Annotated in this window: 37 protein-coding genes and 1 tRNA gene; 19 read left to right on the top strand and 19 right to left on the bottom strand. The window is 62.3% G+C overall.

Annotated features, from left to right (window positions below):
- Nucleotides 1-289: 289 nt before the first annotated feature.
- The 3 genes from IFO71_RS13450 (at nt 290) to IFO71_RS13440 (ending at nt 3,682) form a co-directional block, all read left to right on the top strand.
- A complete protein-coding gene (locus IFO71_RS13450) occupies nt 290-1,540 on the top strand; it encodes a porin (protein WP_192030161.1) in 1,251 nt (416 codons plus the stop codon).
- A gap of 475 nt (nt 1,541-2,015) precedes the next feature.
- Nucleotides 2,016-2,948 (top strand): aminotransferase class IV, encoded by a 933-nt coding sequence (locus tag IFO71_RS13445; protein WP_192030160.1) that lies wholly within the window; start codon nt 2,016-2,018, stop codon nt 2,946-2,948.
- Nucleotides 2,945-3,682: a sulfotransferase-like domain-containing protein gene (locus tag IFO71_RS13440; protein ID WP_192030159.1), complete on the top strand. Its 738-nt coding sequence runs from the start codon at nt 2,945-2,947 to the stop codon at nt 3,680-3,682. The genes IFO71_RS13445 and IFO71_RS13440 overlap by 4 nt, the downstream gene beginning before the upstream one ends.
- Before the next feature lie 454 nt (nt 3,683-4,136).
- On the opposite strand, the gene IFO71_RS13435 is transcribed toward IFO71_RS13440, so the two are convergent.
- From IFO71_RS13435 to IFO71_RS13420, 3 genes are all read right to left on the bottom strand, one after another.
- Nucleotides 4,137-4,679 (bottom strand): REP-associated tyrosine transposase, encoded by a 543-nt coding sequence (locus tag IFO71_RS13435; RefSeq protein ID WP_192030158.1) that lies wholly within the window; start codon nt 4,677-4,679, stop codon nt 4,137-4,139.
- Nucleotides 4,680-5,668: 989 nt separating this feature from the next.
- Nucleotides 5,669-6,715 carry an RHS repeat-associated core domain-containing protein gene (locus IFO71_RS13425; protein ID WP_192030157.1) on the bottom strand — a complete coding sequence of 349 codons (1,047 nt, stop codon included), beginning with the start codon at nt 6,713-6,715 and terminating at the stop codon, nt 5,669-5,671.
- 319 nt (nt 6,716-7,034) lie between these two features.
- Entirely contained in the window at nt 7,035-10,160 is a 3,126-nt protein-coding gene (locus IFO71_RS13420) for a S8 family serine peptidase (RefSeq protein WP_192030156.1), read from the bottom strand.
- A gap of 307 nt (nt 10,161-10,467) precedes the next feature.
- Between IFO71_RS13420 and IFO71_RS13415 the strand changes: the two genes are divergently transcribed.
- Nucleotides 10,468-11,085 carry a hypothetical protein gene (locus tag IFO71_RS13415; protein WP_192030155.1) on the top strand — a complete coding sequence of 206 codons (618 nt, stop codon included), beginning with the start codon at nt 10,468-10,470 and terminating at the stop codon, nt 11,083-11,085.
- 63 nt (nt 11,086-11,148) lie between these two features.
- Here IFO71_RS13415 and IFO71_RS13410 read toward each other — a convergent pair whose 3' ends face one another.
- Nucleotides 11,149-11,649 (bottom strand): hypothetical protein, encoded by a 501-nt coding sequence (locus IFO71_RS13410; protein ID WP_192030154.1) that lies wholly within the window; start codon nt 11,647-11,649, stop codon nt 11,149-11,151.
- Nucleotides 11,650-11,797: 148 nt separating this feature from the next.
- Between IFO71_RS13410 and IFO71_RS13405 the strand changes: the two genes are divergently transcribed.
- Genes IFO71_RS13405 through IFO71_RS13395 form a run of 3 tightly spaced genes read left to right on the top strand, consistent with a single transcriptional unit; the run spans nt 11,798 to nt 15,671 of the window.
- Complete coding sequence (locus IFO71_RS13405) at nt 11,798-13,942, top strand: two-component regulator propeller domain-containing protein (protein ID WP_192030153.1); 2,145 nt, start codon at nt 11,798-11,800, stop codon at nt 13,940-13,942.
- 32 nt (nt 13,943-13,974) lie between these two features.
- Nucleotides 13,975-14,913, top strand: coding sequence for an ABC transporter ATP-binding protein (locus IFO71_RS13400; RefSeq protein ID WP_192030152.1), 939 nt, complete (start codon nt 13,975-13,977; stop codon nt 14,911-14,913).
- Nucleotides 14,910-15,671 (top strand): ABC transporter permease, encoded by a 762-nt coding sequence (locus IFO71_RS13395; protein ID WP_192030151.1) that lies wholly within the window; start codon nt 14,910-14,912, stop codon nt 15,669-15,671. Before IFO71_RS13400 ends, IFO71_RS13395 begins: the two co-directional genes overlap by 4 nt.
- A 256-nt stretch (nt 15,672-15,927) precedes the next feature.
- On the opposite strand, the gene IFO71_RS13390 is transcribed toward IFO71_RS13395, so the two are convergent.
- Both IFO71_RS13390 and IFO71_RS13385 read right to left on the bottom strand, forming a co-directional pair.
- Nucleotides 15,928-16,755, bottom strand: a complete 828-nt coding sequence (locus tag IFO71_RS13390) for an RcnB family protein (protein ID WP_192030150.1) — start codon at nt 16,753-16,755, stop codon at nt 15,928-15,930.
- Between the two features lie 280 nt (nt 16,756-17,035).
- Nucleotides 17,036-17,938 carry a LysR substrate-binding domain-containing protein gene (locus IFO71_RS13385; protein WP_192030149.1) on the bottom strand — a complete coding sequence of 301 codons (903 nt, stop codon included), beginning with the start codon at nt 17,936-17,938 and terminating at the stop codon, nt 17,036-17,038.
- A 234-nt stretch (nt 17,939-18,172) separates the two neighbouring features.
- On the opposite strand from IFO71_RS13385, the gene IFO71_RS13380 reads away from it, so the two are divergent.
- The 4 genes from IFO71_RS13380 to ahpF all read left to right on the top strand — a co-directional run bounded on the left by IFO71_RS13380 (nt 18,173) and on the right by ahpF (nt 23,035).
- Nucleotides 18,173-19,075: a DMT family transporter gene (locus IFO71_RS13380; protein ID WP_425502895.1), complete on the top strand. Its 903-nt coding sequence runs from the start codon at nt 18,173-18,175 to the stop codon at nt 19,073-19,075.
- Nucleotides 19,076-19,161: 86 nt separating this feature from the next.
- Nucleotides 19,162-20,259, top strand: coding sequence for a PA0069 family radical SAM protein (locus IFO71_RS13375; RefSeq protein WP_192030147.1), 1,098 nt, complete (start codon nt 19,162-19,164; stop codon nt 20,257-20,259).
- Between the two features lie 245 nt (nt 20,260-20,504).
- Complete coding sequence (gene ahpC / locus IFO71_RS13370; RefSeq protein ID WP_192030146.1) at nt 20,505-21,068, top strand: alkyl hydroperoxide reductase subunit C; 564 nt, start codon at nt 20,505-20,507, stop codon at nt 21,066-21,068.
- A 374-nt stretch (nt 21,069-21,442) separates the two neighbouring features.
- Nucleotides 21,443-23,035, top strand: coding sequence for an alkyl hydroperoxide reductase subunit F (gene ahpF, locus IFO71_RS13365; RefSeq protein WP_192030145.1), 1,593 nt, complete (start codon nt 21,443-21,445; stop codon nt 23,033-23,035).
- A 42-nt stretch (nt 23,036-23,077) separates the two neighbouring features.
- Here the strand turns inward: ahpF and IFO71_RS13360 are convergent, their stop codons facing one another.
- Together IFO71_RS13360 and IFO71_RS13355 are read right to left on the bottom strand one after the other, a co-directional pair.
- Nucleotides 23,078-23,392, bottom strand: a complete 315-nt coding sequence (locus IFO71_RS13360; protein WP_192030144.1) for a chaperone modulator CbpM — start codon at nt 23,390-23,392, stop codon at nt 23,078-23,080.
- Nucleotides 23,389-24,333, bottom strand: a complete 945-nt coding sequence (locus IFO71_RS13355; protein ID WP_192030143.1) for a DnaJ C-terminal domain-containing protein — start codon at nt 24,331-24,333, stop codon at nt 23,389-23,391. The genes IFO71_RS13360 and IFO71_RS13355 overlap by 4 nt, the downstream gene beginning before the upstream one ends.
- A gap of 138 nt (nt 24,334-24,471) precedes the next feature.
- On the opposite strand from IFO71_RS13355, the gene IFO71_RS13350 reads away from it, so the two are divergent.
- Both IFO71_RS13350 and IFO71_RS13345 read left to right on the top strand, forming a co-directional pair.
- Nucleotides 24,472-24,648: a hypothetical protein gene (locus IFO71_RS13350; protein WP_192030142.1), complete on the top strand. Its 177-nt coding sequence runs from the start codon at nt 24,472-24,474 to the stop codon at nt 24,646-24,648.
- Nucleotides 24,649-24,680: 32 nt separating this feature from the next.
- Nucleotides 24,681-25,478 (top strand): PP2C family protein-serine/threonine phosphatase, encoded by a 798-nt coding sequence (locus tag IFO71_RS13345; protein ID WP_192030141.1) that lies wholly within the window; start codon nt 24,681-24,683, stop codon nt 25,476-25,478.
- Nucleotides 25,479-25,508: 30 nt separating this feature from the next.
- Here IFO71_RS13345 and IFO71_RS13340 read toward each other — a convergent pair whose 3' ends face one another.
- From IFO71_RS13340 to IFO71_RS13320, 5 genes are all read right to left on the bottom strand, one after another.
- Entirely contained in the window at nt 25,509-27,227 is a 1,719-nt protein-coding gene (locus IFO71_RS13340; protein WP_192030140.1) for an AsmA family protein, read from the bottom strand.
- Nucleotides 27,228-27,368: 141 nt separating this feature from the next.
- On the bottom strand, nt 27,369-27,710 hold the full coding sequence (locus IFO71_RS13335; RefSeq protein WP_192030139.1) for a cupin domain-containing protein: 342 nt from the start codon (nt 27,708-27,710) through the stop codon (nt 27,369-27,371).
- Between the two features lie 32 nt (nt 27,711-27,742).
- The gene (locus IFO71_RS13330; protein ID WP_192030138.1) at nt 27,743-28,360 is read right to left on the bottom strand and encodes an NADPH-dependent FMN reductase; all 618 of its coding nucleotides are present in this window, start codon (nt 28,358-28,360) and stop codon (nt 27,743-27,745) included.
- Nucleotides 28,361-28,432: 72 nt separating this feature from the next.
- Nucleotides 28,433-31,579 carry an efflux RND transporter permease subunit gene (locus IFO71_RS13325; protein ID WP_192030137.1) on the bottom strand — a complete coding sequence of 1,049 codons (3,147 nt, stop codon included), beginning with the start codon at nt 31,577-31,579 and terminating at the stop codon, nt 28,433-28,435.
- A gap of 6 nt (nt 31,580-31,585) precedes the next feature.
- Entirely contained in the window at nt 31,586-32,578 is a 993-nt protein-coding gene (locus IFO71_RS13320) for an efflux RND transporter periplasmic adaptor subunit (RefSeq protein WP_192030136.1), read from the bottom strand.
- A 571-nt stretch (nt 32,579-33,149) separates the two neighbouring features.
- On the opposite strand from IFO71_RS13320, the gene IFO71_RS13315 reads away from it, so the two are divergent.
- A complete protein-coding gene (locus tag IFO71_RS13315) occupies nt 33,150-35,852 on the top strand; it encodes an immune inhibitor A domain-containing protein (RefSeq protein ID WP_192030135.1) in 2,703 nt (900 codons plus the stop codon).
- 374 nt (nt 35,853-36,226) lie between these two features.
- Here IFO71_RS13315 and IFO71_RS13310 read toward each other — a convergent pair whose 3' ends face one another.
- From IFO71_RS13310 to IFO71_RS13295, 4 genes are all read right to left on the bottom strand, one after another.
- Nucleotides 36,227-37,435, bottom strand: a complete 1,209-nt coding sequence (locus IFO71_RS13310) for a fatty acid desaturase family protein (RefSeq protein WP_192030134.1) — start codon at nt 37,433-37,435, stop codon at nt 36,227-36,229.
- A 10-nt stretch (nt 37,436-37,445) separates the two neighbouring features.
- Complete coding sequence (locus tag IFO71_RS13305) at nt 37,446-38,045, bottom strand: hypothetical protein (protein WP_192030133.1); 600 nt, start codon at nt 38,043-38,045, stop codon at nt 37,446-37,448.
- Nucleotides 38,042-38,599 (bottom strand): hypothetical protein, encoded by a 558-nt coding sequence (locus tag IFO71_RS21910; RefSeq protein WP_225444630.1) that lies wholly within the window; start codon nt 38,597-38,599, stop codon nt 38,042-38,044. Before IFO71_RS21910 ends, IFO71_RS13305 begins: the two co-directional genes overlap by 4 nt.
- 124 nt (nt 38,600-38,723) lie before the next feature.
- On the bottom strand, nt 38,724-39,395 hold the full coding sequence (locus IFO71_RS13295; RefSeq protein ID WP_192030162.1) for a glutathione S-transferase: 672 nt from the start codon (nt 39,393-39,395) through the stop codon (nt 38,724-38,726).
- Nucleotides 39,396-39,633: 238 nt separating this feature from the next.
- On the opposite strand from IFO71_RS13295, the gene IFO71_RS13290 reads away from it, so the two are divergent.
- The 3 genes from IFO71_RS13290 to IFO71_RS13280 all read left to right on the top strand — a co-directional run bounded on the left by IFO71_RS13290 (nt 39,634) and on the right by IFO71_RS13280 (nt 46,827).
- Complete coding sequence (locus IFO71_RS13290; RefSeq protein WP_192030132.1) at nt 39,634-40,461, top strand: beta/gamma crystallin-related protein; 828 nt, start codon at nt 39,634-39,636, stop codon at nt 40,459-40,461.
- Between the two features lie 453 nt (nt 40,462-40,914).
- Entirely contained in the window at nt 40,915-43,680 is a 2,766-nt protein-coding gene (locus IFO71_RS13285) for an NHL repeat-containing protein (protein WP_192030131.1), read from the top strand.
- Nucleotides 43,681-44,064: 384 nt separating this feature from the next.
- Nucleotides 44,065-46,827: a TonB-dependent receptor plug domain-containing protein gene (locus IFO71_RS13280; RefSeq protein WP_225444632.1), complete on the top strand. Its 2,763-nt coding sequence runs from the start codon at nt 44,065-44,067 to the stop codon at nt 46,825-46,827.
- A gap of 162 nt (nt 46,828-46,989) precedes the next feature.
- On the opposite strand, the gene IFO71_RS13275 is transcribed toward IFO71_RS13280, so the two are convergent.
- Complete coding sequence (locus IFO71_RS13275; RefSeq protein ID WP_192030129.1) at nt 46,990-49,158, bottom strand: HzsA-related protein; 2,169 nt, start codon at nt 49,156-49,158, stop codon at nt 46,990-46,992.
- Between the two features lie 359 nt (nt 49,159-49,517).
- Between IFO71_RS13275 and IFO71_RS13270 the strand changes: the two genes are divergently transcribed.
- Both IFO71_RS13270 and IFO71_RS22320 read left to right on the top strand, forming a co-directional pair.
- On the top strand, nt 49,518-51,068 hold the full coding sequence (locus IFO71_RS13270) for a di-heme oxidoredictase family protein (RefSeq protein WP_192030128.1): 1,551 nt from the start codon (nt 49,518-49,520) through the stop codon (nt 51,066-51,068).
- A gap of 385 nt (nt 51,069-51,453) precedes the next feature.
- Complete coding sequence (locus IFO71_RS22320) at nt 51,454-54,123, top strand: methyl-accepting chemotaxis protein (RefSeq protein WP_192030127.1); 2,670 nt, start codon at nt 51,454-51,456, stop codon at nt 54,121-54,123.
- A 44-nt stretch (nt 54,124-54,167) separates the two neighbouring features.
- On the opposite strand, the gene IFO71_RS13260 is transcribed toward IFO71_RS22320, so the two are convergent.
- Nucleotides 54,168-54,244 (bottom strand) — tRNA-Pro (locus IFO71_RS13260).
- Nucleotides 54,245-54,848: the final 604 nt, after the last annotated feature.

Genomic DNA, 54,848 nt, shown 5'->3' with positions numbered 1-54,848 from the left:
GAGGGCCGTGCCAGCGCCGAAAGATCGCGAACACTCTGTTATCTCAACACCATCGGTCGAAACTCTCGCCCCGCTTGGAATTGCCGGATCTTTCGGCGCGACCTCATGAAATATCCGGGTTAGATTCAAGGCAGCCCGCTGCACAGATCCCCGGGAGTGACGCCGAGCGCCACGCCGGCTTGGTCACGCGGGAGTGCTTGATCGCACATTTGCGAATCGTTAACATTCACGGATGCAAACCGTTCGCGTTTGCAATTCGCTTTACACAAGCACCCTGGAGATGAAGCCGATGAATCGTTTGCCCTTGGCCTGCGGCATCGCCGCCCTGCTGGCCTGCGCCCAGGCCGGCGCCGCCAACACCCCCTCGATGGAAGAGCTGTGGCAGCTGGTGCAGAAGCAGCAGGCCGAGATCGAAGCGCTGAAGCAACAGCTGCAATCCACTCAGCAGAACGTCGCCAAGCAAGAGCAGCAGTCGCAGGCCACCGAGCAGAAGCTGGTCGCCAATGAGCAGCTGATTGCTGAGACCGACGCCTCGGTGCAGGAAATTCTCGACCGACCGCCAAGCAAATCGGAATGGGCCGAGAACACTCAGATCGGCGGCTACGGCGAACTGCACTACAACGGCGGCGATGCCGACCAGATCGATTTTCATCGCTTCGTGCTGTTCTTCGGCCATCAGTTCAGCGACCGCGTTCGGCTGAACACCGAGCTTGAACTTGAGCATTCACTGGCTGGCGACGGCGCCCCGGGCGAGGTCGAGCTTGAACAGGCCTATATCGAGTTCGATATCAATTCCTCGCTGCGCACCAAAGCCGGCCTGTTCCTGCTGCCGATCGGCATGCTCAACGAAGTGCACGAGCCACCGACCTTCTACGGCGTGGAACGCAACCCGATCGAAAGCCGCATCATCCCCACCACCTGGTGGGAAGCCGGCGCCTCGCTAAGCGGCGAGTTCAGCCCCAGCCTGCGTTGGGATGCCGCCGTGCACTCTGGTCTGGCCACTTCAGCAAGCTCGAACTACGCTGTTCGCAATGGCCGACAGAAGGTCGCGGAAGCACTGGCCGATGACCTCGCCTACACCTTCCGTCTGCGTTACCTGCCGATTCCGGGTCTGCAGTTGGCGGCCAACTATCAGCGTCAGGAAGACATCACCCAAAGCCAGGATCCGCTCGCCGGTGGCGCCGACCTGTGGAGTGCCCACGCCATTTGGAACGTGAATGGTTTCGGCCTGAAAGCGCTCTGGGCACGCTGGAATCTAGACGGTGCCGGCCCGCGCTCGCTGGGTGCCGACGTGCAGAAGGGATACTTCATCGAACCCTCGTACCAGTTCAACAAGCACTGGGGCGTGTTTGCGCGCTACAACGAATGGGACAACCGTGCCGGCGATCGAATCGACAGTGAGTTCCAGCAGACTGATGTCGGGGTCAACTTCTGGCCGCATCCAAACGTAGTGTTGAAGGCCGACTATCAGTTCCAGAGCCTGCCCAATGGAGGCGATGGCGATGATCGGATCAACCTGGGCGTTGGCTATCAGTTCTGATCCTCAGCGCCCGCGATAGGTGTGACACCTTGTTGCGGGCAGGCAGCAATCGGCCAGGATTGGGTTCCCCCTCTACCCAACCCCGCTCCCGCGAGGGGAGAGGGGCTTTGTTCGCCGCGCGCTCCCCCTGCTGCCAGGGCCCAGTCGGCCGCACCATTTCCGCTCGCACCTGGGCTTAGTTAACTGTGCGCTCCCCTCTCCCCTCGCGGGAGAGATCGATGCGCACTGACAACGCGCGCCGGCTGGTGCCCCGGAACTCCCTCCCCGATGTTCGGGGAGGGCCGGGGTGGGGTTGGGGAGCCGATCTTTTCCTGCCCAGGGGCCTCGCATAGCGAGGTTCCTGGGTAGGGGGAGACAAGCCCTTACGAACCGCTAGCTCAACTCGCGCAGCCAGCCGAGGGTGCAACAGCCGGCGCAACAATGGGATCATTCCCGACGGCCGCGCCTCGCGGCTGGATTGCTTCGGAGGCACTCGATGACGCATGGCACGCACGATTATGTCGATGACCCGCGCAACGCGGCCATCCAGGTCTGGCTTAACGGCGAACTCAAGCCACGCGAGCAGGCCACCGTCTCGGTGCTCGACAGCGGCTTTGTGCTGGGCGACGGCGTGTGGGAGGGCCTACGCGTGGTCGGCGGACATCCGGTGTTTCTCGATGAGCACCTCGATCGACTCTACGAAGGCGCGCGCGCCCTGCTGCTTAACATCGGGCTCACGCGTGAAGCGCTGACCGACGCCATCTATCAAACGCTGAGCAGCAATCAGATGCAGGACGGCGTGCATATTCGCCTGATGGTCACCCGCGGCCTGAAACGCACGCCGTACCAGGATCCGCGGGTGTGCGTTGGCCCGGCGACCGTGGTGATCCTGCCCGAGTACAAGACGCCCCTGCCCGCCACTCTGGAGACCGGCCTGCGCCTGTTTACCGTGCACGTGAGGCGGGGCTACCCCGACGTGCAGGATCCCAAGCTCAACAGCCACAGCAAACTCAACTGCATCACCGCCTGCATCCAGGCCTACACCGCCGGTGCCGACGAGGCGCTGATGCTCGATCCGCACGGCTTTGTCGCCACCTGCAACTCGACTCACTTTTTTATCGTACGACGCGGCGAAGTCTGGACCTCAAGCGGCGAGTACTGCCTCGGCGGCATCACCCGCAGCAAGGTGCTGACCGCCTGCCGTGAGCTTGGCATTCCGGCGTTTGAAAAGCGCTTCAGCCTGACCGACGTGTACGGCGCCGACGAGGCCTTCGTCACCGGCACCTTTGCTGGCCTGGTGCCGGTGTGCGCGGTGGACGGTCGCCAGCTGGGCTCGGCCACGCCTGCAGGGCGGGCGATGATTGCGCGACTGCAGCAGGGATATCGCGATCTGGTTCAACGAGATGTTAAGCAGCGGGGCGCTGCATGAGCGCCACCCTGAGGGTTGCCATGTGGTCGGGCCCGCGCAACATTTCCACCGCCATGATGCGCGCCTGGGAAAACCGCGACGACTGCGAAGTGGTCGACGAGCCACTGTACGCTCACTATCTCGCCGCCACCGGCGCCGAGCATCCTGCACGCGATGAGGTGATCGCCGCCGGCAACCCAGATTGGCGCCAGGTGGTCGACTTGCTCACCGGCCCCGCGCCCCACGGCAGCCCGATCTGGTATCAAAAGCACATGTGCCATCACCTGCTGCCCGATATCAGCCTTGAGTGGATCGATAGGTTAAACAACATCCTGCTGATCCGCGACCCGCATGAGGTGGTGGCCTCGTATCTGCGAACCCGCGACACCGTGTCGGCAGAAGAAATCGGCCTGCCGCAGCAGCTGGCCTTGTTTCAGCACCTGGAACGGGTGACCGGCAGCGCGCCGCTGGTGATCGACTCCGGTGATTTTCTAGCCGCCCCCGAAGCCCATCTACGCGCCATCTGCTCCCACCTGAACATACCGTTCAGCGAGAAAATGCTGAGCTGGCCCGCCGGCCCACGCGACAGCGACGGCGTATGGGCACCGCACTGGTATCACGCCGTGTGGAAGTCCACCGGCTTCGGCAAACCCCATCCAGAACGCCGCCCCACCCTCACCGGCCTCGCCGCCGACGTTGCCGCGCAGTGCCAACCGATCTACCAGCAACTCCACACGCATAGGCTACAAGTGTAGGGCGGGCCCTGGCCCGCCGCACAGCGATTCCGCACGCCTCGGTTTCGATTCTCCAACCACCAACAGCACCTAACTAACCCAACGCGACATTTCACCGGGTTCATGCAGGAAGCATTGACGGTAGGGCGGGCCCCGGCCCGCCATCCAGACACACCACCACGTTTCAGCGTGGAACCGGTGGGCCAAGGCCCAACCTTACGGGGATTTGAACGCCGTACGGCCGCTGACCCGCCGCATTGCCTTTCCGTTCGCCCCGGCTTCGAATGTTGCAACCGCCGACCCACCTCCCCCAACGAGACGTTTCGCTGCAGCCACCTACACGACACGTTGACGTGTAGGGCGGGCCCCGGCCCGCCGCATTGCCTTACCGCACGCCTAGGTTTCGATATCTGCCCCCTACGGCACCTCCCACAACGGGATGTTTCACCGGGACGTTGGCGGGCCAGGGCCCGCCCTACGATCGCTCGCCGAATTCTTGACTGAAAGCGTCAGGCAACGGCCGCGACCCCCAATCACTTGCCAGGCTTCCTTCGCGCACCCAGCGATGAAAACTCGACCACGGCCAGTCGCGCACAGCCGATACGTAACCGTGTTTGACCGGGTTGTAGTGAATGTAGTCGACGTGACGGATAAGGTCGCCTTCATCTCGAATCAGGTGTTCCCAGTAGCGGCGTTGCCAAATGCCGCGTTCGCGTTTGGCCGTGCGCCGCGCCGATCGACGTTCATCCCGCTCGATGCCGCGGGAAAACAGCGACTTGATCATTTGCCATCGCGCGCCGTTGTCAGCGTCAGCCTCCGGCAACCGCCACACGCAATGTAGATGGTCCGGCAAAACGACGATCGCAACCATTGCAAACGGCAACCGAGCACAGGTGCGAGCAAACGCCCAACGCAACCGATCCACCTCGTCCACCAGCAAACGCCGACGACGCTCCAACAGTGTGACGGTGAAGAAGTAAGTGCCCCCAGGCACCCAAACACGACGATAGTTCGGCATGCCCTACCCCACAGCCACCCGCCATCAGACAAACCCGCACCAAGCCGTCAGACAACATCACGGTAGGGCGGGCCCCGGCCCGCCATTCAGACACACCACCACGTTTCAGCGTGAAGCCGGTGGGCCAGGGCCCACCCTACGAGGATTTGCCCGCCGTACGCGCGGTGTCCGAGGAGATCCGACGGTAGCGGGTTACCCGCCTACACCCCGACCGGCATGCCGTGGAATCGGTGACCGGCTTGGCGTGGAATCACTGACCGGCATGCCATGGAGTCTGCGACCGGCATGGCGTGGAATACGCAGACGACGCTCCAACAGCGTGACGGTGAAGAAGTAAGTGCCCCCAGGCACCCAAACACGACGATAGTTCGGCATGCCCCAGCATCACCTACCCCACCACCACCCGCCATCAGACAAACCCGCACCGCCCCGTCAGACAACATCGCGGTAGGGCGGGCCCCGGCCCGCCATCCAGACACACCACCACGTTTCAGCGTAGAGCCGGTGGGCCAGGGCCCACCCTACGAGGATTTGCCCGCCGTACGCGCGGTGCGCCGCCCGGGATACAAGAGAAGCAAGAACCCAGCAAGCAGGACAACAAACACAGCTGCAGCAAATACATAGGTCAGTGCATCTTCAGATGGTGAAAGGTGCCGTGAGAATCCCACCGTACTGTGGCTGACATAAAAGGACTTCGCCCAACTGGGCACTTCAGTTGTGAGTTGGCTTCTGCTCAGGTTCGCGATTGGTTCACTGGCGAAACGTGGGAGCCAATACCAAACCCAAGCACCACAAAGGGAAGCCAAAATCAACTGAAGAATTGATGTGGTTCGTCGCTTCACTGGAGTTCGAAGTAGTAGCACCAGCTCGCATTAAATTGAGCGCCGAGCCCAGCACCGAGTGACCCCTCATTCACCCCTGATAGGCTCCCTGACGATGTATAACCAATATCAACACCAGCCGAAGCCGGGCCATAAGAACCGCCCACCTCAAAGAACCAGCCTGCGTAAGTTGTCGCTTCGACAGTTTTTGCCGCTCATTTTGGTGACCAACCCACCACTCACGCTGGCCCCAGCAGCAGCTCCGAAACAAACCTTGAAGTAGCGAAAAGTTCTTTCGTTTCCGCATTCGTCAACACAATTTACTGCTGTGAACCCGCCCCCGGCAAAAAAGTGGCCCTCTGCGCCGTGATAGTTCGCGGTGGGCGGGCCACGTGGCTTATCACAATTGATTCCAAATAGACGACAGAGATTCAGTGCCGGCTGGTACTCGTTCATCAATCCACGATACAACCCGTTCCTGTCAACATAGACAAGCGGGCTGCCGCCGACATATCCGTATGTGTTGACTCCGCCCCTCAACCCAATCGGATCACTCTCGATGTACCTACCTGTTGAGGGGTCGTAATCCCGGAAGTAGTTGTAATGCAGCCCCGATTCCGAATCGTAGTACTGCCCCGGATACCGCAAGTTCAAGTCAAACCTCACGCCCTCACTATCAGACGCGCTCGTCGGCAAATGCGATCCAAATGCGCTGCCTTCCAGCGTCCAGCGCCACAGCACGGTACCGGTGGCGGGCTCTTTAACCGCACGCGGGGTGCCGAGGTGGTCGCTGTAGACATAGCGCAGCTTGTTGGCCCCGCCGACAACAACGCTTTGATCCACCACGCCCACCGGCAAATCGTCCATCCATACGTACCAACGCCAACGGTTGGTGCGCGCATCAAACTCGGCCAACAGACGGCCGGCCTCATCGTAGGTGAACTTGGCATCGGTCTGGGTGAAGTACTTGCTACCCACAAGCTTGCGCACACGCTCGCCGCGACCGTTGTAGGTGTACAACGCCTGCGTCTGCGATTTTTTGGCGTCCATCAGGCGCCCGTTGGCCCCATAGTTCAGCGTCCAGCCGCGCATACTCGCGGTACTGCCCGCCGCCGTGTAGGTGCGTGAGCCCGGCTGATCGCTCACGGTGTTCCGCGGCTTGCGCTCGAGCAGCCGCTTCGCCAGTTCGTTGAGAGCGTCGTTGCGCCTCAACATTCGGATCTACAAACTCAGGCGTGCGAGGCATCCCCCGCCGTCCACGTGACCCCAATTGCATGAATGCGCCCACTCCTGAACGACCGAGCCTCCCAAACCCCTATTCGGACCCCGAGGCGTGCGATAGAAGACTACCGTCCAATCGGGATCTTGGGGCATCGCCCGGCCGCGGCTAGCAGGACAGGTGTACTCCCCTCGGTTCGGACCGAGGCAGTTCACCCTCACCTTGCCCGGACGCGATGCGGACGTGCAACAGGCGCAAAAAAAACCCGGCATCGTTGCCGATGCCGGGGTCTTGATCACGCTATGACGCTGAAGATCAGTCTTCGAAACCGCCCCAGAACACGAGATCGTTCACGGTAGTCACGACCAGCTCGAAGCTGGTGGTGACCGACATGGCGCCGGTGTCGGTGGCAGTCACTTCGATGACGTAGGGCGTTGCGCTGATCTCGGCCTCAAGCAGGGTGCCGGTGATCATGCCGGTATCGGCGTCGATGCTCAGCGAGCCGGGTGCGCCGGTCATGCTGTACTGCAGGTCGTCGCCATCCGGATCTTCGAACGCGGCTGCGGCATCCCAGCTGGCCGAAGCGCCCATCTGCACGCTGCGGTTGCTCATCGGCGCCTTGATGATCGGAGCCTGGTTGCTCGGACCGCCGGAGACGGCCGGCATCAGGCACCACTCATCCAGGGTACCGGTGTCGAGACCGGCATTGTCAGCCACGTTCAGGGTCCAATCGCCCGCCAGGCTGGTGCCGTTGAACGCAGTCAGAGCATCAACCGGACGGAAGCGGCCGCCAGCGGTCCAGCCCGGGTTGGCATTGACGCAGCTGTTGTTGGCAGCCGAAGCAGCAGCGTCATCGAAGATCAGATTCGGGTTGTCACCATTGCAACCGCCGCCGGCACTGGTGGTCGGCTCTTCCAGCAAGCGAATGGTGGTGCCCGAACCGACCTTGGTCAGGGTGACCGTGAGGTCATTGGACCAGGTGTGGGTAGCACGCAAGCGAACATCCAGATCGGTCAACGCCGCACCGCTGGGCACCGTGATCGTGCTGTTCAGGCCGGCCGGGGTGTTGTCCGGAATCGCCGCACCCGGGGTGGCGCAATAGAACACGCCGGTAGTGAACGATCGCACCTGCGAATTGGCCCCGCTACCGCAAATATTGGCCGCACGCACGCGCCAGTAGTAGGTGGTGGACGGGTTCAGCTCGCTCGGCAAGGTGTAGCTGGTGCCGTTTACGGTCGCGGTCGCCAGGATGCTGCTGAAGTCACTGCTGGTCGACACTTCCACCGTGTACGTGCTGGCGCCGCTGCTGGCGGTCCAGCTCAGGGTCGGACGCAGCGACTGATCGGTGGCATTGTTGGCCGGGGCTCCGAGGGTGATGGCAGCCGGCGCGGCAGCAAACACACTGAGATTCACCGAACCGCTGGCGCGATTGCCCGCATCGGCGGCATCCACGGCTTCAAAGTCAACCGAATACAAACCACCGGCCAGACCGTTGAGGCCACTCAGGGTGTACACGCTTTGTTTGACCGGGTGAATGACCGGATTGACGCTGAAGTTGCCGCTGGTGCCGGCCGGCAGGTTGGTGGCCGACAGGTTGGCGGTGCCGGTGAAGACATCGCCCAGGGTCAGCGTGAACGGCAGCGAGCTGGCGCTGGCCGAGCAAATTTCGGTCAAGCCCGGGCTGACGCCGAGGCCGATCGCGCAGGACGAACCAAAACGCTGGTTGCCCAGCTCCAATGCATCTGCCAACTGCACCAGACCCCAGCCGGTGGACGGATCCCAGCCGGCGCCATAGGCCGGACCGCCGGGCTGCTGCCCGCTCAGGTCCTTGGCACTATCACGCAACAACAGGCGCAGTTCCTTGTTGGTCACCTCGGCCGGACCGCCACAGGCGTTCCAGATAAAGCTCATGCCGGCAGCGACGCCAGGCGTGGCCATCGAGGTGCCGCTGATGCTGTTGTAGCCACCGATGCAATCGGTGCAGCTGGAGCCGTCGTCGGCGGTCACCGTGGTCGCGGCACCAATATGATTGGCCACCAGGTTCTGGCCGTCGGCCTGACTCAGCGATAGCGCCGGAATCAACGGCGTGGTGCATTGGCTGTTGCAGGTGCCAGAGAAGTTTCCAGCCGCGTTGTTGTACAGCAGTGCCGCGACACCGCCGGCGTCCTTGACGGTATTGACCTTCTCAGCGAACGACACCGTGCCACGCTCACAAATCACTACCTTGCCCGACCAGCTCGGCTGGCCAGTTCCGGTGGCGCAGAGTCCGCCCGACACCAGTTCAGCGCTGACCGTGCCGGCGCCCGCGCCTTCAATGCCGTTGGCCGAGAACTCGCTGCCGCCGACATTGACCAGATACGCAGGAACGCCGCCGTGCGGCGGGCCCGGCCAGGTCGACAGCACATTGACGCCACCGCCGGCCAGCTCGACCACATCCCACTCGCTGTTGGCGGGCGGGCTGTTCGGATCGTTGGCGGTCGGCGGGTACTGGGTGAAATCGGCCGCCACTTCGGCCTGATCGATCGCCGCCACCGACACCACGGACGGATAGCCCGCCGGATAGCTGGCGCTGTTATCGCCATCGTTACCTGCCGCGGCAACATGCAGAATGCCATCGTTATCGTACAGATCCTGGAACACATCGCGTTCCACCGAGCTGCTTGGGCCACCCAGGCTCATGCTGATCACGTTGGCGCCATTGTCGCGGCACGTTTCTGCCGCCGCGGCCAGATCGGATTCGCCCGAACTCCACACACCGCTATTGTTGAAGATCTTGACGATGAACAGTTCGGCCTTGCCCGGCAACACGCCGACCACGCCGACGTCGTTGTTCATCGCATTGACGGTGCCCGCCACGTGGGTACCGTGGCCATTGCCGTCTTCGCTCCATTGCTCGCCAGAGATCTGCGAGTGGCCATCGACGGTGATGCCCTGGAAATCATCGTGCGGGGCGTAAAAGCCGGTATCGATGATGCAAACCTTGATGCCTGTGCCGTCCGGTGCACCTGGATCGACCTCGCCGTTGCGATCCTTGTCCCAGATATCGCGGGCCTGGAACTGATCGACATTCCACGGCGTGACCTGGGCCAGCAGCTTGTGCTCCGGCACGCGCTCCACCAGCTCGACATCGTTGGAGCCGCGCAGAGCCAGAGCCGCCTGATCCGACAGCATCACCGACACCAATCGCGGGTTGGAGAAGCGATGGGTGATCTGGCCACCCAGGCTGCTGATCTGCTCAGCAATCGCCGTCGCCGTCAAATCCTTCTGCGCTGAGCTGGCGCCCTTGTAGCGCACGTAGTACGGCTGCAGCCCTTCGGCTTTGGCAGTCGCAGCGTGTTTGCTCGAAACCTCAGCCAAAGCCGAGCCGGCAAACGGGGCGGATACCAGGGTGGAAAGCGCAAGCACAAGGGCCTTGCGCCGAATGTTTCGGCGATTGGTCACGATGACTCCATGGTGTTGTTCGCCGACCCGGAGGGTCAGCAATGGACGCGCCACGACAGTGTCGGCGCGATTAGCCCCGGGACATTAATGTCAAATTCATTTATCCGCAAGCTGGGGTTCAGCTATGTATCAACGCCTTCACGCCGCGCAAACAAGTATTTAGCTGTGCTGTTCGTCACATGCGCCCGCGCGTCGCATGACGGACGGTAGTATTTACGCGATAAACGGCAGTCGCCGTTTGGTCAGCGCTGGATTTGCACGGCGGCTACGGCTACGCTGCGCTCCCCTTCCAGTGAGTAGACATCGCGTGAAAGTCGCTGTTCGTTCCCTCGTGTTGTTCCTTGCCCTGCTGACCTTGGCCGTCGGCAGCGCCGATGCACGCTCCAAGAAGATGCTTGAGAGCGCCGAGCAATCGCCGCAACCCGCAGCCGGCAAAGCCTTGGTAGTGTTCTTGCGCAGCAGCTTTGTCGGCTCCGCCATCCAGTCGTCGATCTATCAGGTGGAAGGTGATTTTCAGGAATTTCTCGGCATTGTGTCGAACAAGACCCGCATAGCTACCGAAGTTGAACCGGGCCAGCACCGCTTCATGGTGATCGCTGAAAACGCAGACTTCCTCGAAGCCGAGGTGGAAGCCGGCAAGACCTACTACGTGTTGATCAGCCCACGACCGGGCGCGTGGAAGGCACGTTTCTCGTTGCTGCCTATCCGCAACGACGCCGCTGCGAAGTACAACCTGCATTCCGCGGATTTCAAGAAATGGATGAAGAAGACCACCCGCGTCGAGATCGGCCCTGATGCCCAAGCTTGGTTCGAAGAAAACCAGGCGAGCATCACCGACAAGCGAGTGAAGTACTTGCAAAAATGGAACGACAAGTCGAAAGAAGAGCTGGCCGAACTGACCCTGAACGCCAACGACGGGGTTTAAGGCCGCACTCATTCGCTCATAACATTTCGATTGCGCGAAGCCGTATTCTGCGGCCCACTCCCGCTAGGTCATCAGGCTGGGCACCTCGTAGTCAAACCTTTTGGCACCCTGCTCGGCCATCGTTCTATCGAGCTGCTCGACGTGCTTCTCCTCGGCGTCGAGCACCACCAGCACATGGCCGTCGGCCACCTTGTCTTCAAACCTGCGATGCACTTCGTTGGGTACCGAGGCACCAACCAGGGCCGATGACCAGGTGCCGACCGCAGCGCCAGCCACGGCCATCAACCCGGCACCGGCCAAGGTGATGCCGATGGCCGGTATCACCGCCCCCACCAAACCAGCCGCCAGGCCCACCGCACCGCCGCCCAGTGCACCGCGAACGGTGGCCGGCATAAAGTCGGTGGACGAACCTTCCTTCAGATCATCGGGAATCTGATCCAGCGGGGTGTCGGCGCTGGCTACCAGGGCGATCCGGTCTTCCGACCAGCCCAGCGCCTGTGCTGCTTGCACGCAGCGCTTGGCCGACTCCATCGAGTCGGCGAGATAGACGTGGCGTAGCTTCATGGCCAATCTCCACGCGTAGTGACTCAAGTTTACTCCCGAATCAGCGCCATGACTCGATGCCCTTCAGGCTGCTCGCCGCAGTTGCTCTGCAGCGGCCAGCCAGCACAGCCGAACACTGCTAACCTGGGCGCTGCACGGGAGGGTCTGCATGGCAGTGGAACGCGCTCGGGTGGTGCTCGCCTTGGCTGGTCTTGCTCTGCTGGCCCTGTGGCTGGCGTGGATGCCAACTCTGGATCATTCGCCGGTCGACGCTGCACAGAAACGCAGACCAGCATCGGCCCTGGCACCCGGCCTGCAGACCCAGACCGCGGCCCGCCCTGCCCCACTGCGTCTACTCAACGGCTGCCTGACACCCATGGGCAGGCAACGCACTCCGCTGAGCTTGGAGTTGCCCACCTTCGACAGCTGGCAACTGGCCGCGGCGGGTGGCGAGCGGCTGAAGGAAGACCCCTGCGGCAACATCTGGGCCCTTTGGTTCAACCATTGGGCGGTCTTCGTCGGCGGTGATCCTGAACATGTGACTGAGTTGCGACTACCGAACTCGGCTACCTTGGGTCACCTGGACAACACCGGCCTTACCGATTTTGCACTGTTGGGCAGCGAGCTTTGGGTGCTGGGGCGCGCCGGCCAGATCGCACGTCTGGACATGCAGGGATGGCAAGCGATCGAAGCACCGCCGGGGTGCGGCAGCGGACAGCTGATGGCCCACGAGGGGTTTGTCTGGCTGAGCTGCCATCCGCTGCCGAACAGCTTTCTGGGGTACTGGGAAACCACCCAATCGGCCTGGATAGCACTGCCGGTGCAAGGGCCGATACCGCCGCGCTTGGCGCTCGGACAGGACCAGGCCATGTACCTGCTGCTTGGCGATCGATTGCAGCGAGTGATTCGCCACGGCCAGGGCTGGTCGGTTGAACAGGTGGCCGCAACGCAAACCCCCACCCTGATCGAACTCAGCGACCAGCGGCTGAGAGTTCATGCAGGCAGTCCAAATCATCAGCTAAGTCTGGAGCAGCCTGGCTTGACGGGCGCCGCACTGACCGAGCACGGCCTGTTCACCAGCGTGAGCGGGCTGGGACTGCGCTTCCACGATGGTCAGCGCTGGCATACCTGGAGCCACGCCGAGGGCCTGCCAGAAGATGAGGCACGCGGGCTGCTGATCGATAAGCGCGAACGCCTGTGGCTGGCGGGAACCCCGGTAGCGGTGATCGATGCCGCTGCCGCCGCTGAACAGATTGTTCGACTGAAGTCACCGCCGCCGATGCCGGGAACGACCTTCGAGGATGCCTGCACCGCCGCACGTGAAGTCCTGGCTAAGCGCCCGAGCAGCGGGCAGGTGGCGCAGGAGCACGCCGATGGCCAACTGCACGTGTTCTTTGGGGGTCGACAGGTTTGCCCGAATCCCTGGCAGACAGCACAACACAATGCCCCACTGTTCGCCCGCCGCAGCAGCGATGGTGCCTTGTTGCGGGTAGACGGCAATGGGCATCAGGGCCAGATTCACTGCGGCTCGCCCTGCGATGCGGCCCGAACGGCGGTGCTGCGCCGACAATGGCAGCTGCAGCTTTGGCTACCACAAGGGCCCGCGGCAGCCGCGCCGATGAACATGCGTGTTCTGGCTCCACCCACCCCCCTGCCAACCTCATCGCCCGGCCCCTTGCTGTGGCTGGCGGTGAACGGTGATGTCTGGATCAGCACCCGACAACTCGGCCTCTACCACCACGACGGCAAGCGCTGGCATCACTACGGCCAGGATGGACAGTGGGGCCCGGACAATGCCATCAACGATCTGATCGAGGATGACTACGGTCGGATCTGGGTGGCCAGCCAGCCACGCTGGCAGGCCGACAAGAATCGCTACGCCGGCAGCACCTTGCATCGCTTCGAAAACGGACAATGGCAGCATCTGCAGCTGGCGCAGGAAATCCCGACCGCCTGGAGCGCGCAGGCCCTGGCCGCCATCCCCGAAGGCATCGTGGCCGCTGGCAACGGCAGCGCCCTGTGGATTGACGGGCAGAACATCGCACACCGGCTGGAGAATGCTCCCAATCGCTTCGCCAGCTTCGTTGCCGTCGATGCCGCGCGCTATTGGTGGTTTGCCCACGGCTCACGCGAACCCGGTGTCAGCATTCGTGACGCTGGACGCTGGGGCAGGCTGAGTACGCGAGAGGGTCTATTCAGCAATCGAATTCGCCAGCTGGCCCATGACGCTGAGCACCGCATCTGGATGCTCAGCGAAAACGGAGAGGTGGCGGTGTATCCTCGGCAGACCACGCTCGACCATATCCGCTGGTGAGCGCTGCGCACACCATCCCACACTGTTGACCTATGACTGACGCCGAACGCCCCGCGATCGCCATCCACGACCTTTGCAAGACCTATGACAGCGGCTTCGAAGCGCTGAAGCGGATCAATCTCAGCATCCGTCGTGGCGAGATCTTTGCCCTGCTTGGCCCCAATGGCGCCGGCAAGACCACCCTCATCGGCATCGTCTGCGGCATCGTGCGCCCCAGCAGCGGACAGGTCTTGGCCGATGGCTTCGACGTGGTCCGCGATTACCGCCAGGCGCGCAGCAAGATAGGCCTGGTGCCGCAGGAACTCTCCACCGACACCTTTGAAACGGTGTGGGCCACCCTGCGATTCTCCCGTGGCCTGTTCGGCAAACCGCCCAATCCAGCGCACCTCGAACAGGTGCTGCGCGACCTTTCGCTGTGGGACAAGCGCCATAGCAAGATCATGCAGCTTTCCGGCGGGATGAAACGCCGTGTTCTGATTGCCAAGGCGCTGGCGCACGAGCCGGATATCCTGTTCCTAGACGAGCCCACCGCCGGGGTCGATGTCGAACTGCGGCGCGACATGTGGCAGATGGTGGCCAAGCTGCGCCAGCGTGGTGTCACCATCATCCTCACCACCCACTACATCGAAGAGGCCGAACAGATGGCCGACCGCATCGGCGTCATCAACCATGGCGAACTGCTGGTGGTGGAGGACAAGCACATCCTAATGCGCAAGCTAGGCAAGAAGCAGCTACTTCTGAGCCTGCAAGATGCGCTCGAATCGATGCCCGACAGCCTGGCCGACCTGCCGCTGGAGCTCGATACCGGTGGCGAACGCCTGATCTACACCTTTGATTCGCAGGATGAGCGCACCGGCATCGCCGGCTTGCTCAGACGTCTGCAAGAACAGGGCATCGCGTTTCGCGACCTGCATTCGCGCGAGTCATCGCTGGAAGACATCTTTGTCGACCTGGTGAGGGCGCAGCGATGAACCTGTATGCGATCCAGGCCATCTATCGCTTCGAAATGGCGCGCACCTTCCGCACCATCGGCGAGAGCCTGCTGTCGCCGGTATTGACAACCTCGCTGTATTTCATCGTGTTCGGCGCGGCAATCGGTTCGCGCATGGGCGAGGTCGATGGGGTGAGCTACGCCGCCTTCATCATTCCCGGGCTGATCATGCTGTCCTTGCTCAATGAGAGCATCTCCAACGCCAGCTTTGGCATCTACATGCCGAAATGGTCAGGCACCATCTATGAGCTGCTGTCGGCCCCGGTGTCGGTGCTGGAGGTGGTGCTCGGCTACGTCGGTGCGGCCACCACCAAGTCGCTGATGATCGGCGCTCTGATCATGATCACCGCGCGCTTTTTCGTTCCGTACGAGATTGCCCACCCCGGCTGGATGCTGTTCTTTCTGCTGATGACTGCAGCGAGCTTCAGCCTGTTCGGCTTCGTGATTGGACTTTGGGCCAACGATTGGCAGAAGCTGCAGATCATCCCGCTGATGATCATGACGCCGCTGACCTTTCTCGGCGGCGCGTTCTACTCGATCCACATGCTGCCGCCGGTGTGGCAGACCATCTCGCTGTTCAATCCGATCGTGTATCTGATCTCGGGCATGCGCTGGAGCTTCTACGGCAGTGCCGACGTTGATCCGGTGATCAGCGCCAGCATGATTCTGCTGTTCTTTGCTGCCTGTCTGCTGGCGGTCTGGTGGATCTTCCGCAGCGGCTGGAAGCTACGCGCCTGATGACCAGTGCCCACAGTCGTACGGCTTTCGCAGGGACGACGAGCGCGGCGGCGGTTGGGTCGGCGGCGGCAGTACGGCAAAGGCGCTTTGGCGGTTGCCGGGCCCTTCGTCTGTCAAGTACGACAGCGCTTCCGGGCCGGGGCCCGGCGAGCACGCGAATACCGCCTTAACCATAGGGTGCGCCTTGGCGCACCCTCTCACGAGATGCTCTCAGGGCTTGACCTTGAACGAGATGTTCAAGCGTCAAGCCACCGACTCAATAGTAGAAGTCGTACAGCACGTCGACGATCGCGCCACTGGCCAACTCAACCAGCAGCAGATCGCCATCGACCCGCAACCAGCGGCAACCGTACGGCGGAGCGGCAAGGCCGTAGTAGCCGTAGTCGACGTAGTAGCTTGAAATCAGGAATGCCAGCGGCAGGTTGTAGCCGATGCGCCAATGGCTGCGGTGATAGCCGCTTGGATAGTAATAGCGAACCGGTGCGCGATAGCGCGTGCCGCTCCAACCATGGCTCCAGTGGCGTCGCCAGTCTGAGTGACGCCAATCGCTGCGGTGATTGCTGTAGCGATAGTGTTTATTGTCGTGACGTCCGCGATCGTAGTCGTGTCGATAGTCATTGCGATGATCGCTGCGATAGTCGCGTCGACCATCATAGCGATCGTGGTCACCACGACCACGCTGGTCGCTGCGGCCGTAACGATTGTCGCGGCCGTGGTCGCGCCGCCAATCGCTGTCATGACCACGCCCGGAGTGATCGCGATTGGAATTGCCGCCCCCATTATGACGGCGAGTGTCAGCCCGCGGCTCGACCGCTACCCCCTGAAAACCGCTCGGGCCTGAGCTGCGGCTACCGCTGTAGCGATCAGCGCTGCGGGAGGGCGCATTCCAGCCACCCTGCTCGGCCCGATCTTGCTGCTGCGAGCGACCACGATTGCGGTCTCTGCTGCGCTCACCATAGTCGGCCTGACGACTGCGCTCGCTGCGCGCCTCGTCGCGACTCTCACTCCATTGACCGGCGGCCATGGCATCCGCGCTCACGGCGCACAGCAAGGCAGCGAATGCAGTTGAGAAAGCTCGATTCATGGGGACACCTCGCGTTACCAGGCGAACTTCAGGTGACTGCAGCATGCGCGCGGAAAGCTGAACCGAGAGTGCGCAAATCCACACCGAACCACGGCCTATTCAGCAATGCGAAGACAAGATGAATGACATCGGCCGCGACGAACTAACCCGGATATTTCATGAGGGGGCGCGGATGATCACCGAGGACTTTGCGTCGAGTGCAAGGCGCGACGAGCCCAAGTGGTGGGCCCACTTGGGCGAGATCGGGACGCAGTCCCGCGTAATCCGGGAATGGTTGTGTTCAGACCTTCCCTGAGGAAGATGGGCGGGTCTCGCTGATAAGCCACTCAACAAATCGTTCCGCTACGGGTGACAGCCGCCGATGCTGCGGGTAGACCACGTAGTAGCTCCAGCGCGCCTCCAGCATGGGGCCCGGCAAGCGCTGCAACCGGCCCTGATCGATCCATGGAGTGACTATGCTTTCGCGTGCCAGGGTGGCCCCCAGACCCAGCGCGGCCGCCTCCAGGGCATCGGTGCTGTCGCTGAAGGTGTAGCTCGGCGCTCGCGCAGGCAGGGTCAGGCGCGCCTGGCGGCACCAATCGGACCAGCCTTGGCGTGCCAGATCGGCAATCAAGGGCAGCTTGAGCACATCGGCGGGCTGGCGAGTTTGCTCCGCTGCCACCCGCGCAGGGCTGGCAACGGCAAATAGTCGATCCGGCATTAGATAACGCGACACCAGGCCGGGCCATTGACCAGGACCATGACGAATGCCCAGGTCTGGCCCGCCATCATCAAAGCGCGTCAAGGCAGGCTCGGTGTCGATCACCAGGCCCAGGTAGGGGAACTGGGCGGTGAAACCCGACAAGCGCGGCAATAACCAAGTGTGCGCCAACGAATGCAAGGTGGTGATGCGCAGAGTCTGCTCGCGCTCGCGCCGCTGGCGCACGCCCTGCAACGCGGCCTCGACATCGGTAAACGCGTCGCTGGCGGCATCGGCCAATTGCCGGCCTTCTGCGGTCAGCGATACGCCGCGGGCATGCCGTTGAAACAAGGCCACGCCGAGTCGGGCCTCCAGCCTGCGCACATGGTGGCTGACCGCGCTTGCCGTGAGGTGCAACTCCTCGGCCGCACGGGCGAAGTTCTGTTGTCGGGCAGCCGCTTCGAACGCTGCAAGGGCCGGCAGCCAATCAGGACGCAGACTCATGCCAAGCCTCAAATGAAATTTGTGTCTCCCCAAAAAACTACGCGCTTGCGGGTAGTTCTGACAAGCCGACAATGGAGAGGTTGGCAAATCTGCTGCCCGGCTGGATGCCGCTGCGGGCGAATACGGGCCCACCCGAGCCTTGCTTCGCAGTCTGCTGCAGTTCGGGCCGATGGCCGAAAATGGCCAGTCCGGAACGTCGCAACAGAGCAGAATTCGGTCTGCTGCTATTCAATGGTGAGCGCAATGAGCAACCCGCAAGTCCTGGCAACGGAACTCCCTGTAGAGAGCAGCCGCGATTGGCGAACGCCGATCGAACTGACCATCCTCGGCGCGATCTGGGGCGCTTCCTTCATGTTCATGCGTGTATCTGCCCCGGAGTTCGGCCCGTTCGCCCTGGTGGAAATGCGCCTGGGTCTGGGTGCCCTGGTCCTGCTGCCGTTCCTGTGGCGCGAACGCCAACACTTCCCGCTCAATCGCTGGCCGATACTGGCGCTGATTGGCGCGATCAATTCGGCGGTGCCGTTCATTCTGTTTGCCTGGGCAGCGGAACGCGCACCGGCCGGAATCGGCGCGATCTGCAATGCCATGACCGTGTTGTTCACCGCCCTGGTCGCCAGCGCCTTCTTTGGCGAGCGCATCGGCACCCGCCGCGGCATCGCCCTGGTGGTGGGCTTTGTTGGCGTGCTGGTGCTGGCCAGCGCCAAGGTCGCCGGCGCCAGCGTCGGCTGGGCCGTTGCAGCAGGCACCCTCGCGGCATTGCTATATGGCTTCGGCGCCAATATGGTGCGCAAGTACCTGACTGGCACGCCGCCCGCCGCGGTGGCCGCCTCCACACTGGGGTGCGCTGCGCTGCTGGTGATGCCGCTGGCCGTGACTCATTGGCCGGAATCTTCGCCATCGACCTACGCCTGGTTCTCCGCCGCCCTGCTCGGCGTGCTTTGCACCGGCATTGCGTTTGTCATGTTCTATCAGTTGATCAAGCGGGTTGGCGCCTCGCGCGCGGTTATCGTCACCTATGTCGTGCCGCTGTTCGGCGTGTTCTGGGCTTGGCTGCTGCTTGGCGAGCCGGTGACCTGGACCATGGCCGTGGCCGGTGGCCTGATTGTCGGCAGCGTGGCGATGAGTCAAAAGCGCTAACCCGGACATCCGGGCTAACTCCATTTCCCCCGCCAGCGCGATTGCGCGGCTAGCGGCTCGCCCTCGAGCCGCTACACTTTGTTTTCATGAGCGACCAGTCTCCCAAGCAGCCCATCAAAGGGCGCGGCGCAGCCTCGCAACTGGCCGGGCGTTTCGACACGCGGACCGTGGAATCGGAATCCGACGGATGGGACATTCCCGATCAAGAGGAGTTCGCGGCCACCAGGCTGGAAACCGAAATCAGCGAAGAGTCGGCGCGCTCGATCATCACCTACAACCAGTCGCCGGATGTCGGCTTCTCACGTTCGATCAATCCCTATCGCGGCTGTGAACACGGCTGCGTGTATTGTTTTGCCCGGCCAACCCACAGCTATCTGGGCTTATCACCCGGCTTGGATTTCGAGAGCCGATTGATCGCCAAGACCAATGCGCCCGCGCTCTTGCGCAAGGAACTGGCCAAATCTGGCTATCAAGCCGAGCCGATCGCACTTGGCATCAATACCGATGCCTATCAGCCAGTTGAGAAGACGCTGCTGCTGAGCCGGCAACTGCTCGAAGTATTGGCAGAAGCGCGGCATCCGACCATCATCGTGACCAAGAGCGCTCTGGTGCTGCGTGATCTCGACCTGCTGAATGAGATGGCCCGCCAGCGTCTGGCCCGGGTGTATCTCTCGGTGACCACCCTCGACAACCGGCTTTCTGCCCGGCTGGAACCACGTGCGGCCGCCCCGCACGCCCGACTGAAAACCATCGAGCGACTGGCCCAGTCCGGCGTGGAAGTCGGTGTGTTGCTGGCGCCGGTGATTCCCACCCTCAACGACGCCGAGATCGAACGCATCCTCAAGCAAGTACGTGAGGCCGGGGCCGGCAACGTCGGCTACGTGCTGCTCCGCCTACCGAACGAACTCAAGGCCCTGTGGCGCGAGTGGCTGGAGCTGCACTACCCCGATCGCGCCCGGCACGCGATCAGCCTTATCCAGCAGATGCACCATGGCAAGGACTACAACCCCAGCTTTGGTATCCGCATGCGTGGCAGCGGCCCGTTTGCCGATCTGATCGAGCAGCGCTTTCAGCGCGCCTATCGCGAGCTCGGATTTCAGCCCTTCGATGATATGGAGTGCTCACTGTTCACCCCACCCCGCCTGCCTTCTGCTCAGGGCGATCTGTTCGACCCACCGGCCTGACACCGGCCATCTCTGGGGCGGCCTCCTGTGCAGCGCACAATTCAGGGCACCTCATACGCCGCTTGCCGCATTGCACTAGCCGCACCGGGGTTCGGCACAGCCTTGTAAACCGATGCTTGCGTCATATTGATAGTTCATATCTATCATTTCGTTAGCTTCTATCGATTTGATGCAACGCATCAAACTCATTAACATGCCCCCCTGTTGCTTCACCCTCACTCATCCCTCTCAAAGGAGTTCTGTAGATGTCCTTGATCAACACCAACGTCCAGCCTTTCAAGGTCAATGCCTTCCACGACGGCAAGTTCGTCACCTTGACCGAAGAGTCGCTGAAGGGTCATTGGTCGGTGCTGGTCTTCATGCCGGCCGCCTTCACCTTCAACTGCCCGACCGAGGTCGAAGACGCTGCCGACAACTACCTCGAGTTCCAGCGCGCTGAAACCGAGGTCTACATCGTCACCACCGACACCCATTTCTCGCACAAGGTCTGGCACGAAACCTCGCCGGCCGTCGGCAAGGCCAAGTTCCCGCTGATTGGCGACCCCACCCATCAGCTGACCCGCGCGTTCGGCGTGCATATCGAAGAAGAGGGTCTGGCTCTGCGTGGCACCTTCCTGATCAACCCGGAAGGCGTGATCAAGACCGCCGAGATTCACGACAACGCGATTGCGCGTGACATGAAGGAAACCCTGCGCAAGCTGAAGGCCGCCCAGTTCGTTGCCAAGAATCCCGGCAAGGTCTGCCCGGCCAAGTGGCAGGAAGGCGAGAAGACGCTGGCACCTTCGCTGGACCTGGTTGGCAAGATCTAAGCTGCCTGCTAAGCCCCTACCCAGGAACCTCGCTGCGCGAGGCCTGGGTAGGGAAAGGCCGGCTCCCTAACCCCACCCCACCCCTCCCCGAACATCGGGGAGGGAGTTCCGGGGCGCAATCCGGTGCGGCGAAAATCCGCGCACATTGGTCCCTCGCGCGGAAGAGGGGTTGGGGTTAGGGCCGGGTGTCCTGCTCGGTCAAACCGAAATTTGACCACACTCACCAGCGACCCACCCTTCGTCCGCCCTTCGGGCACCTTCTCCCGCGGCGAGAAGGCAGCCTGATATCCCGCGCCGAGGACGGCGCGCTCGGAAAGCAAACCCGCAAGCGTTTGATTTCCGGCAGCCTGCTAGTGCCTCATTGGAGAACCCCCATGCTCGACACCCAACTCAAAACGCAGCTGCAGGCCTACCTGACCAAGCTTCAACTGCCGATCGAACTGGTGGCTACGCTGAATGACAGCGACAGCAGTCGAGAGCTGGACGGCCTGTTGAGCGAGATCTGCGAACTATCGGACAAGATCAATCTGCGCCGTGACGGCGGTGCCGATCGCGCGCCCTCGTTCGAGATCCGGCGCCATGACAGCGACATCGCAGTCAGCTTTGCGGGCATTCCGCTCGGCCACGAATTCACCTCCCTGGTGCTGGCCCTGCTGCAGGTCGGCGGCCACCCACCCAAGGTCGACGATGAGGTCGCCGAACAGATTCGCGGCCTGAGCGGCAAGGTCCAGTTCGAAACCTATTTCTCGCTGTCTTGCCAGAACTGCCCGGACGTGGTGCAGGCACTGAACGTGATCAGCGTTCTGAACCCATCGATTCGTCATACCGCAATCGATGGCGCGCTGTTCCAGCAGGAGATCGAGCGGCGCGAAATCATGGCGGTGCCGACCATCATGCTGAATGGCGAAGTGTTCGCCGCCGGCCGCATGAGCGTGGAAGAAATCCTGGCCAAGCTCGATAGCGGCGCCGCCGAGCGCAAGGCCGCCAAGCTGAGCGAGCAGGCCCCGTTCGACGTGCTGGTGGTAGGCGGCGGCCCAGCCGGCGCTGCGTCGGCGATCTATGCCGCGCGCAAGGGCATTCGCACCGGTGTGGTGGCGGAGCGCTTTGGCGGCCAGGTGCTGGACACCATGGGGATCGAGAACTTCATCTCGGTCAGCCACACCGAAGGACCCAAGCTGGCCGCGGCGCTGGAGCAGCATGTCAAGGACTATGACGTCGAGATCATGAATCTGCAGCGCGCCGAGCGCTTGGTGCCATCCGAGCAGACCGAGCACGGCTATCACGAAGTGCATTTGGCCAGCGGTGCCACGCTGCATTCGCGCAGCGTGGTCATCGCCACCGGCGCGCGCTGGCGGCAGATGAGCGTGCCGGGCGAAGATCAGTACCGCAACAAGGGCGTGGCCTATTGCCCGCACTGCGACGGCCCGCTGTTCAAAGGCAAGCGGGTGGCCGTGATCGGTGGTGGCAATTCCGGTGTCGAAGCGGCGATTGATCTGGCCGGCATCGTCAAGCATGTCACCCTGATTGAATTCGATAGCAAGCTACGCGCCGACGATGTGCTGCAGCGCAAGCTACGCAGCCTGCCCAACGTCGACATCCTGGTGTCGGCTCGCACCACCGAAGTTCTGGGTGACGGCAGCCGGGTCACCGGCCTGCGCTATGAAAGCCGCGAAAACGGCAGCCTGCATGCGGTGGAACTGGAAGGCGTGTTCGTGCAGATCGGCCTGCTGCCCAACACCGATTGGCTGAAAGGCACCCTCGCCCTCTCGGCCCGCGGCGAGATTGAAATCGACGACCGCGCACAGACCTCGATTCCCGGCATATTCGCGGCCGGCGATGTCACTACCGTACCGTACAAACAGATTGTTATCGCCATGGGCGAAGGCTCGAAAGCGGCGCTGTCGGCGTTTGACTACTTGATCCGTACGCCGGCCCCGGCCACCCAAGACGTGCGCGAGGCGGCCTAACCCGGATATTTGAACAGGGCGTTCAAACTCCAAGTCGCAGAATCAATCACTCCGAAGCCGCGCCAGCTCGGCGCGCAACGCCTCTAGCTCGTCCATCAGCTGCAGTGCCAAAGCTGCGCCCGCAGCGTTCAGCCCGAGGTCGCGCAGCAGACGCGCGGCAGTGCGTGCAGCGGGCACCTGTTCGGCAGAGAACCGCCAGACCTCAAGGGTGTCGCCTTCAGGCTCTAGCACGCCTTCGTCGACCAAGGCGAGCAAGGCCTGTTGATCGAGCTGGGTTAGCGCGCATAGCTCAGTCAGACTCCAGGCGCCTTGAACATGGAAATCCACTTGCATGATTGTCACGGCATCTTCGCTCATGCCCACCCCTCCAGTTCACGCCGAGGATCATAGCCTGGACATGCTTTTGACAAGGCCTCGTAGGCTCGTCGCTGCTGTTCATCGTCTGCGTTCGGCAGTGTGATCGCCAGCTCGGCGTACAAATCACCGGCCGGCTCACCCGGTATGCCCTGTCCCTTCAAACGCAACTTGCGCCCCGACTGTGAACCCGGCGGAATCTTCAGCTCGAAGCGGCCATTCGGCGTTGGCAAGGTAACCGTGGCCCCGAGCGCGGCTTCCCAGGGCGCCAAAGGCAGGCGCAGATACACATCACGCAGCTCCACTCGGTAGCGCGGGTCGGGTGCAAAGCTGATCTCGAGATAGAGATCCCCCGGCTGGCCGCCGAGGGACCCACCCTGCCCGGCCAGGCGCATCACCTGCCCGGCGCGCACCCCTTTGGGGATGCTGACCTCCAGGCGGTGCTGCTGCACCTGCAGCCGGCCGTGCTCGTCAAGTTTCGGCATGCGCAAACTCAAGCTGCGAGTGCCGCCCTGATAGGCGTCACGCAGCGGGATCTCAATGGTGGCGTGGTGGTCGCGACCGCGCGGCGTGCGGCCGCCTCGAAGGTCAGCGTGCTGGCCGAACAATGACTCGAAAAAGTCACTATAAGCGGCCTGATCGACGCCTTCGGCGCCACCGCCGTCGTAACCGCCGCGTTCAAATCCGGCCCCCCAGTCCGGCGGCGGATGAAAGTCCTGACCGCTTTGCCAGCGGTCGCCGAGTTGGTCGTAGGCAGCGCGCTTGTCCGGGTCCTTCAGCACTTCGTAGGCTTCACCCACGGCCTTGAATCTGGCCTCTGCCTCGGCCTCCTTGCTGACGTCGGGATGGAACTTGCGGGCCAAACGGCGGTAGGCCCGCTTGATGTCATCCTGGCTGGCCGAGCGCTCGACTCCCAGCACCTGATAGTAGTCCTTGAACTCCATCACTCCTCCTCGCCCACAGCACAGGCCCACGTGAACTTTGCCAGCGCGCCACTGGCGGTGTCTTGACTGCAATCAAGCGTCGGTCACACCCTGTGAGCCTCCCCGTCGTGGGCTGGGTGAATCCTTGGAGTACTTCGGATGGACTGGTTCAGCGCACTCTGGTTGACCGCCCTGGCCATTGCCCTACTCAGCGGCAAGGCTTATTTTCGCGGCGTGGTCGAACGCCAATACGACCCCGGCCAGTATTGGACCATCTGCGCTTGCTATGTCGTGCTTGCCGGCATGATTCCGGTGCTGCGGGCGATCAAGGGCTGACCCAGTCGAATGCCGAGAACAAGTCGACCCTGATGGATGCTCACCAAGCAATCGAAACCCTGGCTGACGTGCAGCGCCTGCTGCTGCCGGACGAGCCGCAGATTCGCGGCCTGAACTATGCGTTTCACTACCAGCCGGCCGCCGTGGCGGCTGGCGACTATTACGATGTGATGCGGCTTAATTACGGCATCGAGCCTGACTTCACTGAAACCACGCAGATCGATGGTTGGGGCGTGATGATTGCCGATGTCTCGGGCCACGGCCCAGCCGCCGCCATGGAGGCCGTGCAATTCGATGCCATTCTGCGCACCTACCGGAATGACGAACCGCCGCACGGCCCCGCCGGCGCACTGACCTATGCCAATCGCTTCTTCTTTTCACGTCGACAGCGGCGCCACTTCCTGACCGTGTTTGCTGCCCTGTATCGACCTGATCTCGAGCAGCTGGTGTACTGCTCGGCCGGCCATCATCCGGCCCTGCTGCGTCGGGGAAACACCGTGATGCTGATTGATGATGGCAATGACATTCCACTGGGGATCGATCGCGACTACCGATTCAGCAACCTCAGCCGGCCGATGAAGGCCAACGACTTGCTGGTGGTGTTTACCGACGGCCTGCTGGAGGCCGAAGACTCCGCGGGTGAGGCCTTCGGTCTGGATCGCCTCAGCGATGCAGTAGCCAACGCCGATGGTCATCCCAGCGCCGTTCGCGACGCCGTCATCAATGCTCTTCAAGCCCACCAGGGCAGCCCCCTGGGCCTGGACGACCAGTCCTTGCTGGTGCTGCAACCAGTCGTCCCGGGCTGTGCCAACCAGACAAGACGCACCTGAGCCCGGGTTGCTTTACTGAACCGGCCGGGATCACTCCTTCTCGCGCTCCCGATCATCCTTCTTCTTATCCAGCAGTTGCAGCAATGCCGATCCAATGCGACGGCGATCGCTGACTTCGTCGGTGTTGCCCTCATCACCGCTACCCTGGTCTTCCTGGTCGGGCGCCAACAGGCCTGAGAGCACACTGCCCGCCAGCGCTTGTGAGCTCAGCTTGATCTGCGGCGCCGCCAGTGAACCCTGTACCTGCACGTCCAGCCCGCGGCTCGACGCATAGCGCATTGCCCCACCGGTAAACCTGCCCACTGAGGTACCACTGGCCGCGCCGCCGCCAGAGCGCTCGGCCACGTCGGGATCGATCTTCACCCGCAGTTTCATATCCACAGATTCGCTGGCATCGACGCGACCACCCCCACTGACCTGGCCCAGATCGACGACATGCACATCGATCTGCTCGAAACGCATTCCATCCGGCCCACGGTGAAACTGCAGCGAACCCTGATCGATGCGCGTGTCTTTGGGTGCCGGCAAACCGGCCAGAGCGGACAGAGCACTGAGTCTGCCAGCGAGACTGAAGCCGTCCAGCCGGGTATCTCGGAGCACGATCGGCCCCTTGATCTGCAGCCCATCGAGCGGACCGGTAACTGACAGCTGGATATCAAGCTCGCCGCCCGATAGTCGCGACTGCTCGGGCAGCTCGATGCCGAAGGCCGGAATCAACGCCTGCAGCTGATCCACCGACAGCGCCTGCCCCTTGAGATGCAGATTCATCCGCATGGCCTGACTTTTCTGGGCGAGATCACCGCTGAGTTGGATCTCGGCGCTGCCTGCACTCAACACACCCTGCTCCACCGTGCCGCGCCGCTTGATCAGATCGTAATCACAGCGCAACTGCAAGCGAATCGGCGCAGTGGCTGCTTGATCGGCACCGAGCAAACGCAGCGACTCGGCACTGAGCTCGCCCTCTGAACGCAGCAGGCCGCCCTCGGCCGTGAGATCGAACTTCAGTTGCACCCGCCCTTGCACCTGTGAACCGTCGCCGGCCCAGCCGCTGGCAGCCAGATCGAGCTGACTGATGGTCAATTCTGCCTGCAGCGCCGAGCGCATCGGCGACTGCCGGTCCAGGGGACCAAGCTGCCCGCTCAGGTCGAGCCTGCCTGACCCCGGCAACTCAGCCGACAGCGAGAACGGGAACGCCTGTTCGAGCTGTGGCTCATCCGCCTGCAGATTCACTGCCTGGTAGCGTCTGAGCTGATCGCCTGCGCGCTGCAATTCAACCGACCCGCCATGCAAGGTGATCCGATCGATCGACAAGCCAACAGGCGCGGCATCGGCCGGCGAATCGCTACTCTTTGCATTCACCGGCTGCCATAGTGACTCGATATTCCAGCGCCCGCTTGCATCCTGCTGCAATCGCACGCTCGGCGCTTCAATGTGCAGGGCATCGACCTGAACCTGCCGTTCCATCATCAGCGGCAGGAAAGCCACGGAAAAGGTCAGCGCGTCGGCATGCAGAAAATCATCCTTCGAAAAGCGCGGGTCTTCGGCGATTCGAATGCCGCGCGCGGCCACGCCGAGGGTCGACCAGTCGAAGGCGAGCACTTCGATGCTCACCGGCCGATTCAAGGTATCGCTCAGAGCAAGCTGCAGCTGCGGCCGATAGTGGTCGAGGTCCATGCGCGCCAGAAACACCGCGCCGAGCAGCAGCACCAACAACAAGACAGCAAGCGAACCGAACAGGAACTTGCGCATCGGATCTCCTTGACGCGAGCAGACGGGCTCGTCGATGAGTCAAATGCCGATCGCTGCAGTATCCCACAGCGCCGCGAAAGTGACGGTGAATGGGTGACCACGTTGCTGACCGTTGGACCAGGAAAGGTTCGATGCCTTGCTTCAGCGATCGCCGGAAGATGCGCCATCGACGGCGCGATGCAGATGTACTGCCAACCAGATTGCCCCCTCGGATACTTGCGCCACGCGATGCGGCGTGCCGCTGGCCAGAAACACGTAGTCGCCGCTGCAAAGGGCCATTGAAATGCCCTCGACTTCGAGCGTGGCATTGCCTTTCAGCAACACCACCCATTCATCCTGCGGCTGACGGTACTCCTGACCCGCGATTCGACTCGAGCTGACGATGCGCTCAATGAGCAGCGGACCATGATCCAGGAGCGTATCCATCCGCTCGCCCTCGGCAGGCGGGTCAGCCAGATGCAAAAGATTGCCGCGCTGGAACATGCTGTGGAGCGCCCTGGCTGGCGACGGGCGAGTCAGGACTTGCCGACCCCCGCCTCGCTCGACTCGCAAGCGGCGCGCTTGCAACCGTGCTCACGCGCGCGCTTCAGCGCATGGGCATACCATTCCAGTTCCGTGAGGAACTTGTCGGCGCGCTTCTCGTAGGCAGTATCCAGCGCATCGCCTTCGTCGCTGAACGCCTTGTGCACCTGCGAAATGGGCAAGGTCGAAGGAATGCTCGGTGTGCCGAGTTCGCCCAGCATGGCGCGCAAGGTCATGGCGGCACGCACGCCTCCGAAAGGCCCCGCCGAGTAGCTGACGATTGCCGAAGGCTTGAAGTAGTACTGTTCGAGAAAGTGATCCATCAGGTTGGAAAGGCCAGGCGGAACGGTGTGGTTGTATTCGCCGCTGACCACCACGAAGGCATCGGCGGCACTGATCGCTTCAGCCATCTGCTGCAAGACGCTGGGAGCCTCGCCTTCGGCATACTCCTTATACATCTTGTCGAGCAGCGGCAGAGGGTGGCTCAAGGGCTCGATCAAGCTGACCTGATGGCCGCGGGCTTCACACTGCCGCTTGATGAAGCGGGCCGCCTTGATGCCCTGGCGCGAGCTGCGCGCAGAGCCATAAAACATGACGAGCTTGAGGGACATGGCTGTGCTCCTTGGCGTCAGTCGGCATCAAAACACTTGTGCGGGTTCAGTGCAATCCGCAACTCATCGCCCTCATTCCCGCGATGGCGGTACTTCAGAGGAGGCTACCCGCCAACGTTGCCGCCACTCCAGCACGGTCACCAGCAGAGCAGGCAAGAAGGTCAGCGTGACCAGCAAGGCAAACAAGAGCCCGAACAGCACGATCGCACCGACGCCTCGATACAGCTCGGTGCCCGCACCGGGGATGAACACCAGCGGCGCCAAGCCGAACAGGGTGGTCAGAGTCGACATCAACATCGGCCGCAGCCGCGCCGATACTGCCTCCTTCACCGCGTCCAGCGGCGTGCATCCGGCCTGACGCAGATTGCGCAGGGCCTGATCGACGATCAACACTGGATTGTTCACCACTGTGCCGACCAGAATCAGAAAGCCCAGCATGGTGATCATGTCGAGCGGTTGGCGAACGAACAGGTTAAGGAGCGACAGCCCGATGATACCGCCACAGATGCCCAGCGGCACCGCGGTCAGGATCAGCAGTGGATACCCCCAATGCACGAACACCGCCACCAGCAGCAGGTAGCACAGCGCCACGGCCACCACGAAGTTGGCCGAGAGCGCCTCGCGCGTTGCATCAAGCTGATCGCTGGCGCCGGAGATATCCAGCGATACCTCGGCCGGAATCTCACCGGCAGAGCGCATCGCCGCTACCAGATCCTGTCGAACGCGCTGAACAGCCGTTTCCAGCGCCACCGAGCGTGGCGGGATGATATTCAAGGTGACCGTGCGCCGTCCGTTGACCCGGCGCAGATTCTCGGTGTCGACAGTTTCCACCAGATCAACCACCGCCGACAGCGGCACCACGCTACCAATGGGTGCGTAGATGGGCAGGTTCGGCAGAGCTGACAGGTCCTGCGCACTGCCGGCACGGCTGTACAAGTAGATATCGATCTTGTCATTGGCGAGCAGGAACTCATCGACGAAAGCACCGTCACTCAGAGCGCCAATGGCATAGCCCAGCTCGGCGGTGGAGAAGCCCAATTCGCTGGCACGCTGCCAGCGCGGGCGCAGCTCAATCAGCGGCTGCCCCAGTACCAATGAAGACGGACTCGAGCCGATACGCGGATTGTCGAACAAAGCTTCGGCGCGGCGGTAGGCGGTTTCGGCCACAGCATATAGCGTTGCAAGATCATCTCCGGCGATGTCAAGGTTGACGCTGCGGGTACCGCCATCATTGCTGGAGATGATCGAACCACGGGCAGCAAATGCACGCATGCCGGGATAGGCCCGATAACGTTCCTCGATGGCGCGCATCAGCGCATCGATATGTGCAGGATCCTTGGTCTCGGAGATGATCCGCAGCGAACCGGGTGACACACCGATATTGAGGTTGCGGATGGCCGGCACATCGGCCCGTCCGGCGTCGAAGTCTTCCGGCTCATCATCCAGATAGGGCAGCAGGCTGGCCTGCACTTCTTCCGCAATGCGGGCCATTTCGGTCAGGCTGTAACCCGGCGGCGCGATCATGCTGGCAAAGGTCTTGGCCTCCTCGCCTTCCGGCAGATACTCGGCTGGCGGTGTCAGTACGGCCGCCGCCCCCAGGGTGAGCGCCAGGCTTGCCACGATCACCGTCTTGCGCCGTGGGCCGGATTCGATCAGCGCCGCGATGCGCCGCAGCAACCACTGCCGCTGCTGCTCGCCCGGACTGTGATCGTCACGCAGATCCGCGCGCTGTGGCTGCAATCGCAGGCGCGCCGCGGCACTTGGCACCACGCTGATCGCCACCGCCATCGAGGCCAGAATTGCCGCTGAAATGGCGATCGCGACATCGGAGTAAAGCTGCCCGGCTTCCTGCTCGATGAACAGCACCGGGGCAAACACCAGTACCGTGGTCAGTGTCGAAGCAAACACTGCCGGCCAGACTTCCTGCACGCCGACCAGGGCCGACTGCAGTCGATCCAAGCCCTGACGACGATAGCGCTCGATGTTCTCCAGCACCACGATGCTGTTGTCCAGGGTCATGCCGAGTGCGAATGCCACGCCAGCCAGTGAGATGACGTTGATCGTGCGCCCGGCCAATTGCAGCCCGATAAAGGCGGCGATCGCACACAGCGGGATGCCGATCACACCGATCAAGGTGGCAGGTAGCGAGCGTAGGAACGCAAACAGAACCAACGTGGCAAGTACTGCACCGATGCCGAGGTTCTGCCACACGTTGGCCACCGAGTCTTCAACGTAGCGCACATCGTCCGAGGTCAGGAACATGCGCAGACCCACCGGCTCGAGCAAGTCCTCGTTGAGTTCATCGATCACCGGCAGCAGGCTGCGCTTGATGTCGATGACGTTGGAGCCTGTCTCGCGACGCACCGACAGGCTAAGTCCGGGCTGACCATCGGCAAAGCTGAGCTGGCGGATCTCGGCGTGGTCAGCGCGTACTTCGGCAAGATCGCGCAGTCGAATGCCATGTCCGGCGCGTTCGGCGATGATCAGGTTCTGCAGATCCTCGATATCCTCGAAGCGCCCCACGGTGCGTAGCAGATAGCGCCGCTTGCCGCTGTCGACATCACCTGCCGATACGTCGCGATTGCGATCACGCACGGCGGCGCGCAGTTCGGCGAGGGTGATTCTGCGCTCGGCCAGTTGCGCTGGATCGACCAGTATCTGGATTTGCCGCTCCGCGCCGCCACCCACCGACACCTGCGACACGCCGGGCACGCGTTCCATCCGAGTGCGCACATTGTCATCGACGAAATCGCGCATCAGGTCGAGATCCACCGCCAGCGGATTGTCCGGCAACGGCGTGATGCGGAAATACATGAAAGCGTTCTGCGAGAACGAACTGGAACTCAGGCGCGGCTCGTCAACGTTCTCCGGATATTCGGGCACCTGACTCAGGGCATTGCTGACCTCGATCAAGGTGGCCTGAATATCGACGCCAAAAGGAAACTCAAGATCGATCTCAGCCGATCCGGTGCTGGCGCTGGACACCATCCGGCTAAGGCCAGGAACGGTGCGCAGATATTCTTCCTGCTCCAGCAGGATTTCCTTCTCGACATCCTGCGGCGTGGCACCGGGCCAGCGGGTTTGCACGCTGATCGTGCGCACTTCCAGATCGGGAATCATCTGCACTGGGATGCGCAGGGCCGCCAGGATGCCGAGCACAGCCAGGATCAGCACTACAACGGTGAGCAGAGTGCCGTGCTTGAGAATCGCCGAGAACATGCCCGCCTACTGCCCCTCGACAACGCGCACAGCTTCACCCGCCCTTAGCCGCTCGTTGCCGCGCAGCACCACCCAATCACTGGCCTGCAGGCCCTCCAGCACCTGCACCCGTTCACCGAGGCTGCCGCCCAGTCTGACACTGCGCGGCTGTGCCACTGGCTCGCCTTGCTGCGGCGACTCAATGATCCACACGCCAGCGCTGCCATCCGGATAGCGCACCACCGCGTCACGCGGCAGGCTCAGAGCAAGCGCCGCTCGGCCATCGGCAAAATGGGCCTGACCGGACATGCCAACGGTCAGATCATCGTTCGGCTGCAACACACGCAGGCGCAGCAGAAAACTGCGGCTGGACGGGTCCTGACGCGGCACCCTCGATTCGATCGCCGCCGCATAGCGACGCCCCGGCCAGGGATCGAAGCTGAGCTCGGCCGTTGTCTGATCGCCGAGGTCAGACCACCATTCCTGCGGCACCTGCACATCGAAACGCAGCGCCGCCTGATCCAACAGTTCCACCACCGGCTGGGAGGGGTCGACCCACTCACCTACATCGACATGCCGCAGGGTCACCACACCGGCAAACGGCGCTCGCAGCTGATGTCGCCGCAACACCGCCTGCTGCTGGGCAAGTTCCGCCTGCAGCCGCGCCAAAACCGATCGCGCGATGCCTGCCTCCGACGCCGCTGCTTCGGCCTGACTCTGCGCCAGATTGCGTTGCTGGGCCAGGCGCTGGCGCTCATCGCGCAAGCGCTCTGCTTCGGCCAGACGCTGTTCGGCTTCAGCCACGGCGGCGCGTCGGCGCTGCAGCTCAAGCTCAGCCAGTTCCGGATCGAGCTGTGCAATCAGATCGCCCTTGGCCACCGCCTGTCCGGGCTCGGCATGCACCGAGGCCACCACACCGGCCAGCCGCGCCGACAGCGCCGAGGATTGCAGCGCGACCAGGCTGCCACTGAGGCTGCGCTGCTCTGAACGGGTTGATTGCTCGGGCTGAATTGCTGTCACTGGCTGCTGCGCCCAGCTGGCCGCGGCGCACAGGGCTAGCCACACCGCGGCTGGCCATCGTTGAATGGCGCGCTGTAAACGGGGACGAGGAATGTGCAAGAACAATCTCCGGCGTCTACGACTCACCGCCCAGTCTGCCTGAAGGCGCACAAGATTTCGTGATGTGTGAGCGGCACTGCGAGCGCAACACAACACCGCGCTGCACTTTGTACAGAGAAACCTGCGAATCGCTGATCGCGGATCGATCCGTTGTGCGCACGTTGGGCACGCTGCCACGGGAGCGTCAGCCAGCGCCGGCGCAGGCAGACGCTGAGCGTAGCGGAGGCAGGCTGCCAAGACTCATTTCGGCAGTCTCGGAGCGAGACCTGCCCCTACATCGTCAGGTCAACCGTGACTGGGGCAAGCGCCGAGTATTGGCGGTTCAAGAACCTACCGTTGCACATTTGAGGAATGCCGCTCTTCAGCACCGATCGATCGAGCACGGTTTGCATTCAAATGGCGGCCAGGGCTTGAACACAAAGCCTTCACAGGTCACTATCGGCGATTCCCCGCTGAATGGAACGTAACCTGAATGCGTAAGCGTCGATTAGCTGCACTCCTTCTGGCCGCCACCCCGATGGCCTATGCCAAAGCTCCCTACGCCGACAAGGTGGCAGGGCTGGACAGCCTGCCGGGCCCGGTTTTCAAGGCCCTCGATCGCGAAGCGCTGGCTCGGGAAGATGCGCTCTATCAAGTGAAGGGTCACGCCCCCATCCGTTTTGCCATCGGCCGCGATGTCAAACTCAGCCCCAACGCCCACGGCAGCTGGCGCGATGATGCCAACGGCATGTCAGTGTGGCGTCTGAAGGTGACGGCCGACGAGGCCGCACATCTCAACTTCGGCTTCCGTCGGATTGCCTTGCCAGTCGATGCCGAGCTGACCATCTATGACGGCAGCGGAGAGTCGCGGCTCGGCCCTTATCGCAGCCAGGACATTTCGCCCACCGGCCAGTTGTGGACGCCGGTGCTGCAGGGCGATAGCGCGATGATCGAGGTGACCCTGCCGACCGCTCAGCGCGATCAGCTCGATCTTGAGCTGAATCGCATCGGCCAGGGCTATCGTGGCTTTGGTCACAGCGACAAGGTGTGCAAGTCCGGCGCCTGCAATACCGACGTGGCCTGCCTGGGCGAGTCTGATCCGTGGAATGGCCCGCGTCGTGCGGTGGCGGCGATCACCGTCAACGGCACCGATACCTGCACCGGCTCCCTGCTCAACAACACCGCCAACGATCACCGCATGCTGTTCGCTACCGCGACTCACTGCGGCATTTCCAACGACAGCGCAGCACAGTCAACCCTGGTGTATTGGCTGTATGAATCGGCCACCTGTCGCACCCCGGGCTCCAGCGCCAGCGGCACAGCGCTGCCCAAGCCCAGCCGCACCACCCAAGGCTTGCGCTTTCTGGCTCAGACCGCCAATCCATTCGCCGGCTCGGCGCCCGCGGGCGACCGCTCCGACTTCACCCTGATCGAACTCAACACACCGCCGCCGGATAACGATTTCGAGCTGCACTGGGCGGGCTGGGATCGACGCGCCCCCCCCACCACCTGCTCGGCCCCGACCGATCCCTCTAGCACCGTCGGCCTGTGCGCCTCGATCCATCATCCTTCGGTCGATGAAAAGCGCATCACCTTCGTCGAGTCGAATCTGATCCTGGGTAACATCTCCGGCGCCGCCAACGTTCACTGGCGCGCCAACTGGGATCCGACCCCGCCGATCCTGCCCAATATTCCCGCACCACAACCGACGTCGCTGCCGCCCAGCGTCACCGAACCCGGCTCCTCGGGCTCGCCGCTGTACAACGCTGAACAGCGCCTGGTGGGTGTGCTCTCGGGCGGCGCTTCGGCCTGCGGCGTCGGCCCGGGCAGCCTTAACGACGAGTATGGTGGTCTGTTCCACGCCTGGGAGGGTCTGGGCACGGCGACCACGCGGATGCGCGACTATCTCGACCCGACTTCCAGCAATGCCAATTTCATCGATGGTATCGACGAGTGCACCCCGCCCGATGCTCCGACCATGGTGCAGGCCGTGGCCAATGGTGACAATCGCATTGATATCAGCTGGGCCGCCAGCAGCGGCGCGGCCACCTATCGCGTGCTGCGCTCCGACGGCACCTGTCCCGGCGGCAGCTTCTCGGTCATCGACACGGTGGCTGGCACCAGCCTCAGCGACCTCGATGTCTCGGGTGGCAGCAGCTATAGCTACCGCTTGCAGGCCTTGGGTGCCGATGCCTGCCCTTCCACGCAGTCGAGCTGCGTCGATGCCGCGGCCACCGGCGTTTGCAATGCGCCGCCAACCTTCGCCGGCTTGACCGCGGCCAGCTCGGCTGACACCGCGCAGTGCGGTATCAATCTCAGCTGGGGCACTGCCAGCGGTAGCTGCGGCATGGCCAGTTCCATTGTCTACAACGTCTACCGTTCCACCTCACCCGGCTTTGAACCCTCCTCCGGTAATCGGTTCGCCAGCTGCCTGACCAGCAACTCCTTGCTCAACCTCAATGTCGAACCCGATACCACCTACCACTATCTGGTGCTGGCAGAAGACCTGGGATCGGCCGGCGCCGGCCCCTGCGGAGGTGGTCGCGAAGACACCAATCGGGTGTATCGCAGCGCTGAGGCGCTGGGCTTGATCGATGAACTGCTCGCCGACGATGTAGAGTCCGGCGATGGCCTGTGGACCATGACAGGCAGCGGCGGCGGCAGCAATTTCGCCATCGTCGAAACGGCCGCGCATTCACCCACCCATGCCTGGTTTGTGGCCAATGCCAGCAGCACCAGTGACCGTCAGCTCAATCTGGCCAGCCCACTGGTGATTCCGGGCGGCGCGCAGTACCGGCTTGAGTTCCAGCACCAGTTCGCCACCGAAAACCGCTACGACGGTGCGGTGCTGGAGTATTCACTGAACGGCACGACCTGGACCGACATCACTGCGGCCAACGGTGCCGTGCCGGCCAATGCCAACCGTTTCATCAGCGGCGCCTACACCCAGACGATGAATTCGGGCAGCGCCATCGCCGGACGTTCAGCCTGGACCGGCAACAGCGGTAGCTTTGTGCCAGTACAGGTTGATCTCAGCGATTTCGCCGGCCAGACCGTGCACCTGCGCTTCCGCTTTGCCAGCGATTCTTCGATCGGCGGCACCGGCTGGTGGATCGACACCATCCGGGTGCTCACTCAGTCGAGCTGCACAGCTGAAAGCTTCAGCGTGTTCTGGAGCGGATTCGAAGGCTCATAGCTGGCTGATATAGGCATAGCCCAAACGCTTGCCTGATCAACAAAGCAACGCCCGCAGCACGCTGCGGGCGTTTTTTGTGTGCGCTTGAACTTGACGACGACAAAGAGGCGCCGTGTTGTTTCGTCAACGCGAATCCTGAACACACCGTCCGCCTTCGCGTCCCGCGCGTTCGGCAAATGTCCTTGCGTGGGCGCTTCACAGCGACTACGTCGCTGCGCGCGAGCAGCCTTTCCATGAACCAATGGCGTAACTCATTGATTCGCAGAAGTCACGACTTGCTCCCCCTGGCGGGGGAGGGGCCGGGTTAAGTCGCTCCGGTTCAAGGTCCGTGTGCGGTTCTTCGGAGAAAAGCGCAGGGCTCTCCATGAGCTGCTTTATTGAACCGGCGCGGCACGACGCATGCTCGCCGTGCCGGTGAGAATGCCCCAGAGCTTGCCGAAGCGCCGGAACACCGTTTCTTCGACATACGGCACACCATGTCGCTGACAAATGGCCTTCACCCGCGGCGCCGCCTGCCGATACTTGAGCATCGGCAGATCGGGCCAAAGATGGTGCTCGATCTGATAGTTAAGATAGCCGTGCAGGAAGTCGGAAAGGTCGCGCCCGCCTGGATAGTTCACGGAACCTAACACCTGACGCAGATAGAACTCGCTGCGATTGCGTATCGGTGCGTCATAGCGGTACACATCATCGCCAGCGTGATTGGGCACAATCACCAGAAAGGTGTGCAGATTGCTGAGGATCTCGGCCAGCAGGCTGTTGATCAGCACGGCCCAGAATGCTGCATGTCCCAGAGGCAGGAACAATGCCGGAATCAGCACAAAGCGAAACGCAATGTAGGGAAGGAAGCAGCGCAGCCAATAGGCCAGTGCACGCGGCGTCAGCGGCAGCAGCAGGCGCTCGCCAGGGTAAAGCAAGCGCCAGGCATTGCTGACATCCTCTTCGGCCACCTCGGCGGCATTCAATTGCGCCTGCCGCTTGTTGGCCAGCCCCTGACGCCAGGCCCAATAGGTATTGGGTGCGTAGTACAACCACTTCCAGGTAGACATCAGCACGGCGATCAGCAACGCCTTCAGCGGCATCGGCAGCACCGGCAGGCGCAACAGCCAGCTGTGGTGTTCGACCAGATCCGGGTCGTGCAGCTCGCCGGTGTGGAAGTGATGCAGTCGGTTGTGCTCGTAATTCCAGGCCTGCGGATGGATCCACTCCGGCCAATCGAGAAAGCGCCGCCAACCCTGGGCGAATCCCTTGCTGGTCAGGGCGCGCGGTGTCCCGGGCACGCGGTCGTAGCCACGGTGCAGCACGTGGTGGGCAATCATCGTCCACCGTGCCGACTGCCCCAGTCCAATCAAGATCGCGCTGATCGGGTTGATCATGATCCAGGCAGTGGCATAGCCGAACAGGCTACACAGTCGCCCCCACCGCTGCATCTTGCGCAGGTGGACCAGGTCAGCGGGCCCCAGGTTCGCGTTCAGCTCGGCTCGCAAGGCATCGATCTCGGCCCTGAAGGCCGCCTGGTCAATGGCCGGCAGATCGGACGGAGGCGCGGTGGCGGCATGTCGCCAGACCTGCTTGCTAGGCATTGCCCACCGCTCAATAGCCCAGACGATCGAACTCCTGGATATTCTCCAGAAGCCGATAAGTGTGCTGCTCGAATTCTTCCCGGCTGCGCGTGGTGGAAATCTGCCGCATGCTGTCGACGATGGCGATCCACCAGCGCATATGGCCGGCGCTGAGCTGGGCGGCAACCGGCACCAGATCGCGCATCAGCGAAAGCGCTTCGATACTCTCCCGCTTGAGTGCCAGCATGCTCGGCAATTCGATCTGCACCGACTGCATCTCGCGCATGAAACGCGGCACCATGCTGGTGTCACGCTCCAGGCGCGCGGTGGGTGTCGGCTCGGCATTGGGCGGCAGCATGGCGATATCCAGATTGGACAGGATGCCGCGCAACGAACCACGCAGGCTTTGCCATAGCTCCTGCCGCCGCACCCGCTCGCGTGACTCTTGAATCAAGGTCAGCAAGCCGACCAGGAAGAAGCCTTCGATACAGAACCCGATCAGCTCAGGGAGCAGATTCTCGTGCACCGGCCCACTGCCATCGTAAAGCAGGAAGACCAACAGCAAGACCACGCCGCCAACGCCAAAAATGGCCATCGGCGCAACCAGCAGTCGGCGGTCGGTACGAATCATGTGCCGCGCACCCGGTCGCGCGCCAGGGCTTCAATCACCCGCGCAATTCTGCTTGCCTCTTCGGCATTCAAGTCAAGCGGCAGGTTATGTACGAATACCGAGAGATCCTCACGTATCGGGATCGACAACAGACCCGAGGCCCATTCGCTAGTGGTCAGCGAGGTCTCCTCCAGTGCGCGCACCTCTTCGGCCTGTTCAACGGAGCTGTAGCCGTTGCGCTTGCCCGGCTTGACCCGGTCTCCACCCACCGAACGAAACGATGTCGAGTCTCTCACCCAGGCGATGTAGTCGGTCAGGGCCGACTTCAGACGTTTGTTGTAGAGGTCGATCACTTCCGGCCGAACGCTGCTGTCTTCGATCTTGTGCAGGCGTCGGCAGACCTCGTCAACGTCGATCCGCCGAATGTCCGCTCGTTCGTCCGGACTTAGCTCACCTTGCACCTGCTCGAGCGCATGCCCGCGGCTCTTCGCGACGGCCGGATTGAGCACACCGGCCACCGGGGCTTCGCGAAGAAACTCCAGCAGTTGCTCCAGGTGATACGGAGATGTGGACATGGGCAGATTCCGACTATCGCAGACCGCCGCCAGTGTAAGCAGTTATTCCATTGCCCAGAAGCGTGCCAGTGGCCTGGCCGGGAGGGAACTGCGTCCAGCAGCTCTGCGGCCGCCCGCTGCAAGCTCAACTCAGCAACTGATACGGCCCGCCCTGGGTCAGCGCACGCTGATAGGCTGGCCGTGCCTGAATGGCATTGAGATAGCGTTGCAGATTGGGCCGCCGATCGAAGCCAAGCCGCGCGGCGGCCGCTTCGATCGGGAAGCTCATCTGGATATCGGCGGCGCTGAAAGCCTCGCCGGCAAACCAGGCCTGCTTGCCCAGTTCGGACTCCAGATAGTCGAAGTGGAGCTTCAGCTGTGGACTGACAAAGGTGCTCATCACCTTGTCGGCAATACCACGGGCGATCGGCTTGACGAAGAACGGCATCGGACTGGTCTTGACCTTATTGAAGACCAGACTGAGCAGCAGCGGCGGCATCGCCGAGCCTTCGGCATAGTGAAGCCAATAGTTAAAGCGGACGCGGCTGGCGCTATCGTGTGCCGGCGACAGGCGCCGATCAGTATCGAAGCGATCGACCAGATACTCGACAATCGCCCCCGACTCAACCAGCACTTCGCCATCCACCTCCAGCAACGGCGACTTGCCCAGCGGATGCAGCTTCTTCAAGGACTCCGGCGCCAGCATGGTCCTGGCATCGCGCTGATAGCGCCTCACTTCATACTCAAGACCCAGCTCTTCCAGCAACCAAAGGATGCGCTGCGAGCGTGAATTGTTCAGGTGATGCACACGAATCATGGTCATGGTCTGACTTGGTCTTTCGCTGGCGATGGGCGTTGAGCAAATCACGCTCCCAAGCGAGTATGCCGCGAACACTAGGGCTCATCGAGTTCCAACTGCCGCCTTTGAACGGGCGCTGCGACCGGTTCGCGGCCATGAATACGCTCTGCAACAGCTGAATGAGCCGTCCTGCTCAGTCGAGATTCGTACAGGTAGGGCGTGCAAACTGATGCCATTCGACGCGAGGATTTGCCCCATGCACAGCCTGCCCCGCCTGCTCTTCGGTGTCGCCACCCTGCTGTTCGCGGCACCGGGCTTCAGCCAGATCACCTTTTACAAGCATGATGATTTCCGCGGCGATCGCTTCACCGCCCATGAGCCCATCGTCGACTTCGACCAGATCCGTTTCAATGACGATGTCAGCTCGATTGTGATCGAGCGCGGCACCTGGGAAGTGTGTGAGCACAACTACTTCAAGGGCCGCTGCGAAGTGTTGCGCGCCGACAACTACCCCTCGATGCGCCAGTTTGGCCTGAACGACCGCATTTCTTCCGCGCGTCCGCTGTACCAGGAACGCGATCGCGGCTACCGGGGGCTACCGCCCACCCAGGACGATTACGCCTACCGCCGACGCCCGAATGAGCGCCTGTACGAGGCGGAAGTCACCTCGGTGCGAGCCGTGTTTGAGCACCGTGGTCGCCACTGCTGGCACGATGACCGTGGCAGCGACTACCGCCGCCGCGACAAAGCCAATGTCGGCGGCGCCGTGGCCGGAGCCATCATCGGCGGCATCATCGGCCATCAGATTGGCGATGGGCGCGGCCAGACGGCGGCCACCGTCGGTGGCGCCGCGGTGGGCGCCGCCATCGGCAGCCGGGCCGGCCGCGACGATCAGCGCTATGAGCGCTATGACGACCAGCGCGGCTATGAACGTGGCATGGTGCGCTGCCGTGACGACCATCGCGGACGCCCCAGCTATTGGGACGTCAGCTACGAGTTCCGCGGCATCGAACATTGGGTGCGCCTGTCGTATCCGCCCGGTCGTTCGATCACCGTGAATCGGCACGGTGAGCCGAGAGAGTGACCGAGCACGCGCCTTCCGGGGGCGGGTCGTGGGTCCGCAGGTCGGCACCGCGACCCCGCCGCATTCAGCAACAGTCGCATGCTCGGCCCAGACATGAGATCCTAGGCGGTCCCCATCCACTCAGGAGTACATCATGAAACGCGCCCGTCATCGCCGTCGCGCCCGCCGCCTGCGTTCGGCTGTTTGCCTCGGCCGCTAAGCCGCCGACATATAGTTTCACCCACCAAGCCTTCGCCATGCGAAGGCTTGGTGCTTTTGGGAAGCCTGAACGCGTCCACCCTGAACTCTTAGCAGCCGTCAGAACGCCCCCGATGCGCTTGCCAAGGCCGGTCTCGCCACTCGGCCGACGCGCAGGCCACGCACCCGTGAGGCTGAACCTGCGGCCTGCTCGAAACCTGGGCTATGCTCGACTGCTTGCATGCAGCCAGGCTTGGACCGATCAAGGAGAACCGCATGTTTCCGGCCTTGGCCACCGTGTGCGGTCAGCTGTGCTGCTGGCTATTTCTGCTTCTGCTGTCGCTGACGGCGAGCGCCAGTGATATCAGCATCCCGGACCTGTCGCCCACGCACTATGCCTCGGCATCCGGCGACTACGTCGTCAGGATCGATCCAAGCACGCGCAATGGCGCCGGCTCTGCGAGTTACCAACTGCTCCACCGAGGTCAACGGCTGTGGAGCCAGACCCTACCGTATACGCTGCGATCCGCCGCAGTGACCGACCGGGGCATGGTCGCCGGCTTTGGTTACAGCAACGGGCTGGATGCCGCGTATCGCGATCTCGGCCAATTCATCGTGGCCATCATCGACCACAAGGGACAGACCGTTGCTGACCACCGCAGTGCCCGTGAACCCAGCCGATTTCTGCACACCCTGGGTGACCCCAAGGGCGCGGGGCTGTTTGTCGATGCTGACAATGACCGCCTGGTCATTCGGATCGCCGACAGCGACCGCAACGCCGGCGCCGAGTCATGGTGGATCTATAGGCTAAGCAGCGGCGAGCGGATCGGCCAGATTCGACCCAAACAGCTGATGCAGGATGCGCAGCTGACACCTTTCATCTTCGATGCGCAGGCGCTGCCGGGCACGCCATTGACCCTGATTCACTGGTATCGGGCCGACGCCGAAGCCAAACAGTTTGGCGCCCGTTTCAGCCTGGTGGACCTGGACGGCAAGCCCGTCTGGAGCATCGATTTCAGCGACGACTACACAGCACCCGGCGATACCCACGCGCAGCGCAAACTGCTGCAGCGGATAAGGCAACACGGTGCGATCCTGAACACCGCATCTGCGCCGCCTCGGTTCACCCTTCGTGCGGTCAGCCAAGCGATGCTGATCAGCTATCAAGTGACACCCAGCTCGGAAAGCGCTGGCGGCTGGCGCGTTGAGGAGGTCGCTCGGGCCGCCGATCTCGGCTTTGCGGACAGCGCCCCGGACACGCAGGGTGTCGCCGTCCAGGAACAGGCGCTTCAGCATCTGGGCCGGATTGAACTGCTCCAGGGCGAACGCAGGCCGTCGCCAATACGCCGGGTGATCGCGTTTGACATCGACGACAAACAGAGGTTGGGTTTCCTGCGGCAGTGCGACTGCCCGCACGAAATCGATCTGGTCTTCATCGATCAGCATGGCGGCTTGCTTGGCCAGTGGACGCCCGCGGCTATCACAACCGAGAGCAGCGAGGCCAGGCACCATCTGACCTGGATCAGCGGTAACCGCTGGCTATGGGTTCGCTCGGAGTATGGCATCGGCAAACGCTCGTCCGCCGCGTGGGTCGACGCTCAACAAGGCCTGATTGAGCCGATTGCTGAGTTCAACGCCGCGGCTATCGAATCGCTGCACCGCTGGGGCGACGGGGGATTCGTCGCGCTCATCAACGAGCCCTTGGACGGCAGTCGCAAGGCTGGCCTCAGTGCCTTCGGTCCCGACGGCCTGCCACGCTGGACGATCGCCCAGAGCTATCAGGATCCAACCCAGCTGTTCAGTCCACAAGACGTCGCGGTCACCACGGAGGCTGATGTTGTGGTGCTGGAGGGCGTCTCCAAGGCACTCAAACGCTATGATCAGAACGGACTGCATGTGGACTCCGTGGATCTGCGCCAGAGCTGGGGCCGGACACCGAATTATCTGGCCGGACTGGAGGCCAATCGCGACGGCGGCGTCATCGTATACGACTTCGACGGCAGTCCGAGCATGGTCGACATGGCCCTCGACGGGCGGGTCATCGCGGCGTGGACGCCGAAATTCTCCGATGGCCGTCGCTTCAGCCCGCGCGGAAACCTGAAGCAGGCTGCCGACGGAAGTCGCTGGACCAGTGACGGCGAGTCTCTGCTGCGTCTGGATGACAAGGGCGTGGTCGATCGGGTGCTGGGACGGCGCCCGGACGCGGCTGGATTGGACCAGATCGCAGCGCTCCAGCTGGATGCCGATCAACGCATCTACGCGGCAGACCAACGCAGCGGCAGCGTGCATGTCTTCGACCCGCAGGGGCAGTGGCTTCGCACCTGTCGCCCCGATGTCAGCGACTTCGCTTCGGCACTGTCACTGCCATCAATGACCGTCACCGACGCCGGCGAGATCTATCTCAGCCGGCAGGCGCAGCCATCCAGGCCACGCAATGGTTTTGTCCACTTCGATCGTGATTGCCAGCGAGTCGGCATCGCAGCGGTCCCCCTTGAGGATGAAGTCTCGCAGGGCTGGTACAGCCAACCGGGCAGCACCAACCGATGGGTGCTTGGTTTCCGCAATGCCTACTTGGTCGACCCCGACGGCAGCGTGCTACGGCAAATCGACCGAACCGCCGACGAGCAGTGGCTGGATATCCCGGGTCCGGCAGGCACGGCGCCCGATGGCTCAATTGCCATTGTCTCGGGTGCCAGCTCGGCCTCCGCCCTCGACCCGAGGACTCACCCGCCGCTGGTGACCGTTTACGCGGCCAATGGCGATGCCCAGGTGACCTGGCCGGCGCCCTCCGGCCTGGTCAGCTGGGCCGGCGATGTGGCCTTTGATCGGCAACGCCTGGCCTTCGTCACTCGCCATCCAGACTCGGCGAGCAAGCACGGCCACCCGAACTCCGTAGTCGTGACTGATAGTCACGGAAACGCCCTGTTCCGCTTCAGTCCGCCGCATCCGCTGCGCAGCGTCTATCTGGTCCCGGGTAGCGGCAGCAGCGAGCTATGGATTTTTGATGGCAAGACCGGTATCGAACGCTACGCGATGCCCTAAGGCGTAAGCACTGGACTGAGGGCGAAACCGCTCGCCTCCGACCGGATAGTTCAGTAGCACAGGGCTCCATCCTGCAGCCTTGGCGCCCGCACGCCGTTTCGCTGCACTGCACCAAACGCATCGTTCAGCGCAAATTTAGGTCAGATTCAGTCTGAGCGGCCTGTTCCACCGTTTTGCGTAAACCTTCTGTGTACAAATCCTCAACAACCCGTTAAAACGCGGGGGGCGCTTCGCGCCGCCGACGGGGGAATCGTCGGTATAGGGAGAGCAACTTTCTTTTGGTTCTGCTTGGAGTTCAGTATGAAGCTACACTGCAAACCAGTCGCAGCGGCGATTCGCGCTGCGCTTGTCACCGGCACCTTTGCCGTGCTGGCCGCCCCGGTCATGGCCCAGGAAGATGCGGCCAGACTCGATCGGGTCGAAGTCACCGGTTCACGCATCAAGAAGGCTGAGATCGAGGGGCAAACCCCGGTATCGGTGATCACCCGCGAGCAGCTGGAGAAAACCGGCCTGACCTCAGTCGCCGATATCGTCCAGCAGCTGACGGGCTCCGGTTCGTCCCTGAACACAAAATTCAACTCCAGCGGCAACTTCGGCTTCCCATCGGATGGCAGCGGCGTCGGCGCCGGTTCGGCAACGGTGGATTTGCGCCATCTCAGCTCCAGGCGCGTGCTGGTGCTGGTGGATGGCATTCGCTGGGTCAATGAGTCCTCGGCCTCCGGCGTATCGAGCTCGGTCGATCTGAATACCATTCCGGTAGCAATCATCGAACGCATCGAAGTGCTCGAGGACGGTGCGTCCTCGATCTACGGTTCTGATGCCATCGCCGGTGTGGTCAATATCATCACCCGACGTACTTTCGAGGGCACCCAGGCGTCGGTGTACTACGGCGAATATGAAGAAGGCGGCGACACCAAATCGGGCGAAATCTCCTTCGGTGGAGCGGGCGACAACTTCAGCTTTTTCCTGTCGGCCAGCAGTACCGAGCAGGACGGCATCGACTCCAATCGAGTGGAGCAGGCGGCATTCCCGGTGCCCGGCACGGGCGTAGCGCTAGGCTCCTCGTTTACGCCGAACGGGCGCTTTATCTTTGTTGATCCCAACACCGGTATTGAGCAGGACATCACCACGCCGAACGGCCAATTCTTCCCTGGCGGGCCCAGCTACCCCGGTGACTTCATCGGATTCACAGGCGCTAACCGCTTCAATTTCGCCGAGTTCAACCTGCTGCAAACACCGAGCGAGCGAAAGAGCGTGTTTGGACAGGCGCGCTTCTACTTCGACAACGGGGTAAGCTGGTATGTCCGTACCCTCTACAACCAGCGCGAATCGCTGAACCGGGCAGCGCCGGAACCGATTTCACTGGGACCAGGCTCGGGCAACAGCTACGCCGACAACGCCTTGATCTCGGCCAGCAATCCGTTCAATCCCTTTGGCTTTGATCTGATCTCCAGCGGTCCGGGCGCCAATCTCATCTTCATCGGCCGCCGCCCGGTCGAGGGCGGGCCGCGGCGTTTCTTCCAGGATGTCGACACTTGGTACTTCGCCACCGGCCTGGAAGGCGCGTTTGAGCTCGGCGATCGCAGCTTTATATGGGATCTGAATTACGCCCGCAGCAAGAACGAAGCCGACCAGACCAACTTTGGCAGCTACAACATTCGCCGTATCGCTCTGGCCCTGGGCCCCATCGAGAACTGCAATGCCGATCCAAACTGCGTGCCCCTGGATATCTTCAGCGGCCCCGGCAGCATTACGCCGGAAATGCTGGCCTATATCCAGCCTATCGTCCGTGATCGCAGTGAGAACAATCTGCAACTGTTCTCGGCCAACCTGACCGGCGATCTGTTCGAGCTGCCAGCAGGCCCACTGTCGTTTGCAGCCGGCTATGAGCATCGCGTGCAGGATGGCTTCTATCTGCCCGACGCGCTGACCGTCGCCGGTGAGTACAACGGCGTGCCTTCCTTGCCCACGTTCGGTAAGTACGACGTCGATGAGTACTTTGCTGAGTTCAATATTCCGGTGTATGCGAACGAGGGTAGCCAGCTCGACCTGAGCGCCGCGGCGCGCTACTCGGACTACAGCACGTCGGGCGGTGACACCACGGGCAAGTTCGGCTTCCGCTGGCAGTTTGGTGATCAGTTCGTGTTTCGCGGCAGCATCGCGGAAGGCTTCCGGGCGCCCTCGATTGGCGAGCTGTTTGGCTCGGCAGCGCGTAACGATATCGACATCGATGACCCGTGCTTGATCGGCATCGACGGTTCACAGCCTACGGCCAACTGCAGCGCGTTTGGGGTTCCGACCGGCGCAACCCAAACCAATTCGCAGATCTCGGTGACCACCGGCGGCAATCCGAACCTGCTGCCAGAAACATCTGACAGCTACTCACTGGGCTTTGTGTTCAGCCCGGAGTTCGGTACCAACTCGGCGTGGTCGGAGAAGTTCGATATCGAGTTCACCTACTACAACCACGAGCTTGAAGGTGCGATTCAGGCGGTGGACGCACAGACCCAGCTTGACCTGTGTGTCGCGAACGGCGTGAGCTCACCGTTCTGCCAAGGCATTACGCGTGCCAGCACGGGCGTGATCGACAGCTTCAACAACCGGTTGCAGAACTTTGGTCAAATCGAAACCGATGGCTATGATCTGGACTTCTTCTGGACGCTCCCGGAAACCGATCTCGGCCAGCTCAAGGTCAGCTGGCAGAACACCATCGTCAACGACTACCGTGCGGTTGACGACCTGGGCACGCCGCAGCCTCAAGCCGTAGGCTTCGAGGTCAACGACTCCGGCATTCCCGAGTGGACCTCGAATCTGTCGCTGGACTGGAGCTACGGTGATTTCACTGCGGGCTGGCGACTGCGCCACATCAGCGACCTGGAAGAGACCTGCGGACGCGCCACACAGTTCTCGGTTTGCCCAGACCCGGTCAACAACCGCAACCACATCGGCTCCACCAGCTACCACGACCTGCAGTTGGGCTGGCGCGCCCCATGGTTTGACGGCACACAGCTGACCCTGGGCGTCAACAACGTCACCAGCAAGCTGCCGCCGATCTGTCTGTCGTGTTCGCTGAATGGTTACGATGCATCGAACTACGACTTGCCAGCGGGCCGGTTTGTCTACGCTCGTGCGGAAGTGAAGTTCTAAGCTAAGTTGAGATGCATAGCGGTGCGCCCAAGGCGCACCCTATGCAGGTGCTGGGGATGCTGTCGTGAGCCTGTCGAACGGCCCACCCTACGATGAAACCAATGTGCCCGTGGCCCACCCTTGGCTCATCCATCACGCTCGTGAACGCTGCCCGAGCGCAGCCTACGGCGCCGGTTCGAATCCATCCTGAAAGGCCGGAGCGCTGAGTTTCCAGCGTGCCAGCAGGTCGCGAAACGCCAGGGCCGTGTTCTGTGCCGCGGTCTGGCCGGTGTGCGATACGGTGTTGACGCCGTGACAGCCGTCGCAGGCGCGCACTTCCCCCGGCTGAAAGCTGAGCCAGTAGCGCTCTCGTACGACTGCGGTGCCGCCAGCGTCGGTGGCCTGCCAGCTCAGCGCGCGTCGGGTCGGCACATAGGCGGCGACGGAACCATCAGCAAAGATGGCGGTGCTACCTGCAGGGGCGCCAGGAGCCGTTGCGTTCAAACTCATCGCCTGGCTGTCGTGCATCACCTGCGCCAATACACGGCGCCCCGGTCGCGGCGTGCCGATGCCACCGATGCCGCGAATCTGATCGCCCTGGAAGAACTGCATGTGACTGATGTCGTACAGCGTGCCGCCGCTCGGCGCCGATTGCACGCCGCCGGGCACACGCAGATTGTAGGGCTGCTGCTCATCGGCATCATCCCGCGTGGTGACATTGCGCATCACCAGCACAGCCAATCCGCGCTGTTTGAGAAATGCTCGAAACTGCTGCTCACTCACCCCTTCCAGGCTGTAGGCATCCTGCTCCGGCGCCTGAGAAACAAAAGCAGTATCCGGCGGCACGTTCTTCGCACGCACTTCCACCGGCTGCAATTCCCATAGATTGCCGCTGTAACTGACCAGAGTGTCAGGATCCCAGAACTGTATCGGTTTGCTGATACCCGGGGTCAGCGCTTCGGTGGCGGTCATGGTGCCAGATGCTCCGCTCACCACGCGCAAGCGAAACTGATAGCGCGGAATCGGGTTGGCCGTGGTGCCGTTGTTGCCGGCGGTACCCTGCTCGGTCGCGTGTGCGGCAATGATCCGACCATCGCTGAGCACGATTGGATCACGGTAGTGGCCGCTGTGATTCGGGCTCGGCGTGGTGCCGCCGGTGTCGGGATGGGTCAGATACTCGATGCTGATCAGATCGGGATTCAGATTGGGAGGTGCAAGAAAGCGGATCAGTTGCCCGGAACCGTGGGTGGCGAACTCCGGCGCTTCCACCGCCACATAACGCCCGGCTTGGCTGGGATCTTCTTCGATCTGCAGCATGTTCAGAATCGAATTGGGGTTGCTGCGACCACTCACCGATGCAATGAATTCATCCAGATTTCCGTCGTTGTTGAAGCTGCGATCGAAGTAGCTGTGAAGCTCGTGTCGACCGACATGATTCAGGGTTTCTTCCTCGCTGCCATCCTGGCGCAACTGCCAGGGGAAGAAGTGATTGATGCGGTGGCCATTCAGGGTGGAACCATTGGCGGCGATGCGCGGTTCAGGAAACACTTCGTCGGTACTGGTGGTGGGCACGCTGTCCGGCCCCTCGCCGTTGTAGTTGAAGGTGCCATGACTACCGGCATCGTTTTGCTGATCGCGCTGCAGATGATCCCAGCGGGTGAACACGATGCGACCGAAGCTGTCGACGATCGGTGTGAAACTGCCTGAAGGCGAATGCTGCAGAAGAATCAGCTCGCCGCTGGCAGGATTCAGTCGCCACAGCCCGGTGGGGGTCGCTGTCGACTCGTACTCGTCGTGCTGCGGGTACAGGTGCCGCTCTCCCGATCGAGGCCGATCGGAAACGAACACGATTCGGCCTTGCGAATCGTAGGTCGGCTGGACATTGTTGAACTCCTGCGGCTGATTGGCTACGACGCTGATACTTACCGTTTCACCCTGTCCGAAGCCGGTCACCTCGTACAGCTGAAAGTAGTAGTCGTTGACCTGATACTGCTGGCTTGGCGCGCCGATCGCCATACTGAACACCGCCTTGGTGCCCGACCAATGCAGCGCAGGATCGCGAACCGAAATCGCGCTTGATCCCTGTAATCCGCTGGACACGCCGTAGCCCGCTTCGGCGGTGAGGTTACGCAGGGTTCCATCGCCATAGCGGATATACAGATCGCCACCGCGACCGGTGCTGTCAAGATCGGCCAGGTGATTGGCAAACACCGAGCCGATGCTGGCGAAGTCATTCGGCACCGGGTATTGGGTGACGAACATGATCGGGTTGGGTGTGTTGACCTGAGCAACCGCGGCAACCGCCAGCCAGCACGACAACCCCGCAACGCACACCAGATTCCTCAGCTTCATGGCGATCATCTACCTGTTTCGGAGGGCAACGCACTTCTTCACCAGATGTGCACATTACGCCAAGCACGGGTGCATTTCAGCGCACTGCTGTCACCATTTGGCCAACCCGCGTTGGCAAGTACGTGGAACCATCTGACCCCTTGCGGCAGTGCGGCGTCTGTCCGCGAGTGCACGCGGTCAGCCCGCGGCGCCCCCCAGACAGCCCCGGCCCACGAACACGAATACGAACGCTTCTGATTGTCGTAATCTAAGCACTTGTTCTGAAAGCGTTTTTTTCTCCCTTCAGGAACGAATTCGGGCAGAATCCGAAGACCTCGCTTCCGGCCGGAAGCTGAGATGACAACCTGGGGAATTCGACGATGACAAGAAAGCCCATGGCGGTGGGATGTGGTGTTTTTCTGGTGATGATCAGCGGCAGTTTGATTGCCGGCGGGGACGGGCCGGTGGTCAAGCAACACATGAATCAGTCTGAGATCGAAAACGCCAGTTTGAGCTTCGATCAGGTATTCACCCATGGCGCAAAGCTGTTTGCTGCAAAGTTCAATATGTTCGATGGCCAGGGACGACCAGCCACCACCGGCGGCGGTGCTGCGCGTGAGCCCGGAACAGCCCCCTTGTTCTTGCGCACATCGGGGCCTGATGCCAATTCCTGTTTTGGCTGCCATAACGACCCGTTCCCTGGAGGTGCCGGCGACAATGTGGCCAATGTATTCGTGCTGGCACAGAATCTCGACCCGGTGACCTTTTCGGTATCCGATCAGTTCAGCAATGAACGCAACACCCTGGGCATGCAGGGCTCGGGCGCGATCGAGATGCTGGCGCGGGAAATGACGGTGGAACTTCAGGCTCAGCGCCAGGAGGGCCTGGCGCGAGCCAGCCAGACCGGGCGCGACGTCAGTGTCAACCTGCGCAGCAAAGGGGTGTCGTTCGGGTCTCTGATCGCGCGTCCGAATGGCAGCATCGATACTTCAGCAGTGGCCGGCATCAATGGCGATCTGATACTCCGCCCGTTTCACCAAAAGGGAGCGGTGGTGTCGCTGCGAGAGTTCACGGTCAACGCCATGAATCATCATCACGGCATCCAAGCAGTTGAACGATTCGGCCAAGCGAAAACTGGCACGGTCGATTTCGACCAGGACGGGGTGGCCGATGAGCTTAGCGTCGGCGATGTAACCGCCACCACTATCTGGCAGGCAGCCTTGGCGGTGCCCGGTCAAGTGCTGCCTGAAGCGCGCCAGGACCTGGTTGCGGTGCTGGTCGGCGAACGCGCTTTCGATCGCGCCGGCTGCGCCGACTGCCACATCCCCTCGCTGAACCTCGATAGCAAGCAGTTTGTCGAGCCCAACCCGTTCAACCCATCGAATACCGCTGGCCCGAACGACATTGGCAATTTCAGCTTCGACCTCACTAGCCAGGGTCAGTTGCCCCGGTTGGAAGCCCGCGCCGGCGATGGCGCCATCGTGCGCGCATTTACCGATCTCAAGCGGCACAACCTCTGCGACGACACCATCCGCCACTACTGCAACGAGAAGATTGTCCAGGGCGGCATTTCGACCGAGGAGTTTCTCACTCGCAAGCTATGGGATGTCGGCAACTCGGCGCCCTATGGCCACAAGGGCGACCTCACCACCCTGACCGAAGCTATCGATGCCCACGGTGGTGAGGCGCGCTACTCGCGTGATGCGTACTTCGCCATGCCGCAGCAGGCGCAGGATGACATCATCGACTTCCTCAACAGCTTGCAGATGCTGCCACCCGGCACCAGCACCTTGGTGATCGACAGCGCTGGCCAGCCCGTGGACAAGCGTGTGGTGAGCAAGGCTGTTCGTGTGGAGGTCGAACAGAAACTCAATGATCTGTTGGGAGTGGAAGCAAGGCCAGCATTGGCCAGTCGCGGCGGCCGACGTTAGTTGACGATCGAGCAAATCGGCAAGGGCCCGTAGCCAGCACGGCTGTGGGCTGTTGCCGCGCGTGATTCATGCCCGACCGGACTGCTAAGGAAAGTCTGAATAAGTCCATCCCGGACTTTCTCAGACGCGCCGAGTCCGGCACAGGTCCGGACTCGTCTTACGCTGATCAACAACTTACGTTGTTGATCGCGGCGGTGCATCCGTGCACCGCAGGAATCTCTGAACTTGTTCAGATCTTCCCTAAGCATTGCGGTCGGCCGCTTCCGTTCTGCACCCATTCGGCGGTCCAGACTTCAAAGGGCCTCCACAGACAGGCTGCCGTCACCGCGCAATCGCATACCTTGCAGCTAAACTTCAGGCACAACCTTCACCTGGGGGACTCGCCATGCGAAGTTGGGGGCTGTCGGTTAGTTCAAAGAGCGCATTGGCCCTGGGCCTGCTCGCCACACTCTGTTTCGCCGCCGCCGCCTGGCTGATCGCCAACAAGGCAAGCGAGGAACAACAGGCAGCAGCGCTGCGTGAGCTGCAGCAACTGGCGGTGGCTGAATCGACCAAGGTGCGTAACACGGTCGAGGAGAGCCTCGCCATGGTGCGTGGCATGACGGTGGGCATCGAACAGATGATGGCCAGCGAGACTCCCAACCGCGCCTCAGCCACTGAACTGGTCAGGCGCTACACCGAGGCCGACCCGCTGGCGCTGGGCTATTGGCTGGAATTTGAGGCCAATGGCTTCGATGGCCGCGACGCCGAGCTGGTACGCGCGTGGCCGGATGGCGCGCCCGACGAAGCCAGTGTCGAGGCGCTGGCCGCGAGCCTGCCTCCCGGCGAGCAGACCACCAAGGACAGCGGCCGTTTGTCGGTGTACTGGATACGCAGCCAATCCGGTGAAATCACGCTTGAGCATTCCCTGGGCCCCGAAGCCGATGTCGATATGGAAACCGAGGACTACTATGTCGCGGGCCGCGATCGTGGTTCGGAGATGATGTTCGAGCCCTATGAATACGAAGTGGAAGGCAAGAATGTTCTGATGACCAGCCTGATGACCCCCCTGCGGCGGCAGGGTCGGATCGTAGGCGTGGCCGGCGCTGACCTGAGCCTGGACCAGATTCAGTCCGAGCTGGCCAAGATCAAACCCTATGGGCGCGGCGTGGTTCGGTTGCTGTCCTCTACCGGCATGGTGCTGGCCGCGCCGGAAACCAATCTTCTAGGCAAGAGCTTTCCGCAATCACTGGAAGCCGTTCATGCCGAGCTGGCGCAAGGCAAGCCCGTATTTGCCCGCGAGTTCGATCAGGCGATCGGCGAGCCGACATTTCGAGTCTACGTGCCGTTGAAGGTGGGTCGTGCCGACGACGTGTTCATGCTGATGGTGGCAGCACCGGAGTCGGAAGTACTGGCCGGTGCCCGGGCAATACGCAATCAGATTGCCTGGGTAGGCGTGATCAGCGTGCTGGTGCTGGCGGTCGCCGTGGTGCTTCTGTTGCGCACCCTGGTTGGCTCGCCCCTGGCCGGCGTAGTGCAGGCCGTGCAAGCGGTGGCGCGTGGACAACTGGACTATCCGATCCAGGCTGGGAGCCGCGATGAGGTGGGCGCCGTAGCGCGCGCTTTGCAACAGATGCAGTCCGATCTCGCGCAGCGAATCGAGGCTGAACGCTTGATCGCCGCGGAGAATCTTCGCATCCGCATCGCCCTCGACAACGCCGGCACTGCCATGTTGATCAGCAATGCCGAAGGCAAGATCGCCTATGCCAATCCGGCCATGCGTTCGCTGCTCAAGCGTTACCAGTCCGATCTTGGCCAAGCACTGCCGATGCTCGACCCGACAGCCCCCCAACACAACCAGCTGCAGCACCTTGAGCCAGCCGGAACATCACCACTCATGAAGGTGGATCGTGTTGTTCAGAGCGAGCTGAGACTCGGCAGCGTCACCTTCGCGCAAACCGCGGCACCGGTGATATCAGAGCAAGGCGAGAGACTCGGCGTCGTGCTCGAGTGGCGAGACCTCACCCAGGAAGTGGAGATGCAGAGTGAAGTCGCCCGGGTTATTGAGGCGGCCAGCCAAGGCGATCTTGGCCAACGGGTTAGCACGCAGGGTAAGGAGGGCTTCTTCCTGCGTCTGGCCGAAGGGGTCAATGGCATGCTGCGAACCAATGAGCAATCGATCGCCGAGGTGCAAGCCCTGCTTTCGGCCCTGGCACAAGGTGATCTCACTCGCCGCATCGAAACCCACTTCAGTGGTGTGTTCGGCGCCATGCGCGATGACAGCAATACCACGGTCGAACGCCTGACCGAAGTGATGCGGCAGGTCCGCTCGGCGGTCGATGCCATCAATACAGCAGCCAGCGAGATCGCCTCTGGCAACAGCGATCTGTCGGCGCGTTCGGAGCAGCAGGCCGCCAGCCTGGAGCAGACCGCAGCGTCGATGGAAGAACTCACATCGACCGTGAAACAGAATGCCGAGTCGTCGCGCGAAGCCGGTCACCTGGTGGTCAGTGCCGCCCAGGTGGCAGAACGCGGCGGCAAGGTGGTGAACCAGGTGGTTGAGCAGATGCATGGCATCTCGGCGGCGTCCAAGCAGATCGAGAACATCACCGGAGTGATCGATGGCATCGCCTTTCAGACCAATATTCTGGCCCTGAACGCCGCTGTCGAAGCAGCGCGCGCCGGTGAGCAAGGACGCGGATTTGCCGTGGTGGCCAGCGAAGTGCGGCAACTGGCGCAACGCTCACAAGAGGCTGCCAAGGAGATCAAGACGCTGATCGCCGAATCGGTCGGCCGGGTCGAGCACGGCGCCAAACTGACCAATGAGGCCGGTGAAACCATGAGTGAAGTAGTCGACTCGGTACAGCGGGTGAAAAGCCTGATGAGCGAGATCACCGCGGCCTCGGATGAACAGGCCGCCGGCATCGAGCAGGTAAATCAGGCGATCACGCACATGGATGGCGTCACCCAACAAAATGCCGCCCTGGTCGAAGAGGCCACGGCGTCAGCGTCGGCCTTGGAGGACGAGGCCCACAAGCTCTCGAGCCTGGTGAGCTACTTCCGCCTGCAGACCTGAACATCGTCTTGGTGCTGTGTGCCGAAAACGGCAGGTTTGCCCGATGGTCGGGGCGGCGAGATTCGAACTCGCGACCCCTACAACCCCATTGTAGTGCGCTACCAGGCTGCGCTACGCCCCGACATATCGGCAAACCAGACGAACCGATCGGTTCGCGAGAGGCGCGAGTATACGCGAATTCGATGAATCGGGCAGTAGCTGGCCGGCGAGTCGCACGGACTCGATTGCTCAGTTTTTGCTGCGCTTCCGCTCCGTCGATGCTGGCTTCGACAAGCTCAGCCAGCGCTGGAGCAGTCGCCACAGCAACACGCCAACACCCCATGCACCCTGAGCCCGTCGAAGGGTGCCGACCGAAGACCGCCAGTCTGAATCTCCCAGCACCGCTCTGCTGGCTTCGACGGGCTCAGCCAGCGTGAGGGTCACTTGCTCCGCTCGCTCCAGCAACTGATTTCGCTCCCGAGACTCTCGGCGAAGGGCCGGTCGCTGAGCTTGGAGTAGGGGACTGAGTCTATCGAAGGGCGCGGAACACGGGCCGGGCGTATTTGCTTCAGACGCTCCGTCGATGCTGGCTTCGGCAGGCTCAGCCAGCGCACCCCTGCTAGTAGCCCGGATATTTCATGAGGGGGCGCGGATGATCACCGAGGACTTTGCGTCGAGTGCAAGGCGCGACGAGCCCAAGTGGTGGGCCCACTTGGGCGAGATCGGGACGCAGTCCCGCGTAGCTG

It is taken from the genome of Pseudomarimonas arenosa, from assembly GCF_014841215.1.
In the GTDB taxonomy this organism is placed as follows: Bacteria; Pseudomonadota; Gammaproteobacteria; order Xanthomonadales; family Xanthomonadaceae; genus Pseudomarimonas; species Pseudomarimonas arenosa.
Note: the sequence above shows the minus strand (reverse complement) of the source record. Positions and strands in the feature narration are given on the sequence as shown.

Excerpts from the sequence above, each read along its gene's own strand:
- IFO71_RS13375 (WP_192030147.1), top strand. The coding sequence starts at position 19,162 with ATGAGCGACCAGTCTCCCAAGCAGCCCATCAAAGGGCGCGGCGCAGCC.
- IFO71_RS13400 (WP_192030152.1), top strand. The coding sequence starts at position 13,975 with ATGACTGACGCCGAACGCCCCGCGATCGCCATCCACGACCTTTGCAAG.
- IFO71_RS13360 (WP_192030144.1), bottom strand. The coding sequence starts at position 23,392 with ATGAGCGAAGATGCCGTGACAATCATGCAAGTGGATTTCCATGTTCAA.
- IFO71_RS13310 (WP_192030134.1), bottom strand. The coding sequence starts at position 37,435 with ATGCCTAGCAAGCAGGTCTGGCGACATGCCGCCACCGCGCCTCCGTCC.
- ahpC (WP_192030146.1), top strand. The coding sequence starts at position 20,505 with ATGTCCTTGATCAACACCAACGTCCAGCCTTTCAAGGTCAATGCCTTC.
- IFO71_RS13295 (WP_192030162.1), bottom strand. The coding sequence starts at position 39,395 with ATGATTCGTGTGCATCACCTGAACAATTCACGCTCGCAGCGCATCCTT.
- IFO71_RS13270 (WP_192030128.1), top strand. The coding sequence starts at position 49,518 with ATGACAAGAAAGCCCATGGCGGTGGGATGTGGTGTTTTTCTGGTGATG.
- IFO71_RS21910 (WP_225444630.1), bottom strand. The coding sequence starts at position 38,599 with ATGTCCACATCTCCGTATCACCTGGAGCAACTGCTGGAGTTTCTTCGC.
- IFO71_RS13385 (WP_192030149.1), bottom strand. The coding sequence starts at position 17,938 with ATGAGTCTGCGTCCTGATTGGCTGCCGGCCCTTGCAGCGTTCGAAGCG.
- IFO71_RS13335 (WP_192030139.1), bottom strand. The coding sequence starts at position 27,710 with ATGTTCCAGCGCGGCAATCTTTTGCATCTGGCTGACCCGCCTGCCGAG.
- ahpF (WP_192030145.1), top strand. The coding sequence starts at position 21,443 with ATGCTCGACACCCAACTCAAAACGCAGCTGCAGGCCTACCTGACCAAG.
- IFO71_RS13395 (WP_192030151.1), top strand. The coding sequence starts at position 14,910 with ATGAACCTGTATGCGATCCAGGCCATCTATCGCTTCGAAATGGCGCGC.
- IFO71_RS13390 (WP_192030150.1), bottom strand. The coding sequence starts at position 16,755 with ATGAATCGAGCTTTCTCAACTGCATTCGCTGCCTTGCTGTGCGCCGTG.
- IFO71_RS13330 (WP_192030138.1), bottom strand. The coding sequence starts at position 28,360 with ATGTCCCTCAAGCTCGTCATGTTTTATGGCTCTGCGCGCAGCTCGCGC.
- IFO71_RS13275 (WP_192030129.1), bottom strand. The coding sequence starts at position 49,158 with ATGAAGCTGAGGAATCTGGTGTGCGTTGCGGGGTTGTCGTGCTGGCTG.
- IFO71_RS13315 (WP_192030135.1), top strand. The coding sequence starts at position 33,150 with ATGCGTAAGCGTCGATTAGCTGCACTCCTTCTGGCCGCCACCCCGATG.
- IFO71_RS13405 (WP_192030153.1), top strand. The coding sequence starts at position 11,798 with ATGGCAGTGGAACGCGCTCGGGTGGTGCTCGCCTTGGCTGGTCTTGCT.
- IFO71_RS13450 (WP_192030161.1), top strand. The coding sequence starts at position 290 with ATGAATCGTTTGCCCTTGGCCTGCGGCATCGCCGCCCTGCTGGCCTGC.
- IFO71_RS13345 (WP_192030141.1), top strand. The coding sequence starts at position 24,681 with ATGGATGCTCACCAAGCAATCGAAACCCTGGCTGACGTGCAGCGCCTG.
- IFO71_RS22320 (WP_192030127.1), top strand. The coding sequence starts at position 51,454 with ATGCGAAGTTGGGGGCTGTCGGTTAGTTCAAAGAGCGCATTGGCCCTG.
- IFO71_RS13350 (WP_192030142.1), top strand. The coding sequence starts at position 24,472 with ATGGACTGGTTCAGCGCACTCTGGTTGACCGCCCTGGCCATTGCCCTA.
- IFO71_RS13435 (WP_192030158.1), bottom strand. The coding sequence starts at position 4,679 with ATGCCGAACTATCGTCGTGTTTGGGTGCCTGGGGGCACTTACTTCTTC.
- IFO71_RS13285 (WP_192030131.1), top strand. The coding sequence starts at position 40,915 with ATGTTTCCGGCCTTGGCCACCGTGTGCGGTCAGCTGTGCTGCTGGCTA.
- IFO71_RS13280 (WP_225444632.1), top strand. The coding sequence starts at position 44,065 with ATGGCCCAGGAAGATGCGGCCAGACTCGATCGGGTCGAAGTCACCGGT.
- IFO71_RS13305 (WP_192030133.1), bottom strand. The coding sequence starts at position 38,045 with ATGATTCGTACCGACCGCCGACTGCTGGTTGCGCCGATGGCCATTTTT.
- IFO71_RS13355 (WP_192030143.1), bottom strand. The coding sequence starts at position 24,333 with ATGGAGTTCAAGGACTACTATCAGGTGCTGGGAGTCGAGCGCTCGGCC.
- IFO71_RS13290 (WP_192030132.1), top strand. The coding sequence starts at position 39,634 with ATGCACAGCCTGCCCCGCCTGCTCTTCGGTGTCGCCACCCTGCTGTTC.
- IFO71_RS13445 (WP_192030160.1), top strand. The coding sequence starts at position 2,016 with ATGACGCATGGCACGCACGATTATGTCGATGACCCGCGCAACGCGGCC.
- IFO71_RS13325 (WP_192030137.1), bottom strand. The coding sequence starts at position 31,579 with ATGTTCTCGGCGATTCTCAAGCACGGCACTCTGCTCACCGTTGTAGTG.
- IFO71_RS13425 (WP_192030157.1), bottom strand. The coding sequence starts at position 6,715 with ATGTTGAGGCGCAACGACGCTCTCAACGAACTGGCGAAGCGGCTGCTC.
- IFO71_RS13340 (WP_192030140.1), bottom strand. The coding sequence starts at position 27,227 with ATGCGCAAGTTCCTGTTCGGTTCGCTTGCTGTCTTGTTGTTGGTGCTG.
- IFO71_RS13440 (WP_192030159.1), top strand. The coding sequence starts at position 2,945 with ATGAGCGCCACCCTGAGGGTTGCCATGTGGTCGGGCCCGCGCAACATT.
- IFO71_RS13410 (WP_192030154.1), bottom strand. The coding sequence starts at position 11,649 with ATGAAGCTACGCCACGTCTATCTCGCCGACTCGATGGAGTCGGCCAAG.